The organism is Pseudoalteromonas sp. PPB1, assembly GCF_015356275.1.
GTDB classification, from domain to species: domain Bacteria; phylum Pseudomonadota; class Gammaproteobacteria; order Enterobacterales; family Alteromonadaceae; genus Pseudoalteromonas; species Pseudoalteromonas rubra_D.
In genome coordinates this window covers 57,672-115,342 of sequence record NZ_JACEQV010000017.1, presented here as the reverse complement: position 1 = coordinate 115,342, position 57,671 = coordinate 57,672, and the positions used below count along the sequence as shown (strand labels likewise).

General features: G+C 47.3%; 40 protein-coding genes (1 of these 40 only partly in view). 21 read left to right on the top strand and 19 right to left on the bottom strand.

Annotated features, from left to right (window positions below):
• Positions 1 to 588 precede the first annotated feature (588 nt).
• The gene (locus IY568_RS16975) at positions 589 to 1,452 is read left to right on the top strand and encodes a hypothetical protein (RefSeq protein WP_194868193.1); all 864 of its coding nucleotides are present in this window, start codon (positions 589 to 591) and stop codon (positions 1,450 to 1,452) included.
• A gap of 134 nt (positions 1,453 to 1,586) precedes the next feature.
• Here the strand turns inward: IY568_RS16975 and IY568_RS16970 are convergent, their stop codons facing one another.
• The 8 genes from IY568_RS16970 to IY568_RS16935 form a co-directional block, all read right to left on the bottom strand.
• A complete protein-coding gene (locus IY568_RS16970) occupies positions 1,587 to 4,115 on the bottom strand; it encodes a TonB-dependent receptor plug domain-containing protein (protein WP_194868192.1) in 2,529 nt (842 codons plus the stop codon).
• Between the two features lie 183 nt (positions 4,116 to 4,298).
• Entirely contained in the window at positions 4,299 to 5,366 is a 1,068-nt protein-coding gene (locus tag IY568_RS16965; RefSeq protein ID WP_194868191.1) for a hypothetical protein, read from the bottom strand.
• Between the two features lie 60 nt (positions 5,367 to 5,426).
• On the bottom strand, positions 5,427 to 6,905 hold the full coding sequence (locus tag IY568_RS16960; protein ID WP_138538423.1) for an internalin: 1,479 nt from the start codon (positions 6,903 to 6,905) through the stop codon (positions 5,427 to 5,429).
• 11 nt (positions 6,906 to 6,916) lie between these two features.
• Positions 6,917 to 7,774, bottom strand: coding sequence for a GEVED domain-containing protein (locus IY568_RS16955; RefSeq protein WP_228553409.1), 858 nt, complete (start codon positions 7,772 to 7,774; stop codon positions 6,917 to 6,919).
• Positions 7,775 to 7,783: 9 nt separating this feature from the next.
• Positions 7,784 to 9,031: a hypothetical protein gene (locus IY568_RS16950; RefSeq protein WP_194868190.1), complete on the bottom strand. Its 1,248-nt coding sequence runs from the start codon at positions 9,029 to 9,031 to the stop codon at positions 7,784 to 7,786.
• A 48-nt stretch (positions 9,032 to 9,079) separates the two neighbouring features.
• Positions 9,080 to 11,128: a Hint domain-containing protein gene (locus IY568_RS16945; RefSeq protein WP_194868189.1), complete on the bottom strand. Its 2,049-nt coding sequence runs from the start codon at positions 11,126 to 11,128 to the stop codon at positions 9,080 to 9,082.
• Positions 11,129 to 11,210: 82 nt separating this feature from the next.
• On the bottom strand, positions 11,211 to 14,522 hold the full coding sequence (locus tag IY568_RS16940; RefSeq protein WP_194868188.1) for a M4 family metallopeptidase: 3,312 nt from the start codon (positions 14,520 to 14,522) through the stop codon (positions 11,211 to 11,213).
• Between the two features lie 471 nt (positions 14,523 to 14,993).
• Positions 14,994 to 15,614, bottom strand: a complete 621-nt coding sequence (locus IY568_RS16935; protein WP_125562582.1) for an arylesterase — start codon at positions 15,612 to 15,614, stop codon at positions 14,994 to 14,996.
• Between IY568_RS16935 and IY568_RS16930 the strand changes: the two genes are divergently transcribed.
• Together IY568_RS16930 and IY568_RS16925 are read left to right on the top strand one after the other, a co-directional pair.
• Positions 15,613 to 16,332, top strand: a complete 720-nt coding sequence (locus IY568_RS16930; protein ID WP_125562584.1) for an ABC transporter ATP-binding protein — start codon at positions 15,613 to 15,615, stop codon at positions 16,330 to 16,332. The genes IY568_RS16935 and IY568_RS16930 overlap by 2 nt on opposite strands.
• Positions 16,322 to 18,823, top strand: coding sequence for an ABC transporter permease (locus IY568_RS16925; RefSeq protein ID WP_125562586.1), 2,502 nt, complete (start codon positions 16,322 to 16,324; stop codon positions 18,821 to 18,823). The genes IY568_RS16930 and IY568_RS16925 overlap by 11 nt, the downstream gene beginning before the upstream one ends.
• 142 nt (positions 18,824 to 18,965) lie before the next feature.
• Here the strand turns inward: IY568_RS16925 and IY568_RS16920 are convergent, their stop codons facing one another.
• Together IY568_RS16920 and IY568_RS16915 are read right to left on the bottom strand one after the other, a co-directional pair.
• Entirely contained in the window at positions 18,966 to 19,754 is a 789-nt protein-coding gene (locus tag IY568_RS16920) for a class D beta-lactamase (protein WP_194868187.1), read from the bottom strand.
• Between the two features lie 75 nt (positions 19,755 to 19,829).
• Complete coding sequence (locus IY568_RS16915; RefSeq protein WP_125562590.1) at positions 19,830 to 20,696, bottom strand: AraC family transcriptional regulator; 867 nt, start codon at positions 20,694 to 20,696, stop codon at positions 19,830 to 19,832.
• A gap of 379 nt (positions 20,697 to 21,075) precedes the next feature.
• Between IY568_RS16915 and IY568_RS16910 the strand changes: the two genes are divergently transcribed.
• The 4 genes from IY568_RS16910 to IY568_RS16895 all read left to right on the top strand — a co-directional run bounded on the left by IY568_RS16910 (position 21,076) and on the right by IY568_RS16895 (position 29,351).
• A complete protein-coding gene (locus tag IY568_RS16910) occupies positions 21,076 to 24,048 on the top strand; it encodes a TonB-dependent receptor (protein WP_125562592.1) in 2,973 nt (990 codons plus the stop codon).
• Positions 24,049 to 24,640: 592 nt separating this feature from the next.
• Positions 24,641 to 25,903 (top strand): MFS transporter, encoded by a 1,263-nt coding sequence (locus IY568_RS16905; protein WP_138538414.1) that lies wholly within the window; start codon positions 24,641 to 24,643, stop codon positions 25,901 to 25,903.
• Positions 25,900 to 26,775, top strand: a complete 876-nt coding sequence (locus tag IY568_RS16900) for an ROK family protein (protein WP_125562596.1) — start codon at positions 25,900 to 25,902, stop codon at positions 26,773 to 26,775. Before IY568_RS16905 ends, IY568_RS16900 begins: the two co-directional genes overlap by 4 nt.
• On the top strand, positions 26,772 to 29,351 hold the full coding sequence (locus tag IY568_RS16895; RefSeq protein ID WP_194868186.1) for a family 20 glycosylhydrolase: 2,580 nt from the start codon (positions 26,772 to 26,774) through the stop codon (positions 29,349 to 29,351). Before IY568_RS16900 ends, IY568_RS16895 begins: the two co-directional genes overlap by 4 nt.
• 43 nt (positions 29,352 to 29,394) lie before the next feature.
• Here the strand turns inward: IY568_RS16895 and IY568_RS16890 are convergent, their stop codons facing one another.
• Complete coding sequence (locus tag IY568_RS16890) at positions 29,395 to 31,137, bottom strand: amidohydrolase (RefSeq protein WP_194868185.1); 1,743 nt, start codon at positions 31,135 to 31,137, stop codon at positions 29,395 to 29,397.
• A 71-nt stretch (positions 31,138 to 31,208) separates the two neighbouring features.
• On the opposite strand from IY568_RS16890, the gene IY568_RS16885 reads away from it, so the two are divergent.
• From IY568_RS16885 to IY568_RS16865, 5 genes are all read left to right on the top strand, one after another.
• The gene (locus tag IY568_RS16885) at positions 31,209 to 31,889 is read left to right on the top strand and encodes a response regulator transcription factor (protein ID WP_194868184.1); all 681 of its coding nucleotides are present in this window, start codon (positions 31,209 to 31,211) and stop codon (positions 31,887 to 31,889) included.
• Complete coding sequence (locus IY568_RS16880; protein ID WP_194868183.1) at positions 31,886 to 33,100, top strand: sensor histidine kinase; 1,215 nt, start codon at positions 31,886 to 31,888, stop codon at positions 33,098 to 33,100. The genes IY568_RS16885 and IY568_RS16880 overlap by 4 nt, the downstream gene beginning before the upstream one ends.
• A 336-nt stretch (positions 33,101 to 33,436) precedes the next feature.
• The gene (locus IY568_RS16875; protein ID WP_194868182.1) at positions 33,437 to 37,600 is read left to right on the top strand and encodes a response regulator; all 4,164 of its coding nucleotides are present in this window, start codon (positions 33,437 to 33,439) and stop codon (positions 37,598 to 37,600) included.
• On the top strand, positions 37,578 to 38,462 hold the full coding sequence (locus tag IY568_RS16870; protein WP_194868181.1) for a CheR family methyltransferase: 885 nt from the start codon (positions 37,578 to 37,580) through the stop codon (positions 38,460 to 38,462). Before IY568_RS16875 ends, IY568_RS16870 begins: the two co-directional genes overlap by 23 nt.
• A 229-nt stretch (positions 38,463 to 38,691) precedes the next feature.
• Positions 38,692 to 40,824, top strand: a complete 2,133-nt coding sequence (locus IY568_RS16865; RefSeq protein ID WP_194868180.1) for an EAL domain-containing protein — start codon at positions 38,692 to 38,694, stop codon at positions 40,822 to 40,824.
• Here IY568_RS16865 and IY568_RS16860 read toward each other — a convergent pair.
• The gene (locus IY568_RS16860; protein ID WP_194868179.1) at positions 40,776 to 41,609 is read right to left on the bottom strand and encodes a hypothetical protein; all 834 of its coding nucleotides are present in this window, start codon (positions 41,607 to 41,609) and stop codon (positions 40,776 to 40,778) included. The two genes, IY568_RS16865 and IY568_RS16860, sit on opposite strands and share 49 nt — an antisense overlap.
• A gap of 112 nt (positions 41,610 to 41,721) precedes the next feature.
• Here IY568_RS16860 and IY568_RS16855 point away from each other — a divergent pair, with 112 nt between their 5' ends.
• Together IY568_RS16855 and IY568_RS16850 are read left to right on the top strand one after the other, a co-directional pair.
• On the top strand, positions 41,722 to 42,648 hold the full coding sequence (locus IY568_RS16855; protein WP_138538408.1) for a hypothetical protein: 927 nt from the start codon (positions 41,722 to 41,724) through the stop codon (positions 42,646 to 42,648).
• Positions 42,649 to 43,228: 580 nt separating this feature from the next.
• A complete protein-coding gene (locus IY568_RS16850) occupies positions 43,229 to 45,256 on the top strand; it encodes a methyl-accepting chemotaxis protein (protein ID WP_194868178.1) in 2,028 nt (675 codons plus the stop codon).
• A 10-nt stretch (positions 45,257 to 45,266) separates the two neighbouring features.
• Here IY568_RS16850 and IY568_RS16845 read toward each other — a convergent pair whose 3' ends face one another.
• Both IY568_RS16845 and nhaR read right to left on the bottom strand, forming a co-directional pair.
• The gene (locus tag IY568_RS16845; RefSeq protein ID WP_125562613.1) at positions 45,267 to 45,548 is read right to left on the bottom strand and encodes a SelT/SelW/SelH family protein; all 282 of its coding nucleotides are present in this window, start codon (positions 45,546 to 45,548) and stop codon (positions 45,267 to 45,269) included.
• The gene (gene nhaR / locus IY568_RS16840) at positions 45,545 to 46,459 is read right to left on the bottom strand and encodes a transcriptional activator NhaR (RefSeq protein ID WP_010380070.1); all 915 of its coding nucleotides are present in this window, start codon (positions 46,457 to 46,459) and stop codon (positions 45,545 to 45,547) included. The genes IY568_RS16845 and nhaR overlap by 4 nt, the downstream gene beginning before the upstream one ends.
• 138 nt (positions 46,460 to 46,597) lie before the next feature.
• Here nhaR and IY568_RS16835 point away from each other — a divergent pair, with 138 nt between their 5' ends.
• The 6 genes from IY568_RS16835 (at position 46,598) to arfB (ending at position 51,660) form a co-directional block, all read left to right on the top strand.
• Positions 46,598 to 46,900 carry a hypothetical protein gene (locus IY568_RS16835; protein ID WP_125562615.1) on the top strand — a complete coding sequence of 101 codons (303 nt, stop codon included), beginning with the start codon at positions 46,598 to 46,600 and terminating at the stop codon, positions 46,898 to 46,900.
• Between the two features lie 384 nt (positions 46,901 to 47,284).
• Positions 47,285 to 48,553, top strand: coding sequence for an efflux RND transporter periplasmic adaptor subunit (locus IY568_RS16830; RefSeq protein WP_125562617.1), 1,269 nt, complete (start codon positions 47,285 to 47,287; stop codon positions 48,551 to 48,553).
• 87 nt (positions 48,554 to 48,640) lie between these two features.
• Entirely contained in the window at positions 48,641 to 49,969 is a 1,329-nt protein-coding gene (locus IY568_RS16825; protein WP_228553408.1) for an ABC transporter permease, read from the top strand.
• A 10-nt stretch (positions 49,970 to 49,979) separates the two neighbouring features.
• Positions 49,980 to 50,753 (top strand): ABC transporter permease, encoded by a 774-nt coding sequence (locus IY568_RS16820; protein WP_194868177.1) that lies wholly within the window; start codon positions 49,980 to 49,982, stop codon positions 50,751 to 50,753.
• Complete coding sequence (locus IY568_RS16815; protein ID WP_194868176.1) at positions 50,753 to 51,190, top strand: ABC transporter permease; 438 nt, start codon at positions 50,753 to 50,755, stop codon at positions 51,188 to 51,190. Before IY568_RS16820 ends, IY568_RS16815 begins: the two co-directional genes overlap by 1 nt.
• A gap of 56 nt (positions 51,191 to 51,246) precedes the next feature.
• Positions 51,247 to 51,660 (top strand): alternative ribosome rescue aminoacyl-tRNA hydrolase ArfB, encoded by a 414-nt coding sequence (gene arfB / locus IY568_RS16810; RefSeq protein ID WP_049863493.1) that lies wholly within the window; start codon positions 51,247 to 51,249, stop codon positions 51,658 to 51,660.
• Positions 51,661 to 51,672: 12 nt separating this feature from the next.
• On the opposite strand, the gene IY568_RS16805 is transcribed toward arfB, so the two are convergent.
• Genes IY568_RS16805 through IY568_RS16790 form a run of 4 tightly spaced genes read right to left on the bottom strand, consistent with a single transcriptional unit; the run spans position 51,673 to position 54,999 of the window.
• Positions 51,673 to 52,923, bottom strand: a complete 1,251-nt coding sequence (locus IY568_RS16805; protein ID WP_125562623.1) for an ATP-binding protein — start codon at positions 52,921 to 52,923, stop codon at positions 51,673 to 51,675.
• Between the two features lie 6 nt (positions 52,924 to 52,929).
• Positions 52,930 to 53,619, bottom strand: a complete 690-nt coding sequence (locus IY568_RS16800; RefSeq protein ID WP_125562625.1) for a response regulator — start codon at positions 53,617 to 53,619, stop codon at positions 52,930 to 52,932.
• Positions 53,619 to 54,017, bottom strand: coding sequence for a DUF3019 domain-containing protein (locus IY568_RS16795; RefSeq protein ID WP_171045070.1), 399 nt, complete (start codon positions 54,015 to 54,017; stop codon positions 53,619 to 53,621). Before IY568_RS16795 ends, IY568_RS16800 begins: the two co-directional genes overlap by 1 nt.
• A complete protein-coding gene (locus IY568_RS16790; protein ID WP_194868175.1) occupies positions 54,007 to 54,999 on the bottom strand; it encodes a MipA/OmpV family protein in 993 nt (330 codons plus the stop codon). The genes IY568_RS16795 and IY568_RS16790 overlap by 11 nt, the downstream gene beginning before the upstream one ends.
• Before the next feature lie 152 nt (positions 55,000 to 55,151).
• Here IY568_RS16790 and IY568_RS16785 point away from each other — a divergent pair, with 152 nt between their 5' ends.
• Positions 55,152 to 57,227, top strand: coding sequence for a beta-propeller domain-containing protein (locus IY568_RS16785; RefSeq protein WP_125562632.1), 2,076 nt, complete (start codon positions 55,152 to 55,154; stop codon positions 57,225 to 57,227).
• Between the two features lie 56 nt (positions 57,228 to 57,283).
• Here the strand turns inward: IY568_RS16785 and IY568_RS16780 are convergent, their stop codons facing one another.
• Positions 57,284 to 57,671: the 3' portion of a GNAT family N-acetyltransferase gene (locus IY568_RS16780; RefSeq protein ID WP_194868174.1), read on the bottom strand. Its footprint extends 134 nt past the window's final position; 388 of the gene's 522 nt are visible here — the last part of the coding sequence; its start codon lies off the right edge, out of view; the stop codon is at positions 57,284 to 57,286.

Sequence of the window (57,671 nt, the reverse complement as noted above, 5' to 3'; positions counted from 1 at the left end):
ATATAACGAATTATAATTGCCGATAATGAATAAGTATTAGTCAAAAATCAGCGTGAAAAACAAGCAATAAAAGTACTTTATTGCGTCAAGCTGAATTGACTAATGCCATGTATTTATTGCTTTTTTATTTTTTATAAAGATGCCCATGAAGCTCGGTCTATTTATCTGTACCGATTATTGTGGCTGTTTTTAACGAGCTGAAGTTAAGTATTATTTACCCCGGTCAAGGAATTTACTCTCATGTGAGATATTAATGGGCTTAAAAATCAGCTTGGTGGAATATGTTATTCATTTTTATTATATCTGTGATTAATGCAATTTGTCTCAATCACTGACTGATTACCACTGATCATAACCCCTGAAATAGTAGCGGCACGAGATATTTTATTCTCAGTATGGCCTCTTATCTTGATGTAAGTATTAATTTTGGGAACTGCTTCTTACTCTTGATTGAAATCAAGGTTGTAAAAGTCTCAACTTGTTAAAAATGTTGTGAAAATAATACTGGCTAGATGGTGGGTGCAAATATATTGCTACTTTTTGGTTTCATTTGTACCTGAGTCTGCTTGAACCTATAGGAGTAAGGAAATGAAAAAAAAACACATAGCACAGGCTTTAATCATTGCGACCACTACTTTGTCGTCGGCAGGGGTGTTGGCAGAAGGACATACCAATTCACCCGTGCGTGTTGCCATTGACCATCAGGGCATACCTTATGTGCAAAAAGACGACTCATTTGGTGCCTGGCAGCGACAAGCGCTGCCTTATGGACAAAAAGCGCTGGCGGCTTCTGGTGGGTATTTCCATTATCACTTTGGTACGTCGCCAGAAGATCCTGGCTATGCATACTATGAAGGAGCGACATTCAGTATTTCAGAAAGTGGTAATGCATTCAGATATCAAGATAACAACTGGCAGCCTGTGACGGGTTGCTGGGGCGCAACAGATGTGAGCTCATTCACAGTGGATCATGTTTACTGTGTCAACGGGGATGGTACTTTAAAGAAATTTAATGATGCAACGGAAAATTTCGAAGGCCATTACCGAATCAATAACGAAGTCATTACTAAAATTGATGTTGCTTTGGGTGGGGTAATTTGGGCGATTACTGAAAGTGACAGGCTGTATAAGTTTAACGGGGTAAGTTGGGAGCAGCAGTCAGTTGCGTGCGGAAATCTGTGTACACTTAAAGACATTGCGGTAGGAAGCGGTCAGGTTTATCTCGTTGCCAGTGTGTATGGCAGCAATGACGGCCCGCAGAGTGTGTATACATTGAAAGAGGGTGAACTAGTTAAGTTTGGTGCCTTTTATAATATTGATGTAGACAGAGAAGGGGTGATCTGGGCTATTTCAAATTACACCCGCACAGTGTTTTACAAGCGCCCGGGTATGAGTGAATTTGCGGAAGATATGCAAATGAGCCAGAGGGTCTCATCCAATATTGGTGGATGATAAGCCCATCTCAGTGATGGTAAGCATGGGTAAATGCAGAATTCTTTAGCCTGCATAAGCGATGTCTGCAAAGCGCGCCCCTGCATATCAGTGCTGAAAGACTAAGGGGTGGTGATGACCACCCCTTTTCATGTTTAAAAGCTAAAGCTCACTTTGGCGTAATACGTCATGCCATCAAAGCCATAGGGCAAGGCACGCAGTGGGTAGCGCATCGCACCATTGGTGATGAAGTTCAGTACTTCGTCTTCGCCCAGCTCATCTGGTGTTTCATCGAACAGGTTATCAATACCGGCAGAGAGATTGATCTGCTCGGTTAGCTGATAGCCCATGTTAACGTCAACCAGAACAGCCGATTCAACCACGCTGGTTTCCTGCCAGCTGTTGGTTGGAGACAGAAAATCAGGCAGTTCGATGTGTCCGCCTGCAAAGTAAGTGACCTCGGTTTTGCCAAAGTAGTTAAAGCGCAACAGAGCATTCCAGTCGTCCTGTTGATAATCAAAGGTTAGCGTTGCGCGTTCTCTTGGCTGACCATGGGTCAGGAATGAGCGTCTTTGTTGATCAAGGACGATGCCTTCAGGGATCCCCTGTGGAGCGTTCACTTTATCGATTTCTGTTTTATTCTTGTTAGCAGCAAAGGTGATATCCAGCTCTCCACTGGCGATTGCCGTCGAATAAGAAGCGATGAAGTCAACACCTTGGGTGGTTGAATCCAATGAGTTAGAGAAAAAGTTGCCTTGAACTGCACCTGTCGCGGTTAATGCCGTGTTGGCTGCCGGGAAAGCGTCCAGTTCATCACTGTCGACGCCAATGAAGCTACCCAGGTTAATCCGATCGTAAATCTTGATCTGATAAAAATCTAAAGTAACGGAGAGATCACTGCTGACGTCCCAGGCCAGGCCCAGGTTATAGTTGTCTGAAGATTCCAGGTTCAGGCCATCTACGCCCAGTGCGGCGGGGAAAGGTGAGCCTGCGGTTGCTGTATAAGAGGTTGCCAGCGTGCCGTCTCCACCTAAGGTTGTTGTAAACGCTGTATAACCGGACTGTTGTAATGAAGGGGCTCTGAAACCGGTCGATGCTGCAGCGCGCACTGCCAGGTCTTCAGTGAGTTCATAGCGGGTTGCCAGTTTCCAGATGGTATCATCGTTGGAATCTGATACATCTTCATAGCGCAGTGCTGCACTGATCAGCCAGTCTTCATTAAGCAGTGTTTCAGCTTCAATATACAGGGCATGACTTGAGCGCTCTGCTTTATTGGCTGCATCCGGTCTGAGTCCCTGGTAGGCCTGAAAGCCACAATCGGCAAACACTTCTGTATCAATCACTGAAGGAAACGAGCGGTCAGCGTTAGATAAGCCGCACGCATAAGACGCCACCTCACCAGGTACTATTTCATAATTTTCTTTACGGTACTCTGCACCTACAGACAGGTAAACCGGCTCACCGCCTTCGATATCAATAATACCGCTGATATCCAGGTTGGTGGTCCATTGGTCGAACCTGAAGCCACCAGAGTAGCCGCCTCTGGGTCCAGCGTTATTAGCGATGTCTTGCGCTGAAGCTGTTGGGTTATTCGCCAGGTACTCAGCCGCATAAGATGAATTGATGGTGTTGGATGACGAATAGTCGTACTGGTTTTCGCCGTATACACTGGATACATCGAATGCCCAGTCTGGATTGATATCGCCTTTTAAGCCGACTGCAAACGACAGGTCTTGTGCTTCATTGTCTATCCTCGGCAGGAAACCGTCCGGATACACTTGCGGTACGTTGCGCTCTGCACGGTTAAAATCCCGATAAAAGCCGTTTCCTAAAGCGGTCCGATTTGAGAAGCCGGCAAATGAATACAGCTCTTTATCGCCTACAGGCAACGCAGCGTTATAGAACACAGAGATAAACTCACTATCAGAATTACCCTGCTTCCAGCGTACATCATCGGATAAAGTGCCCGGTGCAATGGTGGAGGATCCGCCGGTATCGCGTTCGGCCCGGTTGGTTCCATCCGCATCACGATATTCCAGCGAGACATTGATAAAACCTCCCTGGCTGCCCAGCTCAAAGCCTCGGTTCAGACCCAGAGAATAGGTATCACCATCGCCTTCGCCAGTAGAGCCTGCCTGAACAAATCCCGTGGTCACGCCTGTACTGTCGTTGAGCGACAAGTTGATCACGCCGGCAATGGCATCAGAACCATAACGTGCCGCGGCACCGTCTCTTAGGATCTCGACATTTTTTAATGCCATCATCGGGATAGAGTTCATATCTGTACCCGCAGCGCCAGCACCGACTGTGCCCGATAGGCCAAATATCGCCTGGGTATGACGACGTTTACCATTGATCAGTACCAGGGTTTGGTCTGGCTGCAGTCCTCTCAATGTTGCTGGACGGAACAGGTCTGAGCCATCAGAAACCTGAGTTCTGCTGAAATTAAACGACGGTGCGATGGCTTGCAGGCTTTGCCCGAGCTCAGTAAAGCCCCCTTTATTGAGTTGGTCAGTATCCAGAATATCAATGGGTGAAGTGGACTCGGTTGCTGTCCGGTTTGAAACTTTAGAGCCCAGTACAGAAATGGTCTCGATGTTTTGTTCGTTTGATTGTTCTGCCATTGCGGCGGAGCACGCAAAAAGTGCCAGTGCAACTGGCGAAAGTTTTATGGTTGTTGTCATCACTTACTACTCTGTTGATGTTGTTTATTTATTTTTTGTTTATTGAGCACGACGTTGACATAAATCAATTTTGAGTGCAATCGGATTGGACTAAAGTCGAATAGGGTTTTTTCAGTATGAGGGGAACTTTTGACAAAGTGGCCAAACGAGTTAGCCACTTAAGCAGAGTGAAAGGAGTCTGATTTACTGACCACACTGGCTTAACCAGGGTGAAGTCAGACAGGTTTGACGAAGTATTTCGGCATCGTTGAGGGCTAATTGAGCGGCCTCAAATTGCGCTTCCAGTTCCGGCTTTTCGGCATCAGTCGCGACGCTTAAAAAGGCCTTGGTACGCTCTAGATGCCTGACTGCTTCACCATACTGATGTTCAGCCCATCGCCAGTTCGCTTCATATAGGGTATTGCTCATCACTGATTGCCAGTCAGCTGCGCCGTAATGGCCGGAGTCCTGATAGCTCTTCACCACGAAACTACGCGGAACTTTATCCAAATCAGCTAAATCAACCATCAGGCCATTCGGGTCGAAACTATAAGCCACCAGACTTTCCAGGGTTTGCAGACAAGGAGTGATGTTGCCGCCCCGGCAGTAGGTAGGTTGCTCATTAAGTTGCTGCTGCAGTTTAGCGGGTAGCGGGCCGTTGGAATTGACATCGACACTGAATACCGCATTTTCGGCATATTTTTCGATTTCTTTGACCTTGGTAATGGTTTTTTTAAAGAACAACAAACGGATCTTTATTTTGATGACAAATCGCTTGTAGTCTTCCTCTGTTCTGAAGTGTAATCGGGTGTTAACGAACAGATCGCGCCCATAGTTGACTTGATAAACAAAGTGGCTGCCACAGTTTTTAAGGTCTACGCCCGGCCTTACTTGGCGGTTTTCTAACGTACTGTAGCCCTCTTCAAATTTAAGATGTAATTGCGACGTCAATGTACGTTGATCCGTCGCGTTTCGGTGTGTCATTGAGGTAGATACACTGCCCGCGATAATAAATAAATTGACACCACCATGTACCTCCCCAAACGTACGACGTTTGATAAAGGTTTCATCGACGCGTTGAAAGTAATCGAGGCTGCCACTTTGCTCTGAGTGTTGTACTTGTGTACCTTGTAGACAGGCATCGCTAACTTTGTGCATGACGGGATCAAATGCTCTGCCAAGATCATTTGCCCCGACTTGCTCACTGTAATAAATCTGGCCATGCGCTGCGAAAGTACAGCTCAGCGCCAGTATGGTAAAAAAGCTCTTCATATCCGCTCCCTGAATAGAAATCGCAATGTGCATAAGCACATTGCGATTAAGTATGGCAGGTTATTGCGCAAATGCCGTACCGTAAGTGGTCAATGCGCCCTCACATAAACGCCAGTTCAGGATCCCACGGGCGGGCGCTGTGACGTCGATGAAAGTGGGTGCCCAACGTAAGTTTCTGAAGCGTGCACTGTCTTCTTCACTGACCATTCCGGCTCTAACCGCTTCCTGGCGTGCAAGCTCACATTGCTTCCAGTCGAACTCATCACTACTGGGTAGTTGAAGCTGAGTGACATCGTAAGCCGCAGGGCAGGCATTACCGCGTTGTTCGCAGGCAGTTTTCATTTCCTGTACCTTGTTCTCACAGGCATAACCAAAAGGGTTATCACGGCAGAATTGAGCGGCGTTAAAGAAGAACCAGGCATTGTTGTAGGCCAGATCTTTGATCCGCTCGACGGCTGTGCGCTGTGCTTCAGGTAAATACGCGTAGTAGCTGTTAAGCAGGTTCTGGGCGCGTTGCTCATCCAGAATGGCCTGTTTGAAGTCATCTTCCAGCTCACTGATCAGCCATTTCGTGGCATTGCGTACAATCTGATACTCAGGTACCAGTGCGCGTAAAGGCAACGATGAGTTTTCATAACGAGTAGTGTAGTAGCGCACCACATTGTAATCACTCAATGAATTAAGCTGCTGATTAAATCCACTTTTAGCGTACTTCACAGCCTCATAGAACATGTCAAAACAAGGCGTTGGATTATCAAGTGAACAGGTAATAATGTTGTTGGGGATAATCGTCAAGAGCTGTTTAGGGTCTCCGCCATGCTGGATAGCACGTACAGTGATCTTAACCGATGATTTGACTTCATCCTTAAGGTACCTGAGCTGACCACCGACGTTGAACACCCCGCCATACAAGTCAACATCCAGATAACCGCCAATGTCCGACTTATCCTGGTTACTACCGTAATCTATTTTCAGGTTAACGAGCACGTTGGCACCGTATTCAATACCTGTGACAAATTCATCTCCGATCAGTGTTTGCAGCTTGGTTTGATGATTGTTCGCGATATCCTGACCGGCTGCACTTAACGCGTAACCCGTGTTTTGATCTTTAGGCAGAAACAAGCGCTTTTTCGGCGTGCTGGAGGCACTAAAAGTATACGAGCTTGAGTAAGAGCTGGAAGCCATTTCTTTTGCCAAAGAAGCACCTGCCGAGACCCTTACTACCGGGAAGTTTACATCTACATCGACACTACCATTGAGTGTATTGAGCACATCGTCATAGCTCATATCAATGCCGGTTTTAAATTTAAGCTCGGTATTGCCATAGCTTTCGTCAATAACGCCTGCAACGGGTTGGACATTTAAAAAGCGTTTTTTCTGGCTATCATAGGCGGTGCCTATTGCCACGTGATCATTGATCAGGCCTGAGATCACAGAGCCTGACACTGATGAGCTAGAGATTTCAGCACGAGCTTGCTCATCAGCCATGCTGTGTCCTGCAAATGCTATTGCAAGTACAGGTAAATAGAGTGATTTCATATCATCTTTCCTTAACGAACTGTGAGCATATAGTCTTCAACTTCACCATACTGAATGTTGGTGCAGGCATTGTCTGAGCCGCCTCCCGCATCCAGCGCAACGCGCATCAGAGTGACACCATCGGGCGTGTTATCAGGGACTGATAGGGTGAATTTCACGGTATTGCCAGTAGTGCTGCTGTGTACCAGTTCATTGCTATCAAACTGACCGTTGTGGTTCCAGTCAATCCAAACGCGAGCTGCCAGTAGCGTTGGGTAGTTGGGGTCCAAAAGACCCGGTTTGATCTCGACACTGGCATCGCGATTTGCTCGCAAATTAAGGACCTTGCCAGAGACCAGAGTATGCGCAGTACTTCCTGAGGCATGAACAAAGTCATCTATTTTAATCTGCTCTATCCATTCCCATTCGTTGTCGTAACTATTGTTGGCGCAATATTTATTTGCTAACACGGTCGTTTTAAGTGCAACCGCTTTGTATTCCGGGGGCATAGTGGTACAAGCCTGCTCCTGGCTTGTGCCGGCATACCAGCCGTAAGGGTTCGTAAAGTCTTCGTTGGCGAAGGTTGGGTATTGCGCATTACCAGCTGCTAGCGCAGCATCCGACAGCCAGAGTTGTTTGAGCTGATTGAGCTTTTCTTCTTTACTGATGATTTCGCGGGAGTCATACATTTGCTCCCACATTTCGACGAGTAGCCCGTCGTAACATTTTTTCAGCCAGTCATAACGACCCTTAGCTTCTGCCACAGTTAGCATATCGCCCAGTTCGTTAAAATTGGCTTCTTCAATCGTATTGGCTGATACAGTGCTCGCGGCGAGTGTGAGGCCACAAAGCACAGCAGCCTGAGATAATCTAAATAACGTATTCATCATTGCGTATCCTTACTTCAAAACATCACTGTAGGCACTGTAATCGCGATAGTAAGCCAGGTTGGCGGCTTCGTAATCGATGCAATAATTGCCCTCTGGGTTGCGCTCACAATAGTCGACCAGATCAGCAAACAGGTTTGCGTTAGCCCGACTCGCTGTTTCTATTTCCGACAGTTGATTCAATTGCTCAGCATTAAACTGAGATGCATAATAGCGTTGCAGGTTTTTAGCTCGACGATAGGTGAGACGTTCCTCAATCCAGCGTGATGTCAGCTCTTTGACCACTAATTTAGTGAGATAGTTTATGGCTTCGTATCCCTGCGCCGGGATCAATTGTTGCAGGTTGGAACCTGAATCCAGGTACCTTGCAACATAGGTGTCTGTCACATTGTAGTCATCAAGTGACTGGAACTGATTGATATAATCGGTCTTTAGATAATTGACTGCGGATTCAAACAGGTTGAAGCAAGGTTCAGGGTTAAGCAAAGTACAGCTCATAATCCCATTTGGGATGATTTGCAGCAGACGGTTTGGATCGCCGCCACTTTGATAGCCACTGATGGTAATTTTGACTGACTGACGCTTTTCATCGTCCAGTTTCTGAAGTTGACCGTCGACTTTGACCTTACCTATCCAGTCTACGCTCAGATAACCGCCAATGGTGCGCTTATCGCTCTCGTTGCGATAATCAATTTTCATATTGATCACCACATTAGAGCCATAGGCAAAGCCCTGAATAAACCCATCACCGAGGTTCGCTGCTTTATTACCCGGATAGGCTTGGGCTAGGTCTAAAGCGGCTTGTGTAGGCTGGTAGCCTGCATCGGTTACCGGCATAAGGATCCGGGATTTTGGTTTCACTGATGAATACACGGTGTAGGTACCAGTGTATCTGTCGGCGCTAATGTCTTTAGCATAGTTGGCACCAGCATCAACACGTACTGCTGGGAATTTGAAGCCCGCGTCAACTTTTCCATCGATCAGTTTTAATGCCTGCTCGTAGCCCAGGTCCACACCCACACGAAAATCAATGTTGGTATTACCAAGGTGCTCAACGGTTTGGCCATCCACTGACTTTAACCCCAGCAAGATGTCGCCTTTACTTTGATAGGCTGTACCTAGTGGTGCCAGGTCAACGACATTCGATGTGGCTGACTGTCCATGTATTTCACTCAGCTTGGTAGGCAGAGGGAGTGATGTGGCAAACGCAGGCAAAGTCGCACAGGCCAGTGTGACTTGAATGAATTTTGCATAGTTCATGTTTGATCTCTCCATGAGAGGCCCACAGGGCCTCTATTCGCTTGAACCTTAGTCTTTAAGGCTATTTAAGTAATCCTGGTGCCAGGCTTCAGGAAGGTTGTTAAGTACATCCTGAGTGGTAATCTCACTGTCAGAGAACTCATTATCTCCTTGCATTGCCAGGTCACCGACCTGTAGGCCGTTTGCAAACATGGTAAAGGTTTCGCCAGTGACGTGTGTGCCATCTGAATCGGTGCGTTTTAGCTTGAGGTTGTAGACATTGTCGTTGTATTTCACTTCCTCAATGGCGGTGATCATCTCAATACCACTTTGGGTGCGGATTTGGTCACCCGCTTTTACTTTGTTAGCCCAGGCTGACAAACCTGATACGGTGACAACGGGATGTGATTCGGTCAGTAGCAGTGTTTTACCAGACGCGGTGGTCAGCTTAACCATTGGTATCAGCTCAACCCCAACTGAAATGTCTTCGATCTCAAGTGGAATGTGTTGATCTGGTGCAAACTGGCTGGCACCCAGCACGGTATCACCCACACTGAGTTGCTCAATGGGTAAATGCTTACCATTGGCCAGCGTGATCAATGAACCTTTGGCCAGACAGCTATAGACTACTTGCATTGGTGGATGTTTGATGTCTTTCCAGTTACTTTCTGGCATATCTGAGCTGCCGATCACATAGGTGAAGTGACGTGTCATAACGCGCGGACCACGCTGTTGCTCTACTTCAACAGCCAGGTTCATGATCCAGTGCGCGTCTTTGTAGCGGCCGTACAACATAGCATCACCGAATACGCCCATATTTCTTGGAATATTCCAGGACATGCGTGTATAAGGATAGTCAATACCACCTACATTCTTGACGCCTTTTTGCAGCGTGATGTAGTCAGAGAACAGATTGATTGCGTCAGACGCTTTGTAGTCATCTCCGATGCGTGACGCACCGCCACCTTCACGTGTTTGAATATAAATCTCAGAACCATAATGCAGTCCATCTGGCTTGTCGGTGATGGGCTGGCCCTGTGCATCTTTGATTAATGACTTGGTACCGGCACCTGTATTTGGATCATAGGTGACAGCCACCTGATTCCACTCAGGGGTGTAGATTTTTGTGACTTCACCCATCACTTCACGGAAACCACTGAAAGGGATAAGGAGCTTTAACTGGTCATTCGGTGTGCCATGGGCGTACATTGCCTCGTAGTCGCAGTCGTCGTATTTACGATTCAGGCACACTTTGATGCGGTTCAGGCTTGGATCAGCCTCGTTACGCTCTTTGACGTCAACCGGGTGTGTGATTTCATTTTCCAGAATGCTGGTGGTGGTGCGGGCATAGCCGTCAGGCAGAGTGGTTGCTAAGCCAGCTTCTGCGTTGTTCAAAGTGGCCATTTGCGCCATGGCGCCATTGGTTTTGTATACACCCAGGTCAGCCAGCAAAGTTTCCGGTGAATATTCAATGACGGAAGTCCGAATTTCAGTAACGGTCTGGCCATCTGCTCCTTCGTATGACACGGTTACATAGGCATCAGCGAAAATACGCTCTGAGTTAATCAACTTGGGCAGTACATCTTCCATACGACCAACGGAAGCAACACTTACGCGTTTTTGTGGTTCGTCGGGTGTGCCCTGGCCAAAAAACTCGTTGAAGCTTGGCATGACCAGCTCTTCACCTTTTTCATTCATCAGGGTCAGGTCGATATAGGTGTAGTAAGTAGTGCTGAATTCACTGTTGACCGCGGTTAACACCAGGTATTCCTGACCATCTTTGCGGGTCATTGAGCGAAGGCCCATATGCTTGAAGAATGAGCACAGCTTGCCTGTCTGACAGTCGGTGGACTGCGACGTTGACATGATACCGGCCATTGCTGGTTGGTTGGCTTTACGATTTAGTGTTTCTTCCAAAGATCGAAATAAAAACGGGCGATTTTTTTCTGTAATGCCGTGTCTCGCAAGGCGTTGCTTGGCTTGCTCCAATTCACCGAGTTGCTGAAATTTGACGATTCGCTCAGGGAAACGCTCGGTTTCTGGTGTGATGGGTGCTGAAATAGAAGCAAAAGAAGCTCCTCCCAATGCAGCGGCAACTGCTAGGCTAACCAGTTTCATACAATTTTCCTTTTAGTTTATTTTAAAAAGGCTCGTAGATAGGGCGAACCCTACCTACATAACTGCGAGCACAAGGTGTTAATTACCATCTAGTAATTTTGAATTGAATGTCTTCAACTTCTCCATAAGTGAAGGATTTACAAGCATCCTGCTTTAGTGGGTGTTGAGGGTTTTCCTCAAATTTGGCTCTCAAGGTAAACAGTTTATCTCTGCTCACCCAGGGCAGGCGGATGATTTTGCTTGAGGTGACACGGCAATACTCAATCCCATCTGCCCGGGAATGACAATCAGTGGTGTAGTAGTCATAGTTGTAATCATTACTGCCATTGTGACCTTCGTCTTTACTGAATGTGTCGTCGTGATTCTTATCCAGCCAGACAGTAAAGCGTGCACCAATCTGATTGTTACCATATAGATTGTCTATGGTGGCGCGAGGCAGGAAATTGGTCGAGCCAACAACCGTTAGGTATGAATTATCGCTGCGAGAGAAGTCGCTCAGAGCTGTAAAGTTATATCCTGACGCGTTATATCCGGCTACGCCAGTCACCTCATGCAATACCGTGGAGTAGTAATTGAAAGTCAGTTTGTCGATGTACAAGACTCCTGCATTGCTCGGGTCGGTAATACTGGCACTACAACTTGAAACCGGTTGCAAAGTTAAAACCTGACTATTGCTATCACTGTCACTACCATCCTGATATCGGGTGGTCAGGGATACGTTGAATGTCCCACCATTTTCGGGAAACTGGATAACCGGGTTTTCGTCGCTACTGGTTTGATTATCAAATCCAAACTGCCAGCTATAACCAGGCTGTTTGGCCTGATTGGCGGTACTGTTGTTAATGAATTTAACCTTATTCCCTTCTAAAATTTGATAGCTGAAGTCGGCAATGATAGGCAGGTTAGGAGAATCAGCATCGATCATCACATCAATGACCTGGCCCGCATCCACCACACCACAACTATGAATGTAGGAGTATTTGTCATCTGAGATGGCGATTCGCATCAGACCGATCCCTGCTGGTATACTGCTGTTGAGTGAAAAAGTGGCGCTATTACCTGAAATAGTCTCGTTGCCGATGAGCTTTTCGGTATAGGCGAATTCTCCATCTTTGTCTGAATCAAATAGGACTGTGAGCTTTTTGCCGCTGAGATCTTTATCAAAACCCAGCGTGTAGTTACGTTTGCGAGCCAAAGGAATTCGAGAGCCGACCTCTGACGTATATTCTCCAATGATATTACTGATTTCATGGGTAGCAATGCTCAGACTGCCGGTATGTACCTGAGGAGAGTTTTGATACGGCGGACAGTTGACGTCAGCCAGACGGCTAAAAAAGTGTCTATAAGCTGTTTTGGTATTGTTGTCACTGAACTGAACTTCTACGGCTGCGCGTGCCAAAACATTGAGTGGTAACGCGTGTGATTGCTGTAAAAAAGGATAAATTGGCTGATTATCACTCTTGCGCCAGGTGCTGCTGGTGCCATCGCCCCAGTCTGCATGGATTTGCGCTATGGTGTCGGTAGCCAGGTGGCTGATGTCGTAGCTTACTTCGTTGTAGCTGAAGCGCGTATTGGCGTCTAGCGTAGACAAATTGCTGTCTGCAACAATGCCGACGCCCAGCAATACGTCACTCACATCAGCTTTACGCTGATCAGCATTCTTACCGGCGATTTCAATGAAACCGGTTTGTTCAGTCAGACAGTAGCCGTACTCATCCATGCTCATGTTAGGAAACATACATCCGGCTGTTTGAGCGCGTAAGAATACTTTAAAGGCATCCTGAATTGACCATTGCTTGGTTTTGACCAGTTCATAAAAGGCTTTGCGTAGCACGCCACCATTGGCATGTTCTGTTTTTCCGGTCGAAAAGTCAGCCACATGATCGATACTGGTGCCGTCCCAGGATGGCAATTCATAGAAACGTACGCCCTGATCGGCATAGATTGCATCCCAGCCGAACCACCATTTGCGATTCTGGCCATACTGACCCGCCTGCTCAGTAAATTGTTTAGTAAAGTATTCCGACTGACTGTACGCGCCGCTGGCCTGATTTTGGAAGTAGTCCATAACCGCAATGGTCACCAAGTCTGAGAAGCCCTCGTTAATGGCACCATCTACACCTTCAGCACCAATGCCTGAATTCCAGTTGGTGATGGCGTGGCCGATCTCATGTGCAGCAATACTTAGTGTGGCTTGTGAATAGAAATAGTAACCATCACCTGAACCATAGTTGACAAATTCGCCGTCCCAGAAGGCTTTGTTAGTACCAAATATGGTATTGCTATGTACTTTTTGTTTAAGCGGCTTAAGGCAATACCCACTGGTTGAACAATCTGAGGACTGATTTGGATATAAGTGTGCAAATTGATTATGAAAATACTGCATGACCACACCTGCATTAAAGTGCGCTTCGCTGGCATGGCTATAGGTAAACCAAGTATCGAAGTTACCGGTTACTTTGGTCGCATCGAAATTTTCATTTTTTTCGCCACAGGAGTATGACACGGGACTTGTATCTGAGTTTCTGGCATCAAAGGTGCTCAGGTAGGGGTTCTCAAGTGTGCATGAATCCAGTTCTTTTTTGACAATCAGGGGGTATCCGCCAAATTGGGCGAAAATCGCATTGGGATTGGCGTCAGTAAACAACAGGCGTTGCCCAGTTGGCGTAAATTCATCGTATTTATATGTTGTACAGGCTTGCATGCTGTCAGGCTGTGGTGAATAACAGATTGCGCCCAGTTTATCGTTGCCACCTATTCCGCCTCCGGGGACAAAGCTACTATCCAGTACTGTGTTTGCTGAAACGGTTTCTTTTGAAAAGAAAGAGGCTCTGGAGTGATGGCGGATCACGGTGCCCTGAGCGCTGTCGACAACCAACTGCTCCGCAATACCCTGGCGATTGACCTCGATCACTGTCACATCAAGTAACTTACCATTTACAACTAAATAAGCCGCGGTTGATCCACGGATTATCGTGTGATTGTCCTGATAATGGCGTGCAACGCTTGCTTTGAGATCTGGCTTGAGAACAGTGGCCTGCTTCGTGAGTTCAACCTGACCACTGAGCAACTTGCCCATGCTCTGGATAATATTGCCATTTATATCTCGTGCAATGACCAGCTGACTATCAAGAATAGGTTTGCCCTGATAGTAAGCCTGATAGTGTTCGTACTTTGGCTGGTCACCTACGGCTTTTTCTAGCCGATAGGTCAGCGCAGTACCTACAAACTGAGCCTTAGTGTTCAGAGAGGTGTGTTCTGATTGAGCCGCTGTCGGTAACTGTGACCACAGGTGCTGCTGATTTAATAGCGCTTGAGATTCGATAGAAGCTGCGGCTTGTGTACTAAACAAGGTAACAGCTCCGGCGCCAAGCACTGCGCTGAGGCGTGTCATAAATAATCCTTTTTTGTTGCATTATTGGTGTTTAATAGAGTTAAAACTCTCAATTGCTCATCAAGTATACAAATTAAATTAATTGTTGCAAATGTTTATTTATTGTTTCTTTTTGCGGGTTTTTTAGTTGGTAAGGGTGGGGTTTTATGTGTTGGGTACGAACTTTTGTATGGTTTTGTTTTTGTTGCTCTTTGTAAATAATGGCAGGAGACATAATTCGTTTGTTGTGTTTTGGGGTACAGCTTGTGAGGAGGTGGATTATTTAGTTCGTGGCTTATGAAGCCATCGTTTTCTCAAGCGGATTAGGCTTAGTGCGGGGCTGATAAATGGCTCTGACACGAGCGTGTTGGCCTGCCTTTGGCAATAAAGGATTTTTGAATGTTGCAGGAGTACTCGCCTGATCAGTGTCAATGTATGTCAGGCGAGCATGTCGAATTGGTCAAAAGAAAAAGCCGAAACCTATATGTATTATTACTGCAACCACAGTGCAATGCGTTCGTACATAAAGTCCCGGATAATGGGCTGAGCTTCAGCATTGGGGTGCAAGTTATCGTTTTGCATAAGATTGCGATCTGCTGCAATGGGTAACATGAAGTACTCCATCAGATAGGCGCCAGTTTGCTCGGCCACCATGGGGTAACTGTCAGCGAATAGAGTACTATAGCGTTTGCCATAGTTTGGTGGGATCTGGATTTGCATCAATGCGACTTTGGCGCCGCTAGCCTGACTTTTCTCGACCAGTTCGCGTAAATGTTTGCGGATCAGTTTAGGCGGAAATCCTCGCAAACCGTCATTGGCGCCTAGCTCGATAAGTACGTGGCTGGGTTGGTGGCTTTCTAGTTGCTTGTCGACCGTTAGCAGCGCATTATCCGTGGTCTGTCCCGAGACGCTGGTGTTCACCAGAGTGATCGCTTTTTGCTCTGCTTCGTATTTATTTTGTAACAAATTAACCCAGGACGGTGCTTGTTTGAGACCATAACCGGCGCTTAAGCTATCACCTATGATCATAATTTTGGTATCGTTGGCATTCGCTTTTAAGACGAAAAGTGTGCCGAAGATCAATACCACCAGTTGTAGGAAAAATCGCATCATGTCAGTGCTTTCTCAGTTAAATATTATTCAGGTTAAGGAGTTGGGTAAAACCGTCAGTACCTTTGAGGGTGACCTCACTATCCTTAGCGATATCAATTTTTCTGTCAAGTCAGGTGAATCAGTGGCAGTGGTTGGCACTTCTGGCTCGGGCAAGTCAACGTTACTCAGCTTACTGGCAGGGCTCGACATTGCCAGCAAGGGAGAGGTTTATCTCGATGGTGAAGCGCTGCACCGTCTCGACGAAGAGCAGCGCGCAAGACTCAGAGCTGAAAAAGTAGGTTTTGTGTTTCAGTCATTTATGTTGGTTCAGAGCTTGACTGCACTGGAAAATGTGATGCTACCAGCAGAGCTCGCGGGTGAAAAAAATGCCCGTGAGCAGGCACAAGCCCTATTGGACAAAGTGGGCTTGTCGCATCGGGTTGGTCATTATCCCTCACAGCTATCTGGTGGTGAGCAGCAACGTGTTGCCATAGCTCGTGCATTTATCGGTACGCCAAAAATTCTGTTTGCCGACGAGCCTTCCGCGAATCTGGACTCTAAAAACGGCCACTTAATCGAAAGCCTGTTGTTTGATTTGAATAAACAGCACGGTACAACCCTGATTCTAGTTACACATGATGAAGACTTGGCTAAGCAGTGCGATCGCATTATCCATATTGAGGGCGGTCAGCTGGCAAAGATCCGTGATGGAGAAGGAGTGGCTGTTCATGTGGGCTAGATTGGCGCTAAGATTATTTTTCCGGGAGTTGCGTCGAGGAGAGCTGACTATCATTTTCGCTGCCATTGCATTGGCGGTGCTGACAGTTTTTAGCCTAAGCTCAGTGACTGAACGGATCCGACTTAACATTGAACAAAAATCTGCTGACTTTATTGCGGCCGACCGCCGCCTGTCCAGTAACTATGAGCTGGATGAGAGTTACCTTAAGGTCGCGCAGGATTTCGGTCTGCAAACGGCACAAAACATCTATTTTGATTCCATGCTCTTCGTGGGAGACGAGTTGGTGCTGGGGTCAATTAAAGCGGTGAGCGATAGCCACCCCCTGCGTGGTAAAATAACCCTCAGAGACGCACTGGACGCAGAGAAATACGACATTGCTGCCGCACCTGGCAAGGGTGAAGCCTGGCTTAGTGAAGGGCTGTTTTACACGCTCGGACTTAAAGTCGGCGATAAAGTAGAAATTGGTGCGGGCATGTTTACCGTGACAAAGGTTTTGGTACAGGAGCCCGACGCAGCATTTTTCTCACTGGCGGGTAACAAGCGTGTGTTACTGAATATTGCCGATATCCCAACTACACAAGCGGTTCAGCCGGGCAGCGATGTGTTTTATCGACTACTGTTTGCGGGCGATGAGCAGACACTCAAAGATTATTATGTTTGGTTAAAACCTCAGCTCAGAGAAAATCAGAGTTGGCAGGGGATCAAAGACCGGCAGTCACCATTGGGTGAGAATCTTGAGCGTTCCGAGCGGTTTTTACTGTTGGCTGGCTTATTTGGCATTATGCTCGCAGCGGTGGCAATGGCCGTGTCTGCAAAACGTTACTGTGAGCGTCAGTACGACCCAGTTGCCATGATGAAAACTCTGGGTGGTAGTCGCGGGACAATCAAGCGTATCTTCCTGATGCATCTGTCGCTGGTAACCGTTAGCTCTCTAGCGATTGGTCTGGCAATTGGTTATGGCTTACAGGAAGTGGCGGTTGATTATCTAACCAGTTTTGTTGCCAACGAGCTACCTCTTGCCGGACCAAGACCCTGGCTGTTATCTATTGCCATTGGTGTCGTGTGTGCACTGATGTTCTCCCTTAAGCCGTTATTGGACTTGTTTGATATTCCCCCTCTGCGGGTGCTCAGAAGAAGTTTGGGCGATAAGCTGGCGGTAAGCCGGGTGCACATGGCGCTTTCGGTGGGCACCATCTTTATGTTGATGTGGCTGTTCAGTGGGGACATTAAAACCACGCTGTTATTGTTTGCTGGTACCGCGACACTGATGGGGGTGCTGTTTGGCTTGTCCCGGTTGTTCTTCAGTGCGGGTCGTAAATTGGGGCTGAGCCCTGGCAACAGTTGGTCTCTGGCGATTGCAACATTGCAAAAACGGGCCAATGCAAACGCGATTCAGCTGATCAGTTTTGCACTTGCCATTAAATTGATGTTGTTCTTGTTTGTACTCAAAAATGACATGATCTCTGACTGGCAAATGCAGGTACCTGAAGACGCACCTAATGCCTTTTTAATCAATATTGGAGAGCGTGACGTTGCGCAGTTTAAGACCTTCTTTAATGAGCAAAATATTCATCATGAGGCATTTTATCCGGTCTTCCGGGGCCGCGTTAATGCTCTAAACGGTGAGGCATTTGCCCGTCGGGTATCCAAACAGGAAGGTGAGGAGCAACAAGAAGACGCCCGTAATGGTGTTGGCCGTGAACTCAACCTGACCTGGAGCGATACTTTACCGGATGGCAACGAAATCCTGGAAGGACAGTGGTTTGAGCAAACAGATGAATTACAGGTCTCTGTGTTTGAAGGCACCGCGGAGCGGGTTGGTATTGAACTTGGAGATACATTGACATTCTTGGTCAATACGCAGACCTTTGAAGCCAAAGTAACCAGTATTCGCAGTGTCGACTGGGGAACGCTCAAGCCTAATTTTGTAATGATTTTTAACTCTGCTATGGCCGAGCGTCTGCCAGTGACTTATTTTACGGCGGCCAAGTTGGAGGATAATCATGTTCGTCCGATTAGCCGACTGTTACTGCAGTATCCGACTGTCAGTATGATAGACATTAAGAACAATATCGCCCAGGTACAATCTATGATTGCTCAGGTGTCTCTGGCGATTGGTTTTGTGCTGTCCATTGTGTTGATCAGTGGTGCCCTGGTCTTGATATCTCAGGTGCAAGCCAGTCTGGCTGAACGTATGCAGGAAGTGGTGATCTTGCGCACACTCGGTGCCAGGGGGAAGTTGATTAAGCTGGCGACTCTGTATGAGTTCTTGCTGTTGGGCGCGCTGGCAGGTTTCGTTGCTGCGTTGGTCAGTGATATCACCCTGTTTATCATCCAGCAGCAATTGTTTGGTGTGGATGGCAGGCTGCACCCTTATGTGTGGTTACTGGGGCCAGTATCTGGCGCTACTTTCGTTGCTTTAATCGGATATTTTATGGTGGCACATACCATGCGTCAGAATACTCAGGGGTTATTGCGAAAGGTCGCCTAATGGTGATTTTCTGAGTGGTGGCGGCTTGTGTTTTAATAGATACAAGCCGCTTCTGTTCTCTGCCATTGCGTATACAAACCGATCCGTTACCTGGTAAACCTGCCGCACCACAGAGTTAGGGACTTAATTCTTCTGGTTGAAGTTATAACACGCCCATCTTGTTCAGCGTGGCCTTGGCGATTTCGACCCGGGTGGATACGACTTCTTTAAAGTTTTTGGCGTCCATATTAAAAGCAAAGTAGTGGCGCCCCTGGTTGTTTTCAACAATGCCAACATACCAGCCTATGTACTTACCTTTGGCGACCGGTCCGGTTCCCGTTTTTGCATACAGCTTGGTGTTGGCCGTTTGTTCTTGTAAGAAAATTTTGTCAAATGCCTGATAGGTCGCGGGCTTAAGTTTAAAAGCTTGGGTCTGTAACCGGCGCAGAAATGTGACCTGTTCAACAGCACTGATTTTTATGCTGCTGTTGAGCCAGAATTTATCATGAGGTCCGCTGATATCACGGTTGCCATAGTTAAAGTCATCGAGGTACTGTTGCATCACAGGCTTGCTCAGCAAGTTAGTCCAGGTCTGATATAACGGCAGTGCAGAGTACTTGAATGCGTCTTGTGGGGTAATTGACTCTTTGCGCCAGGCGTCAAACCACCATTTTTTAGCCGGATAGGTATTTAAATCTATCTGGTAACCCTGTCCGGGTTTGATGGTCTGCGTATCTAATAAGATCAATGTATTGGGTACTTTATAAGTCGAGAAGGGAGTGTACGCTTGTTGTGCGCGCGATTGGTTTATAAATTGCCATTGTTGCGTGCGTTCGCTATAGACAGCCATAGTACACGCCTGTCCCGTTTGACAGGCTGGCAAGGTCGCGGGGGTTGAAAGCACACTGGCTGTAAGTAGCGGTGTCAGAGTCAGTGCAGTAAGTAGCGGCATGGGTTCATCCTTAGTTATTATAGTTAGACCGCGCCTATCATATAAGCGAATCCTTACCTTAGCCTGAACCGTATATTAAATCAGCGCTTTTTGCTGTACTCGAGCACGAAACTGGCTGGGTGTGCATTGCTTGATAGCAAGAAATCGGCGGTTAAAGTTAGACAAATTATTAAAGCCACACTGGTCGCTTATCACAGTGATCGGGGCTTTGGTTTTGAGTAACAGTTTGCAGGCTTTGGCGATCCTTAGCTGATTGATAAACTCTGTGACGGTGCATTCCGTGCGCTTTTTAAAGAAGCGATGAAAATGATTGGTACTCATATGGGCCTGTCTTGCAAGCAGCTCTGCACTTAGCGACTCAGTGTAATTGTCGTAGATATAATTTATCACATGATCAAATTTATCTTTGGCGGGATCCAGCTGTTTGGCAAAACTAAACTCCATGGTAGACAGCGTTTGGTAGGGGCTGTTTGCCATCAGGTTGAGCAGCTGAAAGAGCAAAATATAGCGCTCTATTGGTGACGCATTTTGCATTTTACTGAATAGCTTTTCACTTTTTTTAGCTGTTTTTGTGTTAAAGCTTAGTCCGCATTTTGCATGGTCCAATAAGGTATGTAACCCTTGCAGCTCTGGGTTTTGCTGCAGTTGTTGCTGCAGCCAGTGGGCCGGGATCTGTGCCACATGGACTACGTGTTGACTGCCATCTGTATTGTCGCGAGATTGCCAGGTGTGTGGCAGTTCAGGGCCCATGAGCACCAGGTCGTAGTCGTCGTATGGCGCAATATGATCACCAATGTGACACATACCCTGGCTATTCAATGTCAGGCAAATTTCATATTCTGGGTGGTAATGCCAATTAAAAGGGATCTCGTCCAGTTGATAGAGGCAATAACGCCATGAACAATTGTGAGACGGAATGACTTTTTCACACATAGCTTTCATTATATTGCTCCTTCATGTTAGTTAGCTGTGGGCTTTAGGCGTACGTTTTTTGTGCTAATGGCCTGTCTGTCCTGCTATCTTCTCGCCCTGCGCTCTGAAAGGTGATGCATTTCACTGCTCTTGCAATACTATCCTATTCAATATGCACAAAAAGGTACAAAATATTAACATTGGTTAAGAGAAAGCATGCATAATGCCGACACATGGCTGGTCATTAAGTAGTGTGTTTTAAAATGACAGCGCTGTTATCTGATAGATTTGTACCGATATGAGTTTGAAAATGCAAACTTATAAGTTACAAGCCTGTTCAAATAGGGAAAGTGCCTGATGATTATTTCACCAGGCGTACATCTTGATAATACAGAATAAGAGGAAGAAGATGAAACACAGCAATGCAGCATTCAGATTGTCTCGCATTTCATTTGCGGTCACTGCCGCAGTGATTTCCAGCACCGCCTTTGTTGCTCCGGTTCAGGCTGAGCAAGAAGAGTCCGTGGAAGTTATTGAAGTTCGAGGGATCCGAGCTTCGACTGAAAAAAGTCTTAACACCAAACGGTTTGCGGATGGTGTTGTTGACTCTATCACAGCAGAGGATATAGGTAAGCTGCCGGACGTGACAATCGCTGATTCACTACAGCGTGTACCGGGTATCCAGATCCGTCGAAGTGCCGGTGAAGGCTCAACGATCAACGTACGGGGTATGCCACAGGTTACCACGCTACTAAATGGCGAGCAGTTCCTCAGTGCCGGTTCACTGACCACAGTACAACCAGATTTTACCGATATTCCTTCGAGCTTAGTTGGTGCTATGGATGTGATGAAATCACCAACTGCCGATACGTTGGCGGGTGGTATTTCAGGTACGGTTGATCTGAAAACGCGTAAGCCATTTGATTTAGAAGAAGGGTTTAGCGGTGCAGCATTGATAGAAGCATCTCGTGGCTCTTATTCAAAAGAAACCGACCCTAAAACCATGATTGCAGCAGGCTATAACGCTGAGCGCTTCGCGGTACTAGCGACACTGACCAGAGATGAAGTAAATCTGGCGAACTACCGTTTTGGTTCGACTAACCACGGCTGGGGCTATGCACCACAAGAAGCCGGTGGTTGTTGGTATTGTCCGGATGGAGATATCAATGGCGATGGTGATACTGATGATGCTGAATTCACTTACGTCAGCTACGGTATGGTTAACCGTTTTACTGAGCGTGAACGTACAGGTGGTAGCCTGAGCTTCCAGGCGCAGCTTTCTGATAATTTTGAGCTGAGCGCAGATGTATTTTATACCAAAATGGATGATGCAGATCGCCAGCGCGGCCTGATGGCGGACAATGCCTGGGGTGGTCACTGGGATTGGCAGGAGCAGCATGATGCGATGGATCGAGGCAAGACGTCTGGTGGATACAACCTATACACAGCGCAGGACATTACGCTGCATGCGCCACGTGTTGTTGCGCACTCTGAAAGCCATACCAATGAGCGTGAATCAACCAACTATAACTTTGAGCTAACCTATAAAGGCGATGGTAATTTCTCTGGTAAGATGCGCCTTATCACGGCTGATGCAGAGCGTATGCACACTGAAAACGTTGCTCAGGGTTACATGACCAGTGGTCTGGCACACAACCTGCGTCGTAACGAAGGCAATGGTCCGATTGCGGTAAATCCGAACGGTTACGGCCCGGGCACAGTGCCGGTCAGATTGAACTATCAGGGCGATCACCCGGTATTGCTGCCGCCCAGTGAGCTGCAAGGTGAAGTGTTTGGTTCCAATATGAGCCGTTACTCAGTGGTGTCAACGTACTCTGAGAATAACTTTAATGAAGACGCCAGCCTGGATATTTTACGTCTTGATGGTGAATACTTGTTCGAAGATATGGGCTCACTGACCAAAATGAGCTTCGGTGCTCGTTTGGGTAATCGTGAAGTATCCCGTGAGCAATATGTATTGCTGGCGCCATTCAGCAACCCGGTTGGCGAAGGCAGTGTTGACGTGATGTGGAAAGACCAAGGTCTGGCGGCCTTTGATACTGACGGCAGCGGCGGCGTACCGAGTGCATCTGCTGGTGACCTGACAATGGGTTACGATACACCATATACCTTTGATAAATTACCAGAGGCTTGGATCCAACAGGTATCTGATTTTGGCCCTGTTAATGGCGGCAGCTATTTCTTTATTGATCCGCGTCAGCTTGACGACCCATTTGCATTCCAGAATCAGCTATATCCAGGCAACAAAAAAGGTGGTGTACCAGGCAGCACCTATGAGGTTGAGGAAGAAACACAAACGCTTTACTGGCGCGCTGATTTCTCAAGCGATCTTTACACCGCTAACCTGGGTTTCCAGTACATCAAGACAGATTTGGACATCCTGCAAAACGTAATTGGCGACTCTATTTGTGTGAACTGTCCTGGCTCAGTGGCAGCCGATGCCGGTGATATAAATACCAGCAAGTCGTTTAGTGATTTCCTGCCTTCATTGAACCTGGCGGTTAACCTGAGCGATGACCTGATCTTCCGTTCTGCCTGGGGTAAAACCATGACGCGTCTGGATCTTGGCGCAATTGCGGGTGGTTTGCAGGTAAGTCGTTCACGTGCCGGTGATGACCTGGCAGCGCGTGAAGGGATTTCCCCTGACTTGTTGATTGCAACTAATGCAACCATGCAGGGTAACCCGGAACTGGAACCATGGCGCGCCACAAACACAGATCTTGCGTTGGAATGGTATTTCTCACCAAGCGCGTTAGTCAGTGTGGGTGTGTTCAATATCCAGCTTAAATCTTTCATTGAAACCAGTACCTGGACAATGCCATTGGCTGATGCGGATGGGGTTGTACGTCGTGAAGTTAGTGTGACAGGTCAAGTCAATGGTCAGGGCGGAACGATGAATGGTGCTGAGTTCACCTATCAGCAAGCGTTTGACTTCTTACCGGGCTTCTGGAGCGGATTTGGTGCGGCGTTTAACTACACCTATTCAGACAGCGAAAGTGGCCGCGTTGACTTCTATGGTGACGCTTTACCACTGGAAGATAACTCTAAAGAATCGTCTAACGCGGTGCTTTGGTATGAAAAAGATGGCTTCCAGTTCCGTTTAGCGGCCAACCATCGTTCTAAGCGCCTGGCACAGGTCACGACGACGGGTGGTATGGGTGATACGGCTATTTGGACCGAGCCGACAACCTACATAGATATCTCGGCCAGTTATGATGTGACTGACTATATGACAGTGTATATGTCGGGCAGTAACCTGACTGAGGAATACGAATCTAACTATGCACAATGGAAAGATAATCGTATTTCACAAAACGTTTATGAGCGTCGCCTGACATTGGGTGTTCGCGGTCGCTGGTAATTCTCCCTCAGGCCTGAGTATGTGGTTCAGGCCTTTTCTTTTTGTTCTGGCATGAGATGATGCGTAACGCTGGATAGGGTGGGCGACTCCGTTTGTTCCCGTGATTTTTTCTCATGCTATTTTGTTTCTTTACCGAATATTTTCTGCATGCTTACGCACACCAGTACATTTACTGTGATTGAAGTGGAATTTACCCACAAAAATCCGGATAAATGATGCATTTCTCTCACTTCATTTAGTGTAATAAATAGAATTTATTAACTTATTCATATGGTAAGTTGAATAATATTTTAGTCTTGCCTGTTAACATGCCGAGTAAACATCGAGCTCCTGATTAGACGGCTAAGCTTATTGATAGTTATCCAGTTTTTATGCCTATGGCCGACTATACAGAGCACGAGAAAAGTATTAGCAATTGTTTGAAATGTGCCGCTACAGAGCAAGCAATGACGGCAAACTAGTCTTACCAACGAGTTAAGGCGGTGGCTATCCCTAGCAGGATCCCCTTGGATCATTGAGTTTGTCTGCCCACAAACTGATTCCAAATAAGCCACCGCCTTTTTACTTCTGAGCTCACAATAAGGTAAGACACATGAAACCCAATTACTCCGTGGTTGCCCTGGTGCTGGTAACCTTTTTTATGGTGTCCTTTTTCACCAATATTCTCGGTCCATTGTTTCCGGAACTCATAAAAAGCTTTGACATCGGCCTCACTCTGGCTGGCTTATTCCCTTTCGCTTTTTTTATTGCATACGGCGTGATGTCTATCCCTGCCGGTCTATTGGTACAGCGTTTTGGTGAAAAACGTGTGATGCTCGGAGCCTTTATGCTTGCCGGTGCCGGGGCGTTGTTGTTTGCCTTAGCACCCGTGTTTGCGGTAGCTATGCTGGCGCTGTTTTTGATTGGCACCGCTATGGCGATGTTGCAAGTTGCCATTAACCCGTTACTGAGACGCAGCGGCGGCAGCGCACATTTTGCCGCGTTCTCGGTACTTGCTCAGTTATTGTTTGGTGCGGCTGCCAGTTTGTCACCCTGGGTTTATGTTTCGCTAGCCGGTCAGGTACAAGCGCAGCCCGCCGATTTTACCTGGATCCCCGCTACGATGCCCTGGTTAAGCATGTACTGGCTGTTCGCACTGCTTAGTGTTTTGATGTTGGTCTGGATAGGGCTAAGCAGGCTCGAAGCGGTTGAACGAAACGAACAAGAGACTTTAAGCTGGCAAGCGTGCGTTGGCTACTTTCGTAATCCTACTGTGATCCGCTTCTTTTTTGCCATAGTGGCGTATGTGGCACTGGAGCAGGGGATTGCCAACTCAATAGCGGTATTTTTACAGACTTATCATCAGATTGAACCACAATACAGTGCGCAGGTGATCAGTCAGTTCTGGATGATGCTGACGCTGGGATGTGTATTGGGGCTAGTGTTGCTGAAGCTGTTCGATGCCAAACTTGTTCTCATGTTGTTTTGCTTAGGGGCCGCTCTGAGTCTCATTACTGCATTGATTGGCAGTACAGATATCGCGCTGTTGGCTTTCCCGTTATCCGGATTTTTCTTATCTGTGATGTGGTCAGTGTTATTTTCCCTGGCGCTAAACTCTGTGTCGAGTGGTCATGGTGCCGTATCGGGGGTGTTATGTACCGGCATTGTCGGGGGAGCACTGGCTTCTCCTTTAATCGGCATTCTGGCCCAGCTAAGCGGTTCTTTACAGCTGGCATGTTTAGTGTTGCTCTTGCCGCTTGGGTACATTGCCTGGATAGCCTGGTGGGCACAACCAATTGTGCGTAATCACACCGTCAGAATGTTCTGGCACAAGCAAACTCAACTGACAGAGAAACAGGAAGCGACGGGCCAATGAGTACAATAGTATGTGTTGATCTGGGTGGCACCAAAGCACAGGTTGCCCGGGTTGATGAACAGGGTGTTTATGAGGCTCGCCGTTATAGTGTGCCTGCTTCAGCGACTAAAACACAGGTTAACGAGTTTATTACAGGCATTATTGCAGAGCAGCTCAGCGACGTTTGTTGCGGTATCGCTATAGGTGTGCCCGGTATGGTTGATCTGAGTAATGGTACAGTGCTGGAGACGGTTAATATTCCAGCGTGGCAGGATGTGCCTCTGGCTGCACAATTAAATGCACATTTTTCTTTGCCTGTAGTTGTTAACAACGATGTTAACTGTTTTACTATGGGTGAATATTGTTATGGTCGTCATTATCAACCAGGCGCTCCTTTTTACCAGCCGGTAAGCAATCTGATGGGGGTGTGTCTGGGAACTGGCCTGGGCGCAGGGCTCATTTTTGACGGCCGACTATACAGTGGCAGGCATTGTGCGGCGGGAGAGTTCGGCAGCTTTCCCTATCGTGATGGTATTCTGGAGCAATATACCAGCGGGCAGTTTTTTCTGGAGCGAGGCACTAACGGTGCAGAGCAGGCAGTGCTTGCGCAGCAGGGAGATCGTTATGCGCAATCTCTGTTTGACGAGTTTGGAAGCCACCTGGGGTATGCACTGGCGCAGACGCTGTTGGCCTTTGACCCGGATAAAATTGTCCTGGGTGGATCTGTCAGTAAGTCGTACGACTTATTTCAGCGCGGTATGTGGAAAAGCCTTGCAGGACAAACACATCCGGCGTTATTTAAACAGCTCGAGATTCAAGTAGGTAAGCTGGAGCATGCCGCGTTGCGTGGCGCTTATAAGTTGTTCCAGAAACAGTTTTCGGAGGGAATATGAATAAGTTTGCTTGCCTGTTAATGGCACTATTGGGTGTTCAAGCAGCACTCGCGGCAACGGAGCCGTTAACACAAGGCGAGTTGAATGCGTTGGCTGACAATCTTCAGATCCGTTATCAGTTAATTGATTCTATGCCACAGCAGTGTCCGGAACCCGCGAAGCAGTGTTATTTTTCTGAGTTACGGCTAGGTTCACCCCAGCCTTATAACGGCGCTGATTGGGCCATTTATTTTAGCCAGCTGATGCCAATTTATCAGGTCGAGTCTGACTCGTTCAAAATTGAACACCTGAATGGTGATTTGCACCGGCTGACTCCCACTGAGCAGTTTACTGGTTTCTCTGCGGACGAAACCTATAGCGTGCGCTTTTACACTGAACATTCGCAAGTCACCCGCTCTGAGTTTATGCCCAATTATATCTTAGCCGATCAATCTGAGCGCCTGCGCCCCAGAGTGATCGCCAGTACGCGCTCTGTCCGGGATGAGCAAACTGAGCTTGAACAGCAGCCATACCTGGCACCGTTCGAGTCTTACCATCAGCTGCGAGTCAGTAATAAAGATCAAACCCCTTGGATGGGCGCAGCTTATTTGGCGCAGCACCAGTCTGAACCCGAGCTTCGCGCTGCGCCAGAGGGACTAATCCCGGCGCCCCGCGAGTTTAAAGTGGTATCACAGGGACGGATCAGTTTGAAAAAAGGGATCCGCTTTGAGCTTAAGGGCGTTGATTTGGCACAGATCGAAATGGCGGGCAAGCGACTCGCCCAGCTGGGGGTTAAACAAACTCAAAAAGGGTTGTCAGTGCGGGTCACTGTGGACGCCTCACTGCCCATAGCTGCGCAGGGGTATCAGTTCAATAGTTCTACCCACCTGATTGATATTAAGGCATCTGATGCCGCGGGTGCTTTCTATGGGGTGCAAACATTGGCTGGGCTCATGGATTTGAAAACCCACAGTATTCCCAGTGTGGCTATTACTGATGCGCCTCGATATGGGTTTCGGGGGCTGCATATCGACAGTGCCCGAAACTTCCGTTCCAAGCAATTTGTGTTAGATACCATAGCGCAAATGGGCGCTTATAAATTAAATAAGTTACACCTGCATCTGGCTGATGATGAAGGTTGGCGCCTCGCTATTGCAGGCCTGCCGGAACTGACAAAAGTGGGTGGGTTACGCTGTTTCGATCTCAGTGAAACGCGTTGTTTGTTGCCACAACTGGGCGCAGGTACCGGCACCGGTGCGCCGCGCAATGGCCACTATTCTCAGCAGGATTACAGTGAAATTTTGCGCTACGCCAAAGCGCATCACATTGAAGTGATCCCATCGCTGGATATGCCCGGACACTCTCGAGCCGCCATTATTGCAATGGAAGCGCGTTACCGGGCTTTGATAGCCAAAGGAAAAACTGAGGCGGCCAATGAATATCGGCTGGTGGAAGAAGCTGATGAGACGCGCTATTCCTCCATCCAGCATTACCACGATAATACCCTGAATGTATGTTTGCCAGCGACTTATCGATTTGTAAATAAGGTACTGACTGAGCTTCAGCGGATGCATGAGCGTGCTGGTATACCTTTAAAAACGTATCACATAGGTGCGGATGAAACAGCGGGCGCCTGGCTAGACTCACCCGCATGTAAAGCGCTGAATGCAAAGCAATCTATTGTCTCGATGAATGGATATTTTATTGAAAAAGTGGCGGCCATGGTCGCTGAAAAAGGCATTACGGTGGCAGGCTGGAGCGATGGCCTGAGTGATGTGAACCCAGAAAAAATGCCTAAAAATGTTCAATCCAATGTCTGGAGTACGCTTAGCGAACAAGGGCATAAAGTGGCGCACAAGCAGGCTAATCTGGGCTGGGATGTGGTGCTGTCGTTGCCCGATGTGACTTATTTTGACTTTCCTTACCAGTCCCACCCTGAGGAGCGCGGCAATCACTGGGCCAGCCGGGCATTAGATACCCGTAAAGTATTTGAGTTTATGCCGGATAACTTGCCTGTGCATGCGGAGTTTTGGCGAGATGTGTTGCATCACACCTACAGCGCGGATGACAGTGACTCCGCTCTGAAACCGGACGTTGGCTATACAGGTATGCAGGGGCATCTTTGGAGCGAAATGATTCGGGATGATCTGCAGGCTGAGTATATGCTGTATCCACGCTTGTTGGCATTAGCAGAGCGTGCCTGGCACAAGCCTGCATGGGCTGTCCCATACCAGGGCGGTCTGGTATACAGTCGCAACAGTGGCCATTTCAATGATAAAAAGCGACGATTACGTGAGCAGGACTGGCAACGTTTTGTCGCTTTGCTGGGCTATCGTGAGTTACCTAAGTTAACGCGTCAGGGTCGTTTTTTCCGTATCCCTACCGTAGCTGCAAGTCGCCGTGATGATGGGACACTGAATATGTTCAGTGAGATCCCAGGGTTTAAACTCGAAGCACTTATCAATGGTCGCTGGGTAAACTATCACCCAAGGCTGGATTTTGATTCGGTTGATGCCGTGCGAGCTGCATTAGAGGACGAATCCCGAACCGGGCGGGCGTTACCATTGCCAGCCCCGGTAGGGTCTGGCAACCGTTAACCAGGTTAAGACAATAAGGGGCTTAACTAGCCCCTTAATTAATTTAGCGCTGGTAAATAATTTCGCCATCCAGCAGTGTCATTACCACTTGTGTATTGCGGATCTCGTTGGCGCTGGCTTCGAATAGATCGCGGTCAATGACCACTAAATCGGCTAATTTACCCACTTCAATACTACCGACTCGCTGCTCCTGTCGCATCGCATAGGCACTGTTTAGGGTGTAAGCTTCAATAGCTTGCGCCAGTGAAATGGCCTGTGGTTGGCGTGACACCGCATTACTTAAACCGATAAACGGGTTAAACGGGCTGACATTCCAGTCACTCGACAGGGTGAGCGTGGCCTGATTGTCGGCCAGGCTGCGAATGGGCACCAGATCCTGGGCACGCTCCGCGCCAATCAGTGGGATGGTGTCAGGCCAGTGGCTCGGGTCGGTAAAATCTCCGGCGACTTGTGCATCAGCAATCACATTCAGCTTGGCAAAGCGCGGTAAATCATCAGGGTCAACGACTTCCAGGTGCGTGATGCGGTGACGGGCCTGACCATTTGAGGCATTTTCAATGGCATTTAACGCTTCGTGAATACCACGATCGCCAATCCCATGAATGTTAAAGTCAAACCCTGTTGGCTCCAGTGCTTTGATGTATTTTTCAAGCCGTGCCTGAGTAAAGTAATTGAGGCCACGATTGCCATCCAGTTCAAGCCAGTTCTCCAGGTAAGGTTCATGCATGGCTGCGGTGGTATTGACTAAAATGCCATCCATATAGAATTTGACCTGATTTACCTGTAACAGCTCAGCTGAATTGCTCTGATATAAAGATTTGAGTTTGGCAAGCTGAGTGTTGTCGTTCATTTGCGGATATGCCCATAGGCCAAGCGAAACACGTAATGTCAGCTTGTCTTCATCTGCAACGCGTTGCCAGGTTTCCAGGTGACCGCGTTGCCAGTAGGTGCGGGCGTCACTTATGGAGGTGATCCCCGCCTTGTTAAGCTCTGGCATGGTGTATTCAAGCAGGCCAAGGTAGTCACTTTGTGCAGCATCTGGAAGAGACTGCATTGCCAGCTCCATGACCTGATTTCCGGCATTGTCGTACAAAATACCATTCAGCTGGTCTTGTTCATTGCGACCCAGCACACCCCCAATCGGATCTAAGCTTCTGGCTGACAGGCCCGCAAGCTCCAGCGCTTTGCTATTAACCCACATGGAGTGAGAAGTTTGTTCCATGATAATCACAGGTCGGTCTGGCACGGCTTCGTCGAGTACTGCCAGAGGTGAGTCGGACATTTCCAATAGGGTCGAGATTTCATGGCCATAGCCAATCAACCAGCTAGCGGTAGGGTGCTGACTGGCGGCATAAGCCACTTCGTCTATGTATTCCCCTGCCGTTGCAGAGGCGGGTACGGTAAATTGGGTGGCTTCAGAAGCAGATTCAAGCGGGTGCATATGCACATCATGAAACCCTGGAAGCATCATTTTACCTTGTAGGTCAATATGCTGTGTTGTGTCATTGATATACATTTGAGCTTCTTCGTTGCTCCCGACCAGGACAATTTTATTATCCTGAAGTACCACCGCCTGTGCCCAGGGTTGCTCGGCATTAACGGTGTAAATTCGCCCGTTGGTGAACACCATGGACGCGCTGTGCGCTTCATTAGTTTGCTCAACATTTGGCGTTGTTGAAGTTGATGGGTTTGTGGTTTGGCTGTTGGATTGATTGTCAGAGTTACAGCCACTGAGGGCTAAACCGGCTATCAGAAAACTGCTTGTGATCATCTTTGTTGCTCGCATTGTTGACTCCTCATTGATGCCGATACACTATCAGTAGCATGGTAACCACAAAGTAACAGTATAGAGGTTAAATGCTGATCTTATTGGTTGAAGACGATGCCGTACTGGCAGCGCAAACGATAGACTTTCTCAATGCTGAGGGAATCGAGGTGGATTATGCCGCAACGCTGAGCTGCGCGAAAGACATTGCAGCGCAAACGGCCACTTTCGATAAATATGATGCGATCGTGCTGGATATGGCGTTGCCTGATGGTAATGCGTTGAGTTTATTACAGCAGTCGTTGGCCGGGTTTGATGCGCCTGTATTGTTTTGCACGGCGGCAACGGATCTGGATGACAAACTGGCTGCTTTTGCGGCAGGGGCACTGGATTATATGACCAAACCCTTTGCCCTGCCTGAACTGGCGGTTCGAATTAAGTTGTTGGCGGGCAAAGTAAATAAGCACAATCAAGTGTTTGAGCTTGGCAGCCTGCATGTGGATTTTTCGGCAAAAATAGTTACCCGTGGCAGCCGCACCATTGTTTTGTCACCCCAGCAATGGCAACTGCTTGCTTTACTGGCGGAGCAGGCCCCGGCTCCTGTTTGCAAAGCGCAGATCTTGCGCCATGTCTGGCCTGACAGTGAGGTCAACAACAATATGTACAAGTCACTATTGACCCGGCTTCGGCATAACTTGAGTCGTGACGACGAACCCTCAGTCATACAAACACTTAAGGGTCAGGGCGTTGCATTGAGAGAATCGAGTTCATGAGGCAAAAAACACTCAGGTGGTATCTCGCACGATGGTTGTTTGCCTTATTTGGACTCTTTTCCTTAATTTGGATCTGGGTGGCCAGTCAGGTGTATCACTATGCCTGGGATGGGACCTCAGAATATTATCTTTATCAGGACCTTGAGGTAGCGTTGTCTGGACAGCTGATGTTGCCATACGAGGATGGTGGTAAATTGATGGGGAATTGGCAAGATTTACCCACAGACTATCAGCAAGCTTTAAGTCAGCATGGGCTTGGGCCAGAGGCAAAGGAGCAGGAAATCTCGCAACTGCTGACGCTGTCAGATGATTATTTATATACTCTACGCTATACAGAAAGCGCCTTCGAGCCGCTGTATATTATTCATCGTATTAGCGGCCAGGATTCGCCAAGTCTGGTGGCGGTATTCATTGCGCTGACGCTGGCCTTGTTGATACTCGCTGCAGTGACTTGGTGGCCAATACACCGGCGTATTGCGCGTGAATCCGGGCGACTGACAGCGTCTTTGCAGAGTGTATCTTTACAGGAGAATGAAACTCAGGCAGCGCAATTTGAAGAGTTCTCTTACCACTCGATTCTCGCTGCAACGGATTCGTATGCACAGCGTTATGCGCAGCAACAGGAACGGCTTTATTCCGCTTTTTTAAGTCATGAACTTAACACACCGCTGGCTCAGATCCACAATACGATCTCACGTTTTGAACAACTTGATGAGCTTCCTTTAGATGCGTTACCTTTGCTGACCCAGCTTGAAGAGGCCGGGCAGGATCTGGCTTCGCTGAGTGAAGCCATTTTGTTGTTGTGTAAAGCCGATCAGGTGCGGCTGACGTCAACTGACCTCAATGTATTTTTGCAAACATGGCAACAACACTGGCAGCAACAGGGGCTCAGGATCACGCTGGAACTCCCATCAGAGCCGATAAGTAAGCCTGTGCAGTCGCGTTTGCTGAATCTCCTTCTGGAGCAGATTGGCAAAAACGCGTTGCAACATGGTGAGGGCTCGCTCAGTGTGTCGTTGGACAGCGATGGAATGATCTTCACGAATGGTATCAGCACACAGCAAACGCATCAGGGGCAGGGGTTAGGCACTCGCATTGTGTCACGCGTGTGTGCTTGTTTTGGCTGGCAGGCACAGCATAAACCGGGTCAGTATTACACACTGACAATCCATTTTTCCGGTTACCATGGGGACTTATTTTCACAAGTCTGATGTGCTCATGCTCATTTGCGTGTGGCTATGCCAGCATTTGAAATGCAGCCAATGATAGCAATAGCAATAGCAATTTGTGGGCAGTATTGAGTCCCATTTTTGAAGTCAGATACACAAAACGTTATTGAAGACGCCTACACTGAGTCTGTCCACTTTATTTGATTACCCTTAAACCTATTGGCACAAGGCTTTTTGCGTGGTTTTGCATCGAAATAGTGCTATTCACTATGTGATGGATAATTGACCAAAATATTCCCCATGTTCGAGAGTCCGTGACTATACTCTGAGTGATCATTTTAGAATAAATGGATCTACCGATTTGAGAGTGAAGGAATAATGGAGTTTAACACCTTAAGCACACGAATAAGCACCGGATTTGCACTGGCTTTTTTGATCCCCGCCACCATTGTTATTGCGGCGCTTTTTCAGTTAGCTGAGCTGGAGCAAAGTAGCACTCAGTTTAGTACGAATGAACTGGCCAGCGTTAAGCATATGCAAGCACTGAGATCTAATTTCGAGGACTCTAAACTCGAGCTGAAATCCTGGATGGCAGGGGGCGGTCAGCAACACTTGCAAGGGCGACGCGAGGCCTGGCAAAACATTGACGAGTCTCTGTTTAAGATTAAAAGATTGTCCTTGTCGGCCTTGAGCCGGGACCAGGTTGTCAGGCTTGAAGCAAAGCTGGGTGAAGCCAGGCTAGTTCAGCAGCAAATAGAAGCCGTCGCCCAAACCGAAGAAAACTTCCCAGGGTTACAAATTCTCTTTAATCAGGCGATGCCCAGAGCTGAGCGGATCCAAAATGCGGTAACGCTATTGATTGAGCGGGAAGAGGAGCTCTCTGCGGGAGAGCAGCGCAAGCAACTTCTTAAGCACCTGGCAGACTTCAGGGCCAGCTTCGCGATTTCCATGAGCGCTGCAAAGGCGTTTTTGCTCAGCAATCAGGAATCCTATTTCAGGGATTTTGAGGAGCATTACTCCTGGCATGAAGATGCCTGGTTAAATGTCCAGCAACAACAAACCTTGTTGGACGAGCAGCAGATAATGCAATTTCAGAAAATTATGCGTTTACGTGTCGAATATTGGGCGTTGGTACGAGACATGTTCGAGTTCAGACGCAGTGCTGATTGGGATCAGGCAGAAAGCATCTGGCAAGCGCAATTGGGTCCGTTAACGCGCGCACTCAAAAACCAGCTGATTGAAATCGAAATTGCGCAGCAACAGCTTGCAGATAACAGCCTGATGTCTAATCAAAATAGCTTAGCAGAGTTGTCTTTATTCTCGGTTATTGCTCTTGCCCTGGCAGCAATGATAACAACACTTATCGCGTACTTAATTAACAAGCAGATAGGGCAATCGATTAATCAGTCAATTGAGGTTGCAGAGCAAGTTGCTGATGGCGATTTTAGCACCAATGTACAGCTTCAAGGTAGCAAAGAGGTGAGGCAGCTGTCCCGCTCACTGGCAAAAATGACGGAAACACTACGTGCCATCACCCGCCATGCAAAAGAAATAGAAAAAGGGGACTATACTCAAGACTTTACCCCAAAAGGACCACAAGACTTACTGGGGATAGCGCTGAATGCGATGACCAAAAATTTGCGTAAAGCGTATCAACTTTCGCAAGCGCAAACCTGGTTAAAAGCAGGGCAAGCCGATATTGCTGAGCGTTTAACCGGTAGCCAGTCTGTGGTTCAAATTTATCAAATTGCCTGTGATTTTTGCACTGGCTATTTGGAAGCTGAAGTAGGTGCTTTGTACGCAGCACAAGGCGAAACTTTCCAGTTAAAGGCCAGTTATGCTTATCAATGTCGAACTACCGAAAATACTGAATTTAAACTCGGAGAAGGGCTGGTTGGGCAGGCCGCGTTAGAAAGCAAGTTATTGTATCTTAAAGAGCTACCCGTAGATCATGTGTCGATTTTGGTAGACTCGGGCCTGGGGCACTCTGCTGCACGGCAAGTGGTTGCTGTGCCAGTAAAAGACAAACGGCAAAATGAAGCTGTACTGGCAGTAATTGTTGTTGCCAGTGTTAAGCCGTTTTCTGCAGAGAGCATTGAGTTGCTTGAGCTGTGTGCGGATAGTATTGGACAGGCCATTGCATCAGCTCTGTCACGTGGCAGGCTACAGGAGCTTTTGGATGAATCGCAGCAGCAGGCAGAGGAGCTTGAGTCTCAGCAGCAAGATTTAAAAGCGGCCAATGAGGAACTGGAACAGCAAACACAGGAGCTAAAGTGTTCGGAAGAAGAGCTCAGAGAGCAAAGAAGCCGCCTGACTCAAACCAATACGGAATTAACAGAGCGTACGGACACCTTACAGAAACAAAAAGTCGAAATCGAAAATGCCCGTATTGAATTACAGCATCGTGCAGAACAGTTGGCCGCATCCAGCAAGTACAAGTCTGAGTTTTTGGCCAACATGTCACATGAATTACGGACGCCGCTGAATAGTTTGCTGCTACTGTCGCAATCTTTAGCCAGAAACTCGGAAGGTAACTTAAGCGACGATCAGCTTGAAGACATTGAGGTCATTTATAACGGTGGCCAGTCTTTATTGACGCTAATTAATGAAATTCTGGATTTATCAAAGGTTGAGGCGGGTAAGCTAAAACTGATCTCAGACAGGGTTGATTTGCACGGCTTTGTGGCTCGACTGAAGAGGCAGTTTGAGCCGCTTGCTAAAGAAAAGAATCTGGATTTTAAGGTTTCTATCTCTGCGTTGGCACCTAAAGACATAGAAACGGATGAGCTCAGACTGGAGCAAATATTACGCAATTTATTGTCTAATGCATTTAAGTTTACGGACCAGGGGCATGTTGAGCTATGCATAGGGCCACTCGCTGGTGATGTTCAATTCAGTAATTTGGAACAGACCCCGGGTGACTGTCTGAGCTTTGTCGTTAAAGACACAGGTATTGGCATTGAGCCAGACAAACAACAAGCGATTTTTGAAGCTTTTCAGCAAGCGGATGGATCAACTAGCCGAGCCTTTGGTGGTACAGGGCTGGGACTGACCATATCGCGAGAGTTCAGTAAGTTGCTGGGTGGCGAGATCCATCTGACCAGCGAATTGGGGGCAGGTAGTACTTTTTCTTTGTATATACCGCGTCAAAAACAACTAGACTCTGCGGAGCAAGTTACACCTGTGCCACAAACTGAGGTGCACAAAAGTCAACCGGAGCAGCAAAATGATTTTGTGAAAGTGCATGATGATGCCTTGCTGGCTGAGCCGCTGTCTCAAAGCGTAGCTGGCATTAACTCTATCGTGACTACTGACGCTCCGCCCGAGCCGGTTCCTGAATATGCAAGTACAATTTTGATTGTTGAAGATGATAGCCAATTTGCCAGTATTTTAGCTGATATTGCGCGCAAGCATCAGTTTGAACCTGTGGTATGTGCTCGAGCCGATGAAGCCTTAGACAAGGTACGACAAGCGCAGCCTAACGCTGTGATATTAGACATTGGATTGCCAGATATGGATGGGATGGCATTATTGGATACGTTGAAGTCTGAGCCTAAAACACGCCAGATCCCGGTTCATATTGTATCGGGTAAAAATAAAGATCCAAAAGCGCTACAAAAAGGGGCAATCGACTTTTTAACTAAGCCTGTCTCTTTGGATCAGATGGAGCAGGTCTTCGCTAAGTTTGAAGTTTTGCTACAAAAACACATTAAGCACTTACTCCTGGTTGAAGACGATACACATGCATGTAAAGTGATTAAACAGGTCTTACAGCAAAAGGGATTACAGCTCCATGTTGCAAATGATGGCAGCACGGCGATGCAACTTTTGAAACAACATCAGATTGACTGTTGTATAGTTGATTTGAATTTACCGGACATATCGGGCTTTGAACTGCTCGAGAAAATGGATGCTGAGGCGGGCCTTATATTGCCACCGATCATTATTTACACCGCGCAGGAGCTGAGCCGGGATGAATACCATCAGCTGTTGCGATTTACCGATAAAATTGTACTGAAGACAGACCATGCTCCGGTGCGTTTGCAAGATGAAGTTGAGCTTTTTTTGCATTCTGTTGAGCAGCAGTTACCACCCAGTGTCATTGCTGCAAAGCGCAGCGATATCGTAAGTCAACCTGTTGACTTGTCGGGCTTTCATGTTCTGTTGGTGGATGATGATTTGCGAAATACGTACGCCTTATCCAAGTTGCTGAAGGAGCAGGGACTGGATGTTACTATGGCTGACAATGGTCAACTAGCCCTGGAGAAGCTCCAGCAGAGTAAGCAATTTGATTTGGTCCTGATGGACATTATGATGCCCATTATGGACGGCTTTGAAGCCATGAGGCATATTCGCGCGGATATTTCACAGAGCCTCCCGATTATTGCGCTAACAGCAAAGGCGATGAGTGAAGACAAGCAAAGATGCCTGGAAGCTGGGGCCAGTGACTATCTCGCTAAACCGGTAGATATCAATGTATTGATATCTATGATGAAAATCTGGTTATATGAAACGCAAAATGCAAGCGACAGACTCCATTGATATGACCCAGTTATCAAGCCGCGAAAGCAAGCTGACTCCTGAGCAAATGTTAGAAGTCGATATTTTGCTGGACGTTTTGTATCGGCGTAGTGGTTATGATTTTTCACAGTATGCGCGCAGTACGCTGATAAGACGCTTACAAAATTGCATGCTTATGGATGATGTTGCCCATTTTTCGCATTTAATTCCCAAGGTGTTGTATGAAAAAGGGTATATGCACAAGCTGCTGCAGGAATTGTCAGTGAGCGTGACGGAGTTCTTCCGAGACCCTGCGTTTTTTAAGTCTCTTGAGCAACATGTATTTCCTATCCTAAAAACTTTCCCCTACTACAAAATTTGGCATGCTGGGTGTGCCACCGGGGAGGAAGTGTATTCTCTGGCAATGTTATTAAAGGCCCACGGCTTATATGACCGGGCTAAGATATATGCAACTGATTTTAATGACCGGATTTTGGACAAGGCCAAAACGGGTATTTTTACTGAGGAAACGATACGTCAGGGGGAGAAAAATTATAACCAGCTGGCAATATCCAGTACTACGCCGTTCCATGAACATTTTTCTACACAATATCACAGCAGCAAAATTCGTATGGAACTGGCCAGAAACATTGTGTTTGCTAATCACAACCTGGTTTGTGATGGTGTGTTTGGTGAAATGCAGTTGATACTTTGTCGAAATGTTATGATTTACTTTGATAACTCGCTGAAGCAGCGAGTTATCAATTTGTTTGATCAGAGTTTGCACCACAGTGGCTTTTTAGGTCTGGGACGGCTCGAAAACCTTGATTCTCTTGATTCCAATGGCCGATGGCAGTTACTTGATAATGCGGCTACCCTTTATCGAAAAATACCCAGAGTGTGATGTCTATTCGAGATTGTTTCTGGCTGTGTTAATCAACACATTAAGTGAAATAAAAATAGTAAATTTAAGCGTTTTTGCCCAAGGGTTGTACCTTTTTTGGGTGTGCCTGTCATGGTTGCAGGTTTGAACTAGGACTAAAGGCGTAGGAAATTTTAAATAGCCTGGGCTTGTCAGTGTGGTTTTTATACTAAGCTTGAAAGAGCGGGAAAGACACAACCCAGGATGATTTATGGAAGCGATACAGCAAAGTCGGTTGCAGCAAGACGACCTTACCAAACCCACGATTTTGATTGTCGATGACAGGCCCGAAAACCACAGAGTAGTGAAAAAGATCCTGTCGGATATGAACGCTAATTTTCACTCGGCAGAGTCGGGCCATGAGGTGCTCTCATTGGTATTACGGCATAAGTATGCTGTTATTTTACTTGATGTGATGATGCCCGGTATTGATGGGTTTGAGACGGCCTCTTTGCTGCGTATGAATGACGAAACTAAGCACACACCTATCATATTTATCACCGCGGCAGATCATACTGAAGCGCTGGAATTTAAAGGCTATGAGGTCGGGGCGGTTGATTACCTGTTTAAGCCAATTAATGCTCATACGTTACACAGTAAAGTGCAAGTCTTTCTTGAACTGGAACAGCAAAGAACCAAGCTATTACAATCTTTTCATGATATCCAAGCGCTTGAAAACAAAAATCGGTTATTACTCAAGTCCATCGGAGAAGGCATTTTAGGTGTCGACACTCATGGTCAGATTACGTATACGAACCCTGCAACTGAGAAAGTGCTTGGCGTGAGCGAAAATACCTTAGTCGGGGCTGATGTGGCAGAGTTTATTTGTTTGCCGACGTCACTGGCCGGCAATGCAACCTGGGAGAACTGCAAGATTTTTGAGCACTGCGCTAAAGGCTACACCTACCGGGATTCATACGGGTTATTCAAAGACAGTGACAATCGCATGTTCCCTGCCGAGTTTATTGCCACGCCTATCTACGAAAACAAGACGTTGTTTGGTGTGGTCATTGCCTTTCAGGACATCAGTCAAAAACGTAGCATTGAGGAGCAACTGAGTCGCTTGTCTCAGTTTGATACTTTAACGGGACTGGTTAATCGTAGCACTTTTGAGAAACACTTGCAGCAAGCAATTAAACGTAGCCTCAGACATGACCGGGAGTTCTCACTTCTGCACCTTGATCTGGACCATTTTAAGCAGGTCAATGACCAGTTTGGCCATGAAGTGGGTGATATTTTACTTCAGGAAGTAGGCCATCGAATTGTAAAAACGGTCAGTGATGGTGACATTGTTGCCCGCGTTGGCGGTGATGAGTTTGTGATTTTACTGGAGAATTTTATAGAACAGCATGTCAGGAATGAAGCGGTACTTGCCGAGCATTTACTCGGCCATTTGTCGGGCGCTTACCTTATTCGCGGGCATGAAATTTACATTGGCCCAAGCATTGGGATTGCGCGTTTTCCGGGCGCCGGGGAAGACAGTGTTAGTGTATTAAGGGCCGTTGAGCTGGCGATGTACCGGGCCAAAAAGCAAGGCGGGCAGAACTTTCAGTTCTTCACTGAAGAGCTTCATTTACAGGCACTGGCATCGCTGGAATTAGAGCAAAAGCTACGTGCAGCGATTGAACACCAGGAATTTGCACTGTTTTACCAACCTCAATGGGACATTCTTAATAATCGTGTTAATAAGGTAGAGGCGTTGTTACGCTGGTTTCCAGCGGATGGCAGCAGGCTGGGTCCTGATGTATTTATCCCTAAACTCGAAGAAATGGGAATGATCAATAAAGTGGGTGAGTGGGTGGTCGAACAGGCGTGTCGTCAGGCACAAAAGTGGCGAGCTGAATACCCTAACCCGCCCTGCATCGCAGTAAACTTATCTATGGATCAGTTGCAGCGAGAGGAGCTGCCTGAGGTGGTATTTTATCTGTTGCAGAAGTATCAATTACCGGCTGACGCCATAGAGGTGGAAGTAACAGAAGGGATGATGATGCAAAACCCTCAGCAGGCAATCGAAATCCTTAATGCGTTTCAGCGCCTGGGTATCTCCGTCGCGATTGATGATTTTGGAACTGGTTATTCGTCGTTTAGTTATCTCGTGCACCTGCCGATTGATACATTAAAAATTGACCGTGAATTCATCCGTAAATTAGGTGAGGATGATAAATGTGAGATGGTCGTGCGCGCCATCATAAGTTTGGCGCACAACATGCATCTTAAAGTGGTGGCCGAAGGCGTAGAGACAGAGCAGCAGTTAGCATTTTTGTTGGAGCAAAAGTGCGACTATATTCAGGGCTATTATTTTGCCAAGCCAGCTTCTGCGGCAGAGGTTCGACTTGAGGTTTGAGCCTGGGTTATCGCAACCAGAGGTAAATGAATTACAATGGCCTGCGACGTAATATAAATGGCCCAGTTGATAGCTCTGATCTGAGGGTAATAACCTTGTCCTTCATTACCAAAGATCCAAAACTGGCCGATAAGCGCATCTGCAACGGTCGCTAATATCATACCGAGTGCCAGAAAGATTCTCGGCGTTTTTGGTATATCAGAGCTGATAAGTAAACACAGACCTAATAATGCGGCTTGTGCAATGACTATGGCATAGCCGCCGGTTAATAGCGTGACATACCAGCCACTGCCTGGTAAGTGCATATTTAAGTAACTGAATAAGGCCAGCAGCGATGTAATTAGCATGGTAACTACAAAGTAAACCACCTGAGTGCCCGAATAGCCCAGCAAACGCCAGCAGGCAAGAAATAAGAAGAGATAGCCGGGCATAAAAAACCACACAGAGTCTGCGAGATAATCATGTTTTACCACGGCACTATGCTGGAAGTAGTTTTGAGCCAGATTGAAATTAACAACGTCGCCTGCCAGACAAAACATAAGAGAAAACACAACCAGGTTTGCAAGTAGCCGATAAGTATGTGCGTATTGATGTTGGCTGATAACTTGTCTTATTATTAAGCAATTGCACAACAATAAAGTCAGGATTAATGCTTCAAAACTCAATACCCAGTTGCGTGTTTCACCTTCCACGGACCACACGCCGAGCAGGGTGAATATGAGGTCGAGTATGGCGAGTGCGATGATTAAGACACTTATTTTTACCGTATGCCAGCGGGCAACCATCCTGAGTCCTTGTTGTTATGTTGGCCTATTTGTTAGAGGTACAACTTTTAACAGTATTCTCGATGCAAAAGCAATGCTTTTTGTGTAGATTGCCAGGCTTGAGAGGAAATATATGTCACAATTGAAAACCACACTGTCGTTTACTTTTTCGGTCTGTGCGCTTAGTGTCGCGCTCTACAGCCACTTTACCCACTCTCCAGTACTTAGTAGTACATCTGATGTTCAATCAGCAGAAAATGTATCGTTGCAAGGTCACAGCGAACAGTATACGCCTGTCGAGGCAGGAAGCTTGGTTCAAAAACAGCAACATATTGAACAATTAGAGGAACAAGTGCGTTACTTACAGGAGCGTGTTCTCGAATTAGAGAATCGCACGTTCTCAGCGCCAGCGTCTCCTGAGGCGCTTGAGGATTCTGTATTGGCAATCCTGGAGAAGAAAGAGCAGAAAGAACGTGCCGCACACAGACAGAGCAATCCGGTTTATGGCTTTTATGAAGACCTGCCTGATGACTACGAGATGCGCCTGAAAACCGATCCTGAGTATGCGGATAAACTGAGCAGACAATTACAGCAAAAAGTGCTGGATGAGAGTTTACCTGTGATTGACCGCTTGTCGGCAATGGGCCAGTTACAGATGAATATGTATGTGCTGAATCGTACGCAAATGGACACCATGAGCTACGACACCGTGGACGCTGTGATTAAAATCAGCCGCGGCCAGTATGATGATAAACTCCGAGTTCAGGCGTTGGATGTAGTTGCACAAACGCCTGTGGTAGACGCGCGTATAGCGCGTTCTTTACTGGATATTGTTGAAAAAGAAGACAACGATTACATGCGAGCAACGGCTGCAGAAGGCCTGATGTCGCAATATTATCAGGCTAACGATGAGCAATATCCAGGCCTTAAAAGGCAGCTGGCAAACGATATTCTAAAATTATACGACAATGATATTGATAATCAGGTTTATAACCTGATGCAGCGTATGATCGGAGACGAAGACCTGCTGGAACAAATTCGCAAAGATGCCAACAAGTAATGTTGGTAATCAGTCAGGTTTAAAGTTTCTCCCTCTTTGCAGGTATGTTGTTCGACATGTCAGCCTCGTAGCTTTCGTAATGTATACAAAAGCCAGGAGTAAGCTGTATTTATCAGAATGATAAGCGATAAGGTGTCACTTGCTTATTTGATGGATGTGATTGTATTTGAGGTGCCTCAGAAAAGGGGTCAAAAACTGCTTGAGTATATTTTTTCGCATTCACAATTCAAGACTAGTCAACTGGCTGTCGCGCACAAATAATGCGCGGGGCTACATCAACAATATGGGTTATGGTTTTCGACGAGCCAGAAAGCAATATGACAATGCCAAGCAAGGTGTGAACTGTAAAATCGAGATCTCATTAACTCTGATAGGTTAAAACAGCGTACTAACGGGCCAGCTTTGTCAGCTATTTTAGTTAGGCTGAGTTGAATTGAACGACTAATATGGGTAACCACATTTCGCAGTGTAATAATTACTTCTATATTTATATTGTATTTTTCATCAATAACTCGCGTATTTAACACTGTCATCTAGCTGTATATAAATAAATTAGGTGGTAGTAAAGGAAGGTATAGCCATGTTGCCGTTGCGGCTTTCCATAAAACACAAAATCACCCTGGGCTTTGGTGGAATTGGTATGTTGCTGGTCATTGCCAGTGCGCTGGCTTATTGGGCACTGTTAGAGATCCAACGTGCCAACCATAAAGTAACAGACACCGCCCAGCCCATCTTGCATGCCGCCGAGCAGTTTCAGCAACAGCAACTTAGGATCAGTAATCTGGTATCCAAGGCATACAGTGCGAGTGATGAAAGGGCAATACAGCAGATCCAGAAAGCATTTAACCAGGCTGAAGCACGCGCGCAGTCGCTATTTGATGAATTAGAAATGCGCTCGGCAGATAATCCCGGCGTGGTGCGGCCGCTTCGGGAAGTTGCTACAGTGCGTACTGAATTGCGACAATTCTCAGAAGCTTTGTTCGCAGCACGTCTGGTGCAATTTCGCGCGGGCCACACTATTCAACAAGGCGTTGGCCAGTTTTTTGAACACAGAAATACTGCGGGTACAGCGATGTTGGATATCGAGCTAATCGAAACAACGGATACCCGGCTGAGAGATGAAGTTGCGGGGACCGGGATCCGCATTGATGATCTGCTGTTTACGCTGGAAAACAATGTGCAATCTCTGGCGCAACTAGGCTCTGATGCCCTTGCGACGCACCGCGATGACGTTGGCTTTATTATTGATAACATCAGTGACAACCTGACATACCTGAAACGTCAGTCTGCCGGGCTGCCTATCGAATCATTACTTCAGCAGTTTGAACCGGCCTGGGAGCACATTGCTCGTCAGTTAAAAGAGCCTGGCACTTTGTATCAGGCGCTTGAGCGGCGCCACCGGGGCCAGCAAACCGCTATGGAGAGTTATCGGCGTGCTGAGCAGACCTTTACCGACTTGTTTGACCAGATTGATACCATCCAAAGTCAGGCCCAGAACCAGTTTGATTTGTATCAGCAGGCATCAGATCAATTGATTGAAAAAGCTCAAAATGCGGCGCTGATATTAGTACTGGTCTTCGCCATTTTAGCGGTCTGGATCGCACTGTCTACCAGCCGTGCGATGCTTATCCCACTGGCGGCAGTAAATAAAATGCTGAGATATATAGCCAGTGGAGATTTTTCCAGGCAGATAGTCAAACGTCAGGATGATGAGTTTGGCACTCTGACTGACAACATCAATCAGGTAAAGCAAAGCCTAAGCAGTTTGTTGGAAGAAATTGATACTCAGGTCTATGAATTGAAAAACTTAGCCGGCTCATCATTGGCGCGCAGCCAAACACTGACCAGCCGGGCAAAGGCTCAGGTTGAGCGGACAGACAATGCGTTGAACATTGCGTCTAATATAGCCAACAGTGCTGTTGATGTATCTGAACAGTCACAAGATGGTGTGTCTGGGCTTAAGCATGCACAGCGGCTGAATCAGGAAACGGCTCAGAGCGTTATGCATAATAAAGAAAAAATCATGTCTTTAAGCAGCACGATGACTGAATCAGTGGGAGCGATGGACGGACTCAGAGGCCACAGCGAAGATATAGGGAAAATCCTTGATACGATAGTCGCAATTGCTGAGCAGACTAATTTACTGGCATTAAATGCGGCCATCGAGGCTGCAAGGGCCGGTGAACAAGGTCGTGGCTTTGCAGTAGTGGCTGATGAAGTCAGACAGCTCGCTATTCGTACACAAAATGCCACGCAGGAGATCAACAAGATGATTGCGAATCTGCAGGCCGATACGCACACTACCGCGACTCTGATCCAAAATGGGGAGCAGGATGTTCGCGCGTGTGCCCAGCAAAGCGAAGTGCTCGCCAGTAACATGGCGCAGGTCAGTGAGGCCATAGAACAAGCAACCGCATTGAGTGAGCGGGTGCTAGAGGCCGCAAATCACCAGGCAGCACATTGCGAAAGTATTGCCGGGTTAATGAAAGATGTTCAGGAAACGGCTGCTCGTAACTCACAGGAAATGGGTTTCATGGCCAAAGACAGTGAGTCACTTAGTGGCTTTGCAGCCAGGCTGACCCAGCTTATTGAGCGCTTTAAGCTCTAGCTTTTTTACTTTAACCGGCGCTGTCGATATGGCCCATATCGCGCCCGGGATCGAGCTGATCCCGCACCCGGCGCTTCAAAATTTTAGCTTCCGGAAAGCCGCCATCACGCTCCCGACACCAGATCAAGGTATCGTCATAATAGACTTTAAATACGCCCTTGCTGGCCGGGACCAGAGCGACCTCGGCCAACTCATCTGCAAACGTTGATAGCAATTCCTGGGCAAGCCAGCCACTGCGTAGCAACCACTGGCACAAAACACAATACTGAATTGCTATTCTGGGTTTACTCATGTTGGTTCCTGATTATCATCTATGCTGCGCGCATGTTGCACAAATTCGGAGTAAATTGAGTCTTTGATCAGTCTGTCGGGAGTAAAGGCATAGTAATTCTGATAGACGTTTTCGATTGCACCAATGAAATTTACATCATAGTGTCGCTCTATTTCTTCGCGCACAGACAAAGGTGCAGGAAATACCCCGAATCCTTGTTGCCCCAATGCTTTCATCAAAGCACTGTCGTCTACATGACCGGCAACAGATATCTCGATTTTGAGTTCATTGAGCCAATACTGAATGGCGCTGGTGACCGGACTGTTCTTGGCTGGCAATATGATTGGTGTGTCGGCCAGTGCAGCTGGAAAGTTGTCGCCGGTTAAGGCCTGATCCTGCTTCATGCCATAAAACCCGATCTGACTCTTACCAATTTCGTGACAGAAGAGTTTGAACGGAGTGTCACCATCTAAGGGCTTGTCCGCCAACACCAGATCCAATTTGTGCGTGGCCATTTGTGCCAGCAGCTCAGCTTGTTGACCGTCAATGCAGTGCAGGTTGGAGATACGCTCGTTATCAATCAAGGGAGCCAGCCATTTCGAGACCAAAGACTTTGGCAGCGCATCGGAAATACCGACCTTCAGTGTTCTATTGATTGAGGCAAGATCACCTTTGGTGGTTTCAAGCCACTCTTCTGCAATGGCAAACATGTCATCGGCATATTGCTGGGTGAGCTGTCCATACTCTGTCAGTCGTAATCCCCTGCCTTCTCGTAAAAAAAGCTGCTTACCAAGACGCTGCTCCAGACTGGTGATCTGTGCGCTGATAGTTTGTGGTGTCAGATGCAATATTTTGCTGGCCGCGGCAATGCTGCCGTGGCGACTAACCTGCCAAAAGTAGTACAGGTGATTGTAATTTATGTTCGTTATCATTCGTAATATTCGAGGTTTCGCTAAGAATTAATCAGCTTTTTTCTTTTTAAATACATTAGTAGATTAGCCTCATCGACGCAACAATATGAGTTCAATTTCCAGTAAATTGCTGGCTTTGTACAAGAGGTTGATAGCATTATGAAACTAAATTTCAGAGCAACAGGCAAGCGTATTGCGGAGGCGACCAAGTCGCAGCTCGCAAAGTTGGCAACCAACAAGTTTATGCGCTACGCCGCCCATATTCGCAAAGTGCGCATTGATGTGGATGAGCAGCCCTGCCAGCGCCATGGCGTTTTGACTATCTGTAAAGTGGAAGTGTTATTACCCGGGTTACCCAGTGTCTTCGTTCGAGCCAAAGGTAAGAACATGATGCAGGTGATCAAGCGTGCATTGCGTGACAGCGAATTGCTACTGGCGCGCCAGTTTAATCGGGTTGCTTAGTTTAGCCCCAAGCGGACTAAAGCAACTTTAGTTAAAAAGTAGAAAATTTATTCGACCCAAACTGAACGAAATAGGAGGTGGCGTCCAGGTTAGAATATGATTATGCAGTATTTACAGTTATTCCCAAGCACTTGCGGCGGCATGGAGGCCGCGCTTTCCGCTCCTCTTTTCAGTTTATCCACTTAACAAGCTTACCTGTTCCCGCTACAAATAGAGTTGTTTGGCGCAAAAATTAGCCAACTAAGAGCAATAATGTACCCAGATTAATTTTCAAACTGATTAAAGTATTAATAAAATGTTTATTGTTGGTGACATTTAGATGGAGTTTTGCTATTTTCAGAGCCTGGTATTGATCAACACTTTTTAGTTTCAAGGACGTAGTGCATGCAGTATATCGACGATACCAGCGCTCAGGACAGCCAACTAGAGAAAAAACACAACTACAAACTCTATTTCCTGCTTATCGCTGGTGTATTTATTTCATTATATTTTGTTGTTCCTCAGATACTTGCCTGGGCAAGTGGAGAGAGCGCCGTGAGAATGGAAAACATTCATGTGGCGGAAGTACGTCGTGGTGAATTCGTTCGGGATATTTCTGTTCAAGGCCGTGTGATAGCGTCACGACGTCCTACATTATACAGTCCGGCAGAAGGTACAGTCACTTATTTGGTGACTGCCGGAGACTCGGTAGAAATGAGTCAGCCATTGGCGCAGATAGACAGCCCTGAGCTGAAAAGCTTGCTCGCCCAGGAACTGGCAGAGTTAACGCGTCTCAGTACTCAACTAGAGCGAGAAAAAATTCAGGCAAAGAAGCAGGATCTTGCTCAGGAGAATTACCTGGGTAAAGCAATCGTGGCGCTGAATGCGGCAAAGCGTGAAATGCGCCGCAATGAAGAAGGTAAAAAGAATCAGGTAGTCAGCGATATAGATTACCAAAAAGCAAAAGATGAACTGGAAAACGCACAGCGAGAACATCGCCTGGCGGTTAAAGAGGTTGCTTTGCTGAAGGAAAGCCAGAAATTTGAGATCCAGACACGCGCCATTGAATTGCAAGCTCAGCAGGTTTTGGTGGACGAACTGAAGAGGCGGGTGGCCTCACTGGAAATACGTTCCCCGGTTAACGGCATTGTGGGTAACCTGAGTGTCGATCAGAAAAATACAGTGGTGAAAAATCAGCCGTTGCTGAGTGTGGTGGATTTGTCCCACTACGAGGTTGAGGTCAATATTCCAGAGAATTATGCCGATGATCTGGCTTTGGGAATGCCTGCTCAAATTACTTTAAATGGTCGTGCTTATGAAGGCGAGCTCACTGCAATATCACCCGAGATAGTGCGAGGCCAGGTTGAAGGCAAGATCCGCTTTAAGGAATCAGAGATCACCGGCCTGAGACAAAATCAACGTTTAACCAGTCGTATTGTGCTGGAGGAAAAGTCTGGCGTAACGTATTTGCCCAGAGGTCAGTTTGTAGATGCATACAGCGGCAAATACGCCTACGTACTGGACGAAGGTAGTGCGGTGAAAAAGTCCATAAGTTTGGGATCGAAAAGTCTCGGACAGGTAGAGATACTGTCAGGGCTAGCTGTGGGTGATACGGTCATCATTTCTGATACGCGCATGTTTAATAGTGCAGAGCGTGTGCGAGTAGTTCAGTAATTTAATCAATGCGAAGGCGTGATCACAACGATGATCGTGCTAACCCGGCGCTATTCTCGGGGTTAACAAGGTGGAGGAAGCATGCTGATGAGATATTATTTCAAACTGGCCTGGATAAGCTTCAAACAGACTCCACTATTAAGTTCCTTAATTGTGGTCACCATTGCGGTCGGTATTGCTGCGACGATGACCACCTACACCATCAATTACATGATGAACCAAGAGCCTGTGCCAGGCAAGGCAGATACCTTGTTTTTGGTGCAGCTCAACAGCTGGGGCCCGGAAAAAGCCTATTATAGTCAAGGTGAAGAAGAGCGGGTACCGCCTTATCTTACTTTTCAGGACGTACAAAACTTATGGCGAGCGAACCGTGCCCAGTCGCACATTCCCATTAGTGGTTACCGGGATCAGTTGAAGCTGTCGGGGCAACCAGACTCTAACGCGAAAACAGCATTGGTGCGTTCTACCAGTCGGGACTTCTTCAGTGCCTTTAACGCCCCCATGAAGTTTGGTACTGCCTGGTCTGCTGAGGCCGATAGACGAGGGGAGCAAGTGGCTGTTATCAGTGCTGATGTTAATCAACGGCTGTTTAATGGTCAGAACTCGGTTGGTCAGTCTATTACGCTGGGCGCACTGGAGTATCGCGTAATCGGTGTGTTGGACACCTGGCCAATCTTGCCGCGCTTTTATGGCGAAGCTATGCATGCTTTTCGCAAGCCAAGAGATGTGTTCATTCCATTTGAAACCCAGGTGCGTAACGCCCTTTGGTCTGCAAACTTACAGCCTTTTGAATGCTGGCGCGATCCGCAAGACAGCTCGTTCGAAGCGCTGTTGGCATCTGAATGTGTCTGGGTTTACTTTTGGGTGGAACTACAAGATGCCAATCAACGTCGTGCTTATGAAGAGTTCCTCTATTCCTACGTTCAGGAGCAGCGTGTGCTGGGACGTTTTCAGCGCAAAATTGTCAATAAGCTGAGCACACCAACTGAATACCTGGCCGATCGCGAAGCTATTTCTGACGATAACCGGGTGGCGCTCGGGTTGTCATTGTGTTTTCTATTGCTGTGTTTATTGAACAGCACCAACCTTATGATGGCAAAGTTTCATGGCAAGGCTGGTGAGATTGGGTTACGCCGTGCAGTGGGGGCGAGCAGGCAACAGGTTTTTATTCAGTTTAGTGTTGAAACTGTGTTGATGGGGATATTTGGCGGTGCTCTGGGCTTGGTGCTGGCCCAATTGGGTCTCATAATTTGCAGTCGTGCATATCAGCACTTGAGCAGCGATTTGATGCAAATGGACTTGTATATTCTGGTGTTGACGCCGTTGGTGGCGATATCAGCCAGTGTGTTTTTTGGTCTTTTTCCTGTCTTTAGAGCCAGTCGGATAGAGCCTGCCAGCCAGTTAAACAGTGTGTGAGGGACAACTTATGAGAGACTTGCTACCTATTCTCAAAACGCTGAATCACAGTCGGACCGCACCGATGCTGTTTGTATTGCAAATTGCCGTCACCTTTATGATCCTGGTGAATGCCGCTTATATGGCATTGCAAAAGCAAGGTTTACTATCCCGGCCAAGTGGATTGGATGAGCAAAATACCTTTTTTGTTCTCACCAACTTACCCGGCGATGCCGCTGCCAGAGCAGCGGATATTGAGCAAGACTTGCTGGCTTTAAAAGAGTTATCTGGCGTTATTAATGCGTCTGTCACTTCAGGTGTTCCGCTAACTGGGTGGGGGCGCTTTTTGGAAGTCGCGACTCAGGCCGATGGAGACTACGATACGTTCAGTGGATACTATGGGGGTGATAATGCCCTGTTAGAGACGATGGGACTGACGCTGGTTGCCGGGGAGGGCTTTACTCAATCCCCGCTTTATGCAGATACGGACGGATTTCGTGTCGCGACGGAGATCATCATTACACAGGCGCTCGCACAGTCATTGTATCCGGATGACTGGCGCCAGGCAGTAGGGAAGACGATTTATATTGATAAACGGCCTCAGCAGGTTCGTGGTGTAGTGAAAAGTTTGCAGGCTGCATGGAGCTTTTGGGTGGTCGTAGAACACAGCGTGCTAGCCCCTGTGATAGAAACCAGTGAATACGTTTATTACCTGGTGCGCAGCGCACCGGGCCAACAGGCTCAGGCGATGGCGAATACGGCGGATTATTTAATGCGCGACATGGTCGGAAGATTGAAGAGTTGATGACTTTTACTGAAGTTAAACAGCAAAGTTATCAGGCTGAGTATGCGGCGAGTATGACCTTGCTTTGGGTCGTAGGTTGTTTATCCTTGGTTACTGCCCTTGGCATATTTGGTCAGGCACGTTTTGCTGTCACCCGACGTGTTCGACAAATTGGCATTCGCCGTGCACTTGGCGCGCAACAAGGGCAGATTGTGGGCTATTTTATGTTAGAAAATGCACTGCTTACTTTGTTTGGCGTAGCACTTGGATGTGTTGCGGCGATAATACTGAATATGCAGTTTAGTAACTGGTTTGAATTGGCGACGGTGCCCGCTGAATTTTTTGCCCTGGGCGGGGTATGCATGATGTTACTGGGTCAGGCAGCAACCCTGGCTCCTGCTTGTCGGGCAGCTAGAGTGTCCCCTGCGATTGCAAGTCGCCTTGGTGCGTCCAGATAGACGAACGTATATGCGACTTGTTATGATAGCCCCCAGAGTAACGAGTCGTAGTCACTATGTTAAAGTTATCAAATCATGTCGAGTTGGCAGCCTGGGAAATTGAATTATCAGCGATCAGAGCGCAAGGTGCGGGTGGCCAAAATGTCAACAAGGTATCTTCTGCCATTCATCTGCGGTTTGATATTCAGCGTTCAACCCTACCTCCGTTTTACAAAGAGCGATTGCTGGCTTTGCAGGATAGCCGTATCAGTAAAGAAGGTGTGATCGTTATTAAAGCGCAGAGTTTTCGTACCCAGGAGCAGAACCGTGAGGATGCATTGGCCAGGTTGAAGGCGCTGATCCTCAGTGCAACGAAAGTAGAAAAAAAGCGCCGGGCAACCAAACCTACCCGAAGCTCGCAGCGAAAGCGACTTGATAGCAAAAATAAGCGGGCGCAAACCAAAGCGATGCGTGGCTCCGTTAAATTCTAATTAGCCTGTTTGCTAGGCTACAAGTGGCAGCCTGAGCGTAAAGCGGGCGCCACCCAACTCAGAATCATCAATCTGGCAGTCAGTGTGGTGCCATGACAATATTTTGCTGACAATGGCAAGGCCTAAACCAAATCCGCCTGTATCTTTGTTACGACTCTTGTCGAGTCTGGAGAACGGCTGGAAGACCTGTTCACGCTTTGATTCAGGAATGCCGGGGCCATCATCTTCAACCATAAAAACAGCCATATTGTGCTGTCTTCTCAAGGTGACCCGAATGGTACTTTGACCATATTTATCAGCGTTCTGTAACAGGTTTTGTATGACCCGGGTTAACTGATGTGGATCGCATTCAACCGGGACATCACTGATAATGTCTGTCACCAGGTTTTTGCTAGTTGTTCGGGCAAGTTTTTCGAGCTGATCCAGTATCAGCGGTGCCAGATCACATTGCTGCATGTGCAGTTGCTGATTGGCAAACTCCAGTCGTGCATAGCTGAGCATCTCGTCAATCAGTACTTCCATTTCGGTGACGTCTTCTTCCATTGCTGAAACCTGCTCCGGTGCTTTTGGTGCCAACATAGCCAGGGCAAACTTTAAACGTGCCAGTGGGGTTCTTAGTTCATGGGACACGGCATTGACCAGTTGTTTTTGGTTGCTCATCAGGCTGGCCGTTTTCAACGCCATTCTTTCAATTTGCTGAGTCAAGGTGTAGATGGCTGAAAATCGCGATCTGGTTGGTGTCAGGTCGAGTGAGCCTGATGCGAGTTTCTCGGATGTACGCTTGAGTTGTACCAGGTCAATCCACAGCGGTCTTAACCATATGACTAGCAACAGTGCCAGCACGGAATAAGAGAGCAATTTGATGGTGTATTGCTTCACTTTAGCTGATTTTGCAGGAGCAAATGGACCGAGCTGAATGACAGAGGTACTGTCGTTAACAACAAAAAGTAGCAGGGCGTTACCTTCATCATCAAAGGAGGTAATGATTTCGCCTTGCTTAAGCGCCGTCAATTGTTCGGGTAACCAAGCGACATCTTCATATGAAAATACGCTCAGCTGCGGTTGTGCTCTGAGGTAGGAGTCTAGCTCATGTTTCTGCAGGTAAGTGAGTGCCTGCTGGTAGTTCTTAGCAACCTGAGTCGCGTGACGCAAATCATCAGGTGCTTGCTCCACCCAGTTTCGCCATATCGTCTCACTGCCTAGGTTAATCGCAATGATACTCGCAAATACCACAATATAGAGGCTGACAAGTAAACGCAGCATCGCGTATTAGTCCCAGGCTGATTTAGAGCACAAATATCCTTTCCCCCAAACTGTGATTAACCGGTAGGGTTGTTCCAGGTTGTCATTGAGTTTTTTGCGCAGTCGGGAAATCCTGACATCGACGCTACGGTCCAGTCCGTCATAAGGTCTGCCCACAACCTGGTTATATATGTGCTCCCGGCTTAGGGTATCACCAGCGTTTCGGGCCAGTTCCCACAGCAGATCAAATTCATAACTTGTCAGGTCAATTTCCTGTTCACTCAGATAGGTTTTACGTGCGGCTTTATCGATGCGCAGCTGGCCGAGTGTTAATTGATCCTTGCTGTCATTTTGTTTACCCTGACGGCGCAGGAGTGCGTTGAGTCTGGCGAGCAAAACGTATGGTTCAACTGGCTTGATTACATAGTCATCGGCACCAATTTCAAGGCCTCTGACATGGTCAAAATCACTGTCTTTAGCGGTCAGAAATAGCACAGGCCCTGGGTAGTCTGGTCTGATCCGGCGGCATATTTCGAAGCCATCAAGATTGGGTAGCATAATATCCAGAATCACTACATCAGGTTGCTCACTGATGATTTTCTCTGGTGCGAGTGCCCCATCGTGTACCAGGGTTACATCATAATTGTTACTTTGTAAAAACTGTCCGGTGAGCTGCGCCAGTCTCTCATCATCTTCTACCAGTATGACTTTGGTCATTAGAATAAACTCCAATCTGTTTTAAGTTTCCTGCGATACTTAGTGCTGACAACAGCATTGACTTTGACAGTCTTTTTGGCGAGCGTATTTTGATTTGTATCCCTCAAACTAAACTCCATGTTTTGTGCCAGTTTGACAGCTAGCTTGGCTGTTCCTTTGTTGCTGCTCTCCCAGCAGTGTAAGCGCGCATTCGCCTGATACAGGCATAGGTTTTCCGGTACGGCGTGATGCCAATTAACCCGAATGGTCATCTGACAGGTTTGTCCTTGCGTTTTTACCATACAGACCAGCGGTTTTATCTCGAACAGCGGGGGAGGCTCTGAGGTGGCTTGCACTGAAAACGTGCACCACATAAATGCCCCAACTGACAAGCTGTACAGGGCACAGTTAAAATGCATACAAGCCTCCAATGAAGACAGAGGTTGTATAATCTTCATCGACGATAGGACTGTTTGCGATACTTGAGCCAAGCCATTGATGTTTTGCGGTGAATTTAAATTGCCAGCTGTCGCTCAGTTTGTGGTTATATGCTATGCCAATATAAGGATTGAAAGTGCTCTCGACCTGGTAACGAAAGTGAGTAAGTTCGGTATCTCTCTCAGTAATGCCGTAGTAATAACTACCTAACTTTGCGTCCTTGTAGTCGACGCCCACCTTAAACTGGAATTGAGCATATTTGGGGTCACCAAATGGCAATTTGTAACTATACCCCACTGAGCCGTGAAACCCGTTATAAATTCCCCTTACATCGTGCAGTAATTTTACTGTTAGCTTTTGTTGTTCAGAGATGTACCAGTGCGCCAATATACCACTGTCGATCGCCCATTTTCTTTTTGCCAGATCATCAAAGGTTAAAGAAGGTTGTTGAGGCTGTTCTGAATTTTGCTCAACGTCGGTGAGAGGGACTTGGACACTGACCTCATTGGGCGGATTAACGTTGTCCCCCCCGTCTGCACCGGCACCATTGTCACCGGAATTGATATCAGTTTGGGGTAGGTTAATCCGTTCGCTGATGTCCGGGGAAAGCGTATTTGAGCGCAATAACGTACCGGGTCGGGAGCGGCTAAAGAAAGCTTGTTCAGAATTGAGCTCAGCAATCCAGCTAACATCAAATGCACGATGGTCAAAAAAGGTGTAACCGATAGCTGTGTTATCGAGAAAAAACCGGTCGCTGTAATAGCGCACATAGGGTAATACGATCAGAGGGGAATGGTCGCTATCTTTTAAAGGGTTAGTTGCAACACCTGCCCCTAGCGCGACGGAAATCTCCCATTGCGATACTTCAATGCAGTTTTCGGGATGGGTATCACAGTTGGCCAAAGCCATACCACTAAACAACACTGAGCCAATCACACCTGACAGACGTTTCACTTTTTTCACCCACTCCTACCCTGAACATCTGTACTTTACCAATAAAATTACTAATTGCCAGAAAGAGTTACATTAAATAACATTTCAAACCGCAGTAGTAACAGCAACTCTTTGGCATTCGAGTAAGGTTATGTACATACTTAATCCCAAGGAGACAGCCAATGTTAAATTCTACCCAGCAAAAGTTTTGTGTTGCTGCGCTTACTTTAGCGCTGCTCAGCGCATGTGGCGGAGGGAGTGACAGCAATACTTCCACCCCGGATCCAGGTAATGGTGGTATACAACCCCCCGACAAAGTGCCTGATTTGTCTACCGGCGAGGCCAGCGCCAAAAAGTTGCGCAAGGCAAATGCGTCAGACTTTTCAACTTACCTTAAAAATGGTGTTTACCTGGTTCAAGGTACGACAGCACACCAGGATAGCGATGAGGTGGCCGATTCGCCAGTTGCGGATGCTGCAACACCTGAGTATTCGTCCACTAATGTTCAGGAGCAAGCGGTTGATGAAAGCGACAGAGTTAAATATGACGGTGCACATTTGTATATTGCAAATACAGCAGATTTTCAGGCCGCTGAAGGAGAGCACAAACAGTCTGTGCGGATCTTAAAACGCGAAGAAAGTGGTGAGTTGGGGTCATCCAATACTTTGGTGACCAGCACAGATTATTACGCAAGGCAGCAACTATACCTACAAGAGGGTAGTCTAGCCGTGGTGCTGAGTAATGACAAATTCGGTTTTTTCATTGAGCCTGCTGTAGCATCAGATGTCGTGGACACATCCATGCCCTATTTATACTCGCGTGATTTTGCTCTCACGTTGGCTGATGTCAAAGATCCTTCGCAGGGAAATATCACGCACCAGCTCCGCTTCGACGGCGAATTGATTGATTCTCGTGTTATTGGTGATTCACTCTATTTGATCAGTGAGTTTTCTGCGAGTTTTGACGGATTTGCGCAAGATGGCGAGGATCTGGAATTAGCGAATTATCAAAAAATCACCGAGACAGATATCGCTGAGTTATTGCCTAAAGTGACGGATCTTAAAACTGGTACTGAGCGACCTCTGGTCGACCCGGCGACCTGCTATATGCCAGATGAAGCATCAGAGCTGAATGGTTATCACCGCATTACATCTGTGACTCGTGTGTCACTGAGCGATCCGGGTTCGCTAACGACAACTTGTATCGCCAGTCGCACTGAGGGGATCTATATGTCTCAGAACAATGTGTATCTCTACGGCTATTATTATGAGTCTGAAGAAGTCACATTTAATGACTCGATACAGACAGTGATCCACCAGTTTAACCTGGCAGAAGATGCTGTAAATTATGCTGCTTCGGGCAAAGTGGCTGGGCGCTTAGGTAGTAGTAATCGTAACCTGAGATTCAGTGAGCATGAAGGAGTCTTGCGCGTGGTGACGTCACGCTTTACGGAAGAAAATGGCAGACTGCACAGGCTCTATCTGCTGGAAAATACAGGTGACGACCTGACTGTGATCAGCCAGCTACCAAATGAAACACGCACTACGCCCATCGGAAAAGTGTCTGAAAATGGTCTGGTTGAAGAAGATATCTATGCAGTGCGTTTTTTCGGTGACAAAGCTTACATCGTAACCTTTCGTCAGATTGATCCTTTATATGTGCTGGATTTAGCAAACAAAAATGACCCTAAAATCACGGGCGCATTAGAAATACCTGGCTATTCTGCATACCTCCATCCGGTGTCGGAAGACTTACTCATCGGCATCGGCCAAAATGTTCAGGACTGGTTTTTGGACGGGCCTTTGGAAGTTGATGATGAAGTTGGGGCCAAAGTAAGCTTGTTCGATGTGAGCGACATTAGCGCGCCGTCACTGGTTGATGAAAAAGTGTTTAGTGGCGGGTTTAGCCCGGTTGAATTCGACTATCATGCTTTTAGTTACTTAAAACACAGTGATCAGGTATTCAGAATGACTTTACCTGTGGAAAGCTGGCTTACAGAGAATGACAGTGACAACACTGTAAACTGGTATAAGCGTAACGAACTGGCTGCATTTGAAGTACATACAGGCGAAACGCCTAAGCTACAGTATATGGGCAGTAGTGTGCCGCAGCAGCAACCCGACGTTGAAGTATCTCCGTATATCTGGGCAGGTGATGATCGGGGTGTTCTGCATGGCGATCATATTTACTATGTGCACGGCAATTTTGTTTGGTCTAGCTTGTGGCAAACACCACAAATCACCACCGGACCATTCTAACGTGATCGATAAAAACGATGCAGCCGGTTTACTTTAGGCCGGCTGCATCGTTGTATTTAGCGTGTTGCAATTAAGCCCAGCTTTTGGTCGTTACACCATTGCCCGCCGATAATGTAGTTGTCTTTAAGTGTACCTTCATGCTCAAACCCCAGACCGGTTAGTAAGTTAAATGATGCCTCATTGCCTTCGGTGATGGTTGCTGTCAGTTTGTGATAGCCGCATTGATTAAAGGCAAAATCGATAATGGCGCTGGTCGACTCTTTTGCATACCCCTTACCCTGATGCTCAGGGGCAAGCATAAACCCAAGCTCAGCCTGCTGATAGGGTGTCCAGTTGGATAAGAAGCCATGAAGTCCTGCGGGATTGCCGGTTTCTCGCTCTTCAATCACTAATGTAAGCCACTCCCCGCTCTCTTTGCGCCAGTTGATGAGTCGACGGTCAAAT

Excerpts from the sequence above, each read along its gene's own strand:
- IY568_RS16975 (WP_194868193.1), top strand. The coding sequence starts at position 589 with ATGAAAAAAAAACACATAGCACAGGCTTTAATCATTGCGACCACTACT.
- IY568_RS16970 (WP_194868192.1), bottom strand. The coding sequence starts at position 4,115 with ATGACAACAACCATAAAACTTTCGCCAGTTGCACTGGCACTTTTTGCG.
- IY568_RS16965 (WP_194868191.1), bottom strand. The coding sequence starts at position 5,366 with ATGAAGAGCTTTTTTACCATACTGGCGCTGAGCTGTACTTTCGCAGCG.
- IY568_RS16960 (WP_138538423.1), bottom strand. The coding sequence starts at position 6,905 with ATGAAATCACTCTATTTACCTGTACTTGCAATAGCATTTGCAGGACAC.
- IY568_RS16955 (WP_228553409.1), bottom strand. The coding sequence starts at position 7,774 with ATGATGAATACGTTATTTAGATTATCTCAGGCTGCTGTGCTTTGTGGC.
- IY568_RS16950 (WP_194868190.1), bottom strand. The coding sequence starts at position 9,031 with ATGAACTATGCAAAATTCATTCAAGTCACACTGGCCTGTGCGACTTTG.
- IY568_RS16945 (WP_194868189.1), bottom strand. The coding sequence starts at position 11,128 with ATGAAACTGGTTAGCCTAGCAGTTGCCGCTGCATTGGGAGGAGCTTCT.
- IY568_RS16940 (WP_194868188.1), bottom strand. The coding sequence starts at position 14,522 with ATGACACGCCTCAGCGCAGTGCTTGGCGCCGGAGCTGTTACCTTGTTT.
- IY568_RS16930 (WP_125562584.1), top strand. The coding sequence starts at position 15,613 with ATGTCAGTGCTTTCTCAGTTAAATATTATTCAGGTTAAGGAGTTGGGT.
- IY568_RS16935 (WP_125562582.1), bottom strand. The coding sequence starts at position 15,614 with ATGATGCGATTTTTCCTACAACTGGTGGTATTGATCTTCGGCACACTT.
- IY568_RS16925 (WP_125562586.1), top strand. The coding sequence starts at position 16,322 with ATGTGGGCTAGATTGGCGCTAAGATTATTTTTCCGGGAGTTGCGTCGA.
- IY568_RS16920 (WP_194868187.1), bottom strand. The coding sequence starts at position 19,754 with ATGCCGCTACTTACTGCACTGACTCTGACACCGCTACTTACAGCCAGT.
- IY568_RS16915 (WP_125562590.1), bottom strand. The coding sequence starts at position 20,696 with ATGAAAGCTATGTGTGAAAAAGTCATTCCGTCTCACAATTGTTCATGG.
- IY568_RS16910 (WP_125562592.1), top strand. The coding sequence starts at position 21,076 with ATGAAACACAGCAATGCAGCATTCAGATTGTCTCGCATTTCATTTGCG.
- IY568_RS16905 (WP_138538414.1), top strand. The coding sequence starts at position 24,641 with ATGAAACCCAATTACTCCGTGGTTGCCCTGGTGCTGGTAACCTTTTTT.
- IY568_RS16900 (WP_125562596.1), top strand. The coding sequence starts at position 25,900 with ATGAGTACAATAGTATGTGTTGATCTGGGTGGCACCAAAGCACAGGTT.
- IY568_RS16895 (WP_194868186.1), top strand. The coding sequence starts at position 26,772 with ATGAATAAGTTTGCTTGCCTGTTAATGGCACTATTGGGTGTTCAAGCA.
- IY568_RS16890 (WP_194868185.1), bottom strand. The coding sequence starts at position 31,137 with ATGCGAGCAACAAAGATGATCACAAGCAGTTTTCTGATAGCCGGTTTA.
- IY568_RS16885 (WP_194868184.1), top strand. The coding sequence starts at position 31,209 with ATGCTGATCTTATTGGTTGAAGACGATGCCGTACTGGCAGCGCAAACG.
- IY568_RS16880 (WP_194868183.1), top strand. The coding sequence starts at position 31,886 with ATGAGGCAAAAAACACTCAGGTGGTATCTCGCACGATGGTTGTTTGCC.
- IY568_RS16875 (WP_194868182.1), top strand. The coding sequence starts at position 33,437 with ATGGAGTTTAACACCTTAAGCACACGAATAAGCACCGGATTTGCACTG.
- IY568_RS16870 (WP_194868181.1), top strand. The coding sequence starts at position 37,578 with ATGCAAGCGACAGACTCCATTGATATGACCCAGTTATCAAGCCGCGAA.
- IY568_RS16865 (WP_194868180.1), top strand. The coding sequence starts at position 38,692 with ATGGAAGCGATACAGCAAAGTCGGTTGCAGCAAGACGACCTTACCAAA.
- IY568_RS16860 (WP_194868179.1), bottom strand. The coding sequence starts at position 41,609 with ATGGTTGCCCGCTGGCATACGGTAAAAATAAGTGTCTTAATCATCGCA.
- IY568_RS16855 (WP_138538408.1), top strand. The coding sequence starts at position 41,722 with ATGTCACAATTGAAAACCACACTGTCGTTTACTTTTTCGGTCTGTGCG.
- IY568_RS16850 (WP_194868178.1), top strand. The coding sequence starts at position 43,229 with ATGTTGCCGTTGCGGCTTTCCATAAAACACAAAATCACCCTGGGCTTT.
- IY568_RS16845 (WP_125562613.1), bottom strand. The coding sequence starts at position 45,548 with ATGAGTAAACCCAGAATAGCAATTCAGTATTGTGTTTTGTGCCAGTGG.
- nhaR (WP_010380070.1), bottom strand. The coding sequence starts at position 46,459 with ATGATAACGAACATAAATTACAATCACCTGTACTACTTTTGGCAGGTT.
- IY568_RS16835 (WP_125562615.1), top strand. The coding sequence starts at position 46,598 with ATGAAACTAAATTTCAGAGCAACAGGCAAGCGTATTGCGGAGGCGACC.
- IY568_RS16830 (WP_125562617.1), top strand. The coding sequence starts at position 47,285 with ATGCAGTATATCGACGATACCAGCGCTCAGGACAGCCAACTAGAGAAA.
- IY568_RS16825 (WP_228553408.1), top strand. The coding sequence starts at position 48,641 with ATGAGATATTATTTCAAACTGGCCTGGATAAGCTTCAAACAGACTCCA.
- IY568_RS16820 (WP_194868177.1), top strand. The coding sequence starts at position 49,980 with ATGAGAGACTTGCTACCTATTCTCAAAACGCTGAATCACAGTCGGACC.
- IY568_RS16815 (WP_194868176.1), top strand. The coding sequence starts at position 50,753 with ATGACTTTTACTGAAGTTAAACAGCAAAGTTATCAGGCTGAGTATGCG.
- arfB (WP_049863493.1), top strand. The coding sequence starts at position 51,247 with ATGTTAAAGTTATCAAATCATGTCGAGTTGGCAGCCTGGGAAATTGAA.
- IY568_RS16805 (WP_125562623.1), bottom strand. The coding sequence starts at position 52,923 with ATGCTGCGTTTACTTGTCAGCCTCTATATTGTGGTATTTGCGAGTATC.
- IY568_RS16800 (WP_125562625.1), bottom strand. The coding sequence starts at position 53,619 with ATGACCAAAGTCATACTGGTAGAAGATGATGAGAGACTGGCGCAGCTC.
- IY568_RS16795 (WP_171045070.1), bottom strand. The coding sequence starts at position 54,017 with ATGCATTTTAACTGTGCCCTGTACAGCTTGTCAGTTGGGGCATTTATG.
- IY568_RS16785 (WP_125562632.1), top strand. The coding sequence starts at position 55,152 with ATGTTAAATTCTACCCAGCAAAAGTTTTGTGTTGCTGCGCTTACTTTA.